Genomic DNA, 43,132 nt, shown 5'->3' with positions numbered 1-43,132 from the left:
CCTTCAAACCAGTCATGATGGGAGCCGTCAATTTGGATAAGTTCACCCAAGCAATCACGACGGTAACGTGGCTGATAGACTCGAGGTTTTCGTTGTGCATGTGGAAGCCACAGTCCGTCGGCGATCATCCATTGACGTAAAGTTTCGTTCGATACGGGTAAGTTGTGCAGCTCAGATAATTTTTCTTGAGCGAGTGTTGGTGAAAAGTCGCTGTAGTTTTCGCGGACAAGGCTTAACACCGCGTTTCGATAATCACTGGAATACCTATGGTTGCTAGGCTTACCGCGAGCGCGATGAGCCAATCCGCTTGCGCCGTATTTACGAAGTCGGTTCATCAAGCGTTGGATATGACGGACACTCAAGCAGAGAATCTCAGCAGCATCAACTCGACGTATCCGTCGCTGACACACATCTTCAATTACTTTAAAACGATTGATCTCTGAATCACTCATAGTCACCAGCATGTTGTTATGTCCATAGCGTTACCAATATCAATTAAGTCTAGTGGTGATGAGCTAAAGGGACATTTTAACTTTGGAAAATAGTGACATTACAACTTTGCGCCTACACTTTCAGTGCGCATTATGTATATTATGTTAAATTGAGTTTGGTGTTTATAAGACAGGTATCTTTATGTGATGCCCTGCCTCTTGTTTGACTACTAAACTGACGTTCTATTTAACAGCAAGTCTATTTACCATAAAATACCTAATAAACATATTTCCTAATCTTCGATTAAGAATACGTTTATTAGACTTCAAGCATTAACCTATCAATTGCTTCAATGATCTCTTTGGTTCTTACAGGTTTGGTAATGAAATCATTCATACCGACATCTAAACAAGAAAATTTATCTTCTACTGATGTGTGTGCCGTTAGCGCGACGATTGGTGTTTTGATGTTTGCGTCTCTCATGTATTTGGTTGTGGTTATTCCGTCCATAACTGGCATCGACACATCCATCAAGATAATGTCTATCGGATCATTACCTCTTTCGACAAAGCCAATGGCTTCTTCACCGTTGCTTGCGATGAAAACTTCGTGGCCTTGCCGCGCAAGGATCAATTGAATCACCATCTGATTCGTTGGGTTGTCTTCAACAACTAACACTGAATAACGGGTTCTTGGAACTTGCGAGTATTTATCTTCTGCAGCATGATCTTGATTGTTCGTCACTCTCGTTAAAACTGGTAACCGCACTTCAAATTTCGAGCCTTTTCCTGGCTCACTCCCGACCGATATACGCCCGCGCATCAGTTCTACTAGTCGTTTTGTTATTGCTAAACCTAAGCCGGTGCCACCAAATCTACGTGTGATTGTGCTATCGGCTTGCACGAACGGACTGAATAATGACGAAAGTTGCTGTGAGCTGATGCCAATTCCGGTGTCTTCTACGCTAATACGGAATGAACTGTGCTGGTATGTAATAGAAACATGTACATGCCCGTGTTCAGTGAACTTTATTGCGTTACCAATGAGATTAAAAAGGATCTGTGCTAAGCGACTTGGGTCGATGTAATGTAGTTCACCTTCTGGAATGTCGCTAGTTAGGGTTAACGACAACCCTTTATCGTCTGCTATCTTCTTTTGTTCAGATAAAACAAAAGTTACAGTGTCTCTTGCGTTGCTCCATTGAGGAGCCAACGAGAAGCATCCAGATTCAATCTTTGAAAAGTCCAATACATCACTGATGATCGCCAATAGGAGTTCAGATGATGTACTCATATTTAACAATATAGACTGTTGTTCATCATTCAGCGGTGTGGACTTTAGCGTGTCGATTAAGCCTATGGTAGCGTTTAGCGGCGTTCTTAACTCATGACTCATCATTGCTAAGAATTCAGATTTGGCTTTGTTGGCTCTTTCTGCGTCTTTTCTTGCTGCTACGAGTTCTGCTGTACGTTCTCGGACTGTCGCTTCAAGTTTTTCTTTGTTTTCAATATCGAAAACAGCACGCTCAATCAGCGGTCGAAATCGGTTTAGAGTGGCTTTGGTTTCAATACTAAAGTGTTTGGTATTGGAATGGATAAAGATGATAACGGATTGTGTTAGCCCGCTATCAATACCAGTAATCAGTACGGAGTTAATTTGGTCTAGGATAATGGGATGCAAAGTGCTGAATTCACCCAGAGATTTGGGTTCAAAAAGAATGGCACATTCTCCATTAATGACTCGCGATAGCTTGCCACAATCTGTCCAATTCATTTGTTCGAATACTTTGTTATTGGTTAACAGGGTTTTGAAACTACCTTCATTCCCTACTCTTGATACCACAATAAAATCATCAAACTTTATGTATTTTTTGAGTGCGAATTCGAGACTAGAAAATATTTCAGATATGTTACTCGCCTTACTGATCGCAGAGATAGTCGATAGGATCACCCTATTCTCTTCAGCTAATTTACGTTCACGGACCTTTAGTTTTTGGAGTTCAATACGAGCTTCTTGCAGCGCTTCCTGGTCTTCAGTATCCATTACTTTTTCAGCCTATAAAACGTTGCAGACGATACCATCAAATTTCCGTGCGCATTCTCACCACCAGAGAGTCTGCCTTGCTCACCAAACGTAAATGGACATATGTATGGAAGCCCACCAAGTGCGTGATTGATTTGGTCACAAACCTCATCCATATCTTGTTTTAGGTGCAGCATTGGTCCTGCACAGAATATGTTGATCGCCCCTAATTTTTCTTCAAGATCCATATCATTATAGTAAGACGAATGAATGATGTTAGCGGCACGGCTGATAAGTTGTTGCTTAGAGCCTTGCATCAAATAGATGGTGTCACCTTCATTGATATCAGTGAACAACTCGATACCGTTACACTCAGTTTCCCTGATCGAATGCGACAACTTGAAATATGGGTAGTCGTAAGAAGAACCGACCTTTCGACCTAATGGATAAACTGTCGACTTTTCAAAAATATACCCATCATCACTGCCACCTAAATGAAAATTAGTCCATTCATTATAAACGGTGGTCGCAGGCCTATGGTCGATCTCTAACAATATTCGATTTCTTACTTTGGTGACGGTGCCTGAATACTGGGTGGGTGTATGACCGGCGCTAAAAGATGAATAGATGGATTGTGACGCAAAAAACACCGTTAAAGAGACGCCATTAATAGCAAGAGCTTCTTCGGTAAAGATACTCCAATTTCCAGACACTTGATTGTCTGCTGCGCTTCCACCAATAATCGGCACCTCTGTGCCAAATTTGTTATCGATAGCCGCCATCACCTTCTCTTCATTACCAGGGGTGGAATGGAGCAAGATAAGATCGGGTATTTCACCTTCTCGGTTGGCGTTCTTTAATGCTTTATCGATGGCGCTGAACGTACTACGTTCTATGGAATCGCCAAAGTGACTGATGCCGGTACCGTAGGCATTGATCCCGGAATCATAGATGATGAGTATCCCAATCACAGGGCCTGAATGGAACCCTGTTTCGGTCATAATACCGTGACAAGTGGTGCAGCCGTGTATTGGTGTATTCGGGAGCGCATCTACGAAATATCTCTGCACAGCAAGTGTGGAGTACTCTTCGGTGCAGTAGCAGATAAGACAGGCAATATCGTCAGGGTTTGCCACCCCACTGAGCAGCTCATCTACTGCGATTTTATCGTCTAGGGAATAAGAGACTTTTGATAGAAATTTCATAGATCTCGGAAGATTTTATTAATGCTCTCTTTATAACACTTTTATACAATCTATTTCACTGACTTAGTACATATTTCTATCAAAAGAATTGAGGTGAGACTAACTCGTTACTGTGTTATTCCTTAGAAAGGTTTACAGAAAGTGTCGATATCTGTTGTGGAAATGTAACCGTTATTGAGGAGTTCTGAGCGTTCGTTCGTAACAGCCAAATTGATGCCCCTTTTTCTTCTAGAGTTCCGCTCTCATTATAGTTAATGATAAATTTACCAGTTTTAGATGTTTCGATCGAATACCCCAGGTTATCACCTGAAATTAAAACATTATGTTTATCAATAGTAATTTGGCAAGGTTTAGAAATTATACAGTTTACTGTTTCGTCATTATCGTATGTCACTGTTCTCCAAGTAAATGCAGCTATTAAAATAACCAACATGACGATAATTTGAACAAGCCTGCCTTTTGTTAGCTTTTGTGCCGCCATTATAATCTTTACTCCTTGTTACAAAGTTCAAAGTTTTTAAATAAAAATCCAATTCCAGACCAAGCGTAAGGTTACTACTCTGTCATTGATTTGTTAATTCAAGTATAGTGTCGCGTTGAAAATGCCACTTTTTTTTAAAATCAGCAAGTGGAAATAAAGCTCTGAATAGGCTGAATTTCCTTTTCTAATTTGGGTGGCATTACGACGCGAGTCGTGTTGGAAGTAAAGTGTAGTAAATAAGAAATTGGAAGCATGCAAATGAGCCAAGAAAAGCAGCTTGAACAAAACTACAACTATACGGTCGTCCGTCAATTTACCCTCGTTACAATTTTGTGGGGTATTGTCGGTATGGGCGTTGGTGTTTTGATTGCCGCTCAATTAGTTTGGCCACAGCTAAACTTTGATACGCCGTGGCTGACGTACAGTCGTTTACGTCCCCTGCATACTAATGCGGTTATTTTTGCGTTCGGTACAAGTGCGCTGTTTGCAACATCATATTATGTTGTGCAACGTACCTGTCAGACGCGTCTCTTTGGTGGCCCTCTCGTAGCCTTTACCTTTTGGGGTTGGCAAGCGATTATCCTGTCCGCTGCAATTACTTTACCGTTAGGTTTAACCTCTGGTAAAGAATACGCAGAACTTGAATGGCCAATCGATATTGCTATTACTCTTGTGTGGGTAGCTTATGCGGTCGTGTTCTTCGGAACTATGATTAAGCGTAAGACATCGCACATTTATGTAGCTAACTGGTTCTTCGGAGCCTTCATCATCACGGTTGCCGTGTTGCACATCGTTAACAGCCTGGCTGTTCCTGTATCTGCGTTTAAATCGTACTCGATTTATTCCGGTGCGATCGATGCAATGGTGCAATGGTGGTACGGACACAATGCGGTAGGCTTCCTATTGACAGCTGGTTTCCTAGGTATGATGTATTACTTCGTTCCTAAACAAGCTGGTCGCCCTGTTTACTCTTACCGTTTGTCGATTGTTCACTTCTGGGCTCTTGTGTCTCTGTATATTTGGGCTGGTCCTCACCACCTACACTACACAGCACTTCCAGACTGGACTCAGTCTCTAGGTATGGTTATGTCTTTGGTTCTGTTTGCTCCTTCTTGGGGTGGCATGATCAACGGTATTATGACTCTATCTGGCGCGTGGCATAAGCTTCGCTACGACCCAATCCTACGTTTCCTAATCGTTTCTCTATCATTCTATGGCATGTCGACTTTCGAAGGCCCTATGATGGCAATCAAAACGGTTAACGCACTATCTCACTACACGGACTGGACTATCGGTCACGTTCACTCTGGTGCGTTAGGTTGGGTTGCAATGGTTTCTATCGGTTCGGTTTACCACTTAGTTCCTAAACTATTTGGTCAAGAGCGTATGTACTCTGTATCTCTAATCAATGTTCACTTCTGGTTAGCAACGATTGGTACGGTTTTCTACATTGTAGCAATGTGGATCTCTGGTGTGATGCAAGGTCTGATGTGGCGTGCAGTTAACTCTGACGGTACATTAACTTACAGCTTCGTTGAATCTGTAGAAGCGTCTTACCCGTTCTACTTTGTGCGTTTCTTAGGTGGTTTCATCTTCCTATCTGGTATGTTCTTAATGGCATACAACACGTACAAAACTGTTTCTGCACCTAAAGATAGCCTTAAAGCTATCCCTCAACCGGCTTAAGGAGATTTAGAATGAGCTCAAATTCAAATAATCGCCATGAGTTGGTAGAGAAGAACGTTGGCCTACTGGCGATCTTGATCGTTATTGCTATCAGTTTTGGTGCTTTAGTAGAAATTACCCCTCTTATTTTCCAAAAGCAGACGACTGAACCTGTAGAAAACCTACGCGTTTACTCTGCTCTGGAAATGGAAGGTCGTGATGTTTATATTCGTGAAGGTTGTAACGTATGTCACAGCCAAATGATTCGTCCTTTCCGCTCTGAAACTGAACGTTACGGTCACTACTCTGTAGCTGGCGAAAGTGTTTGGGAACACCCATTCCTATGGGGTTCTAAGCGTACTGGTCCTGATCTAGCGCGTGTTGGTGATCGTTACTCTGATGAGTGGCACCGTGTTCACCTTATCGACCCTCGCGAACTTGTTCCTGAATCAAACATGCCTGGTTTCCCATGGCTTGCTGAGAATGTACTTGATGGCAAATTGACTCAACAGAAGCTTGAACTCTTCCGTAATCAATTTGGTGTTCCTTACACAGACGAACAAATTGCTAACGCTAAACAAGATGTTGAAGGAAAAACAGAGATGGATGCAATCATCGCTTACCTTCAATCGCTTGGCCACGCAATGAAATAAGGAATAATTATGGACATTATTACATTTCAAAGTGTTTGGACTGTTACTGTTTTTGCTTGCTTCATCGGCATCGTTTGGTGGGCATACGGCAAAAACCGTAAATCACGTTTCGACGAAGATGCGAACCTAGTGTTTGCAGACGACGAGCCAGCAACAAGTTCTAAAAATGAAGGAGTGACAAAGTAATGAGTACATTCTGGAGTATCTGGGTTAGTGCGATTACGATTGGTACCCTAATTGGTTGTGCTGTCTTGCTTCGTTGGTGTTTTAAAGATCGAACTGGCGTAGAAGAAGGTCATGATATGGGCCATGAATACGATGGTATTCGTGAGCTTAATAACCCACTACCAAAATGGTGGACATACCTTTTCATCAGTACGATTGTGTTTGCAGCGGTTTACCTTGCTCTATACCCAGGCCTTGGCAACTTTAAAGGTCTACTCGGTTGGACAAGTTCAAACCAAGAAGTTCGTAGTATTGAAGAGTCTCGCTCTGCAATTGCTGCTGCGCAAGCAAACAAGCAGTTAGATGCGTACGCGAAAGAGCTTGATGATGCAAACACCTACTTTGGTGAAGCATTCAGAAAGCTAGCTCACGACGAAAATGGTTTACGTTCTATCCCTGACATTGCATCAGATTCTGACGCAATCAAAGTCGGCCAGCGTTTGTTCCTGCAAAACTGTTCTCAGTGTCACGGCTCTGATGCTCGTGGTCAAAAAGGTTTTCCTAACCTAACTGATGACGCATGGCTATATGGTGGTGAACCACAAGCTATCGTGACAACAATCATGCATGGTCGTGTTGGCCAAATGCCTGGCTGGAAAGATGCACTTGGTGAGCAAGGCGTTAAAGAAGTGGTTAGCTACACGCTTAGCCTTTCTGGTCGTAGCGTAAACGCTCGTGAAGCAGAAGCGGGTAAAGCTCGCTTTGTAGTGTGTGCAGCGTGTCACGGTACTGATGGTAAGGGTAACCCTGCTGTTGGCGCTCCTGACCTGACTGACCGCGATTGGTTGTTTGGTGATTCTCGCGCAGATGTAACTGAAACAGTTATGTACGGACGTTCTGGCGTAATGCCTGCTTGGAAAGACATTCTAGGCGAAGACAAAGTACAGCTAGTTTCATCTTACGTGTGGAGCCTAAGCAACTCGGATAATAAGTAACATTTCAATAACAGCCTCTTTCTAAGAGGCTGTCTTTCCTTTATTTTATAACCCCCTTCTTTTTATTCTTTTTTGAGATCTTTTTTATGGTAAAGCCTTGGTATAAACAGTTTTGGCCGTGGTTCTTAATCGCGCTGCCAGCGACAGTAGTTATTTGGACCATTTTGACGGTTATCGTGTTTTCACAAAACTCTGTAGACCTAGTGACTGAGGATTACTATAAAAAAGGAAAAGGCATTAATGTCGATATTTCAAAAGTAAATATTGCAAAGGAACTCGGTCTTTCTGCTTCAGTTAACGAGAAAGGTAATTCAGTTGTCATTACTCTTGAGAAAGGAAAGCTCGATCACTTCCCTGCTATTAATGCGATGTTTGTTCACAGAACACTGCCTGACCGCGATTTCACTCAACTACTGACAGCAGATGCGAAAGGTAACTACACCATGACTTTGGACCACGAAATGCAAGGACCATGGTTTATTGAGCTTTCTCCGCATGATTCTGAATGGTTAGTGCAAGGTCGCATGAACTTCCCTATTGATACTCCTACTCAACTAACGAATTAAAGCTTATGTGTGAATCCTGTTATCATTGCGGTGAAGATGTACCAGCGGAAACGGATTTTAAAGTAGAAATCTTAGGATCGGTTCGTCCGATGTGTTGTCCGGGTTGCGAAACCGTAGCCCAGACAATCATAGATAGCGGTTTGGTCTCTTATTACCAATACCGTACTGCTCCGGCTGAAAAAGCAGATCTGGTACCAGAACAACTTCTGGCTCTCTGCCACTATGACAATGAAGATGTTCAACTTGAGTTCGTCCGTAACTCCGAAAACATCTCAGAGGTGACATTGTCACTAGATGGTGTCTCTTGTGCGGCTTGTGCTTGGCTTATTGAAAAGCAAGTTTCTTCAAAGCTTGGCGTTGTGAGTATTCGTGTTAATACCACGACCAACCGCGCTTTGCTTAGTTGGGACAACACTCAGGCCAAACTGAGCGAGTTGTTATCCGCGATTCATAGATTGGGCTACAAAGCTGCACCATTCGAGGCTGACCAACAAGAAGCCGCTTATCATCGTTCGATGAAGAACTACTTGTATCGCCTCGGTGTTGCTGGCCTAGCGACTATGCAAGTCATGATGCTTGCAGTGGCTCTATATCTTGAAGTGTTTGGTAACCTTGAGCCTGAGTTTAAAAACTACTTCCGTTGGGTCAGCTTGATCTTCGCAACGCCAGTACTGCTCTACTCTGCATTACCGTTCTATATTAATGCTTGGCGTAGTATCAAAGGCCGAACCTTAGGCATGGATGTTCCTGTGTCGATTGCTTTGTTATTTGCTTACGTTGCGAGTTTGGTGGCAACGGTAACAGAGCAAGGCGAAGTGTTCTTTGAATCTATCTCGATGTTTACCTTCTTCTTGCTTCTAGGACGTTTCTTAGAGATGAGAGCGCGTCGTAAGGCAGCAGCTGCGAGTGGTAACCTGCTTAAGCTGGTTCCTGCAATGGCAACAACGTTGGACGGTGAGCAAGTTCCGGTAAAAACCTTGAAGGTTGGCGACCAGATTCGCGTTCTTCCTGGCGAGCACATTCCTGCGGATGGCAAAGTGCTGTCTGGCCGAATCCACATCGATGAATCTATGCTGACTGGCGAATCTATCCATGTGGTGAAAAACGAAGGCGATACCGTCTTTGCTGGCACATTGAATGGTGATGAATCGTTTGAATTGGAAGTGATGACGTCTAAAGCGGATTCCGTGATTTCCAATATCGTACGCCTACAAGATGAAGCGCAACTGTCAAAACCTCGCATCGCAGAGATTGCCGATGTGGTGGCTCGATACTTTGTTGCGGTTATCCTGATCATTTCTTTTGGTACTTGGTTCTACTGGCACCAAACACGTCCAGAAGATGCTTTCTGGATCATGCTTTCAGTATTAGTGGCGACCTGCCCTTGTGCTCTATCGCTTGCAACACCGACCGCGATTACGTGTTCAACCTCTCGTATGGGTAACTTCGGCATCTTGCTGCGCAAAGGCCATGTGTTTGAAACCTTGTGTAAAGTGAATCACTTGATCATAGATAAAACAGGTACATTGACCGAGGGTGATATTCGTATCAGCCAAGTCGAAACCTTCGCAGAACTTGATAAAGACACATGTCTAAAAGTAGCGGCGAGCCTAGAGCAACATGCTAACCACCCTATTGCGAAAGCGTTCAAAACTCATACTTCAGATGATATCGAAGTCGAGTCGGTGAACAACGTGATTGGTTCGGGCATTACTGGCGAGTGGAATGGGCAAGAAGTGGCGATTGGTAGTAGTGAGTTCATTCTAGGTGAAGCTCAGCCGTCCGAAAGCAATGGTATTTACTTGTCGATGTCTGGTCGACATATCGCAACATTCACTTATGAAGATCCAATTCGTAAAGAAAGTATCGAGTTTATTAAAAAGTTTAAAGAAGCGGGAATCAAAACGACCCTGCTCACTGGCGATTCTTTGATTAATGCAAAGCCTGTTGCTGAAGAGATCGGCATTACTGATATTGTTGCTAACGCAAAACCAGAAGACAAACTGGCGTATCTGAACTCTAGAGACGCAAGTGATATCACCATGATGGTTGGTGACGGTATTAACGATGCACCTATTCTTGCTGGTGCACACCTTTCGGTTGCGATGGGTGGCGGTACCGACGTGGCAAAAGCCTCAGCGGATATGGTGTTATTGGGTGACAAACTCGATAGATTACTTAAATCTCGTACATTGGCGCTTAAAACGCGTAAGATAATCCGTGAAAACTTAGCGTGGTCGTTGGGGTATAACTTACTTATTCTTCCATTGGCCGTTGCTGGTTTGGTTGCTCCATACATTGCTGTTGTTGGCATGTCTGCTAGCTCTATTATTGTTGTGTCTAACTCGTTAAGGCTTTTAAAAGAGCAAGGTAAATAATGGAAAGTTTATACATACTTATTCCAATTGCGATCGTACTTGTGTGCATCGCTGTCGGTATCTTTCTATGGGCCGTTAAGAGCGAACAGTTTGAAGACCTTGAGCGTCAAGGCCACAACATTCTGTTTGATGAAGACACTAATGCTCATCATCATTCTGAGAGTAAACCGGTTAAGACAGAGAAAGCTAACGTAGAAAACCAAACTAACTTAGACAAAAAGAACGATGACGCCTGATTGGATCGGAGCCTTTGTTGTTGGATTGATTGGCGCTGGTCACTGCATGGGAATGTGTGGTGGCATTGCGTCGCTGCTTTCAATTGGCAACAGTAAACCTTCCCCTGTCATTCCCCTGCTTTATAACCTAGGACGCTTACTAAGCTACGCCGTGATTGGCGGTGTTATTGGTGGTGCAATCTCATCGATAGGTCAGTTGAGCGATCTCAATGCTTTGCTAGGTTGGCTGCGGTTATTTGCTGCTGGCTTTATGATCGTCTTGGGTTTGTATATCGGTAAGTGGTGGTTCGGCTTGTTGTTCTTTGAAAAGGTTGGACAGAAGCTATGGCGCTACATCTCCCCTTTAGGTAAATCATTTTTACCCTTAAAGCACCCTAGCCACGCTCTACCATTTGGTTTCATTTGGGGCTGGTTACCATGTGGTCTTGTTTATTCTATGCTTACATGGGCGGCCGTATCAGGAAGTTGGTATAACGGAGCGGGTATCATGCTTGCTTTCGGTTTAGGAACCCTCCCAGCGATGCTCACGGTTGGAATGGGTGCAAACTTCCTCAAAAAATTGCAACAAGCTGACTTATTTCGTCAGTTTGGTGCAATTTTAATCCTCATTTACGGCTTCTATACCGGTTATATGGCGCTACAGCTTATCATTTATACCGTATAGTAGCGTCTTTAATCCGGTTTTTTTACTACACTTTAGGATTAAGGAATGCTAAAATATTGACGTATATCAAATAGTGAAAGATTGTTATGATTTCTGAAAAGCCTGTGACGAAACGTGTTCAGTCTGGTGGCTGTGCGATCCATTGCCAGGATTGTAGTATTAGCCAGCTCTGTATTCCGTTTACTTTGAATGAATCTGAACTCGATCAACTTGATCAGATCATTGAGAGAAAAAAGCCTATTCAAAAAGGCCAAGAGTTATTTAAAGCCGGTGACGAGCTTAAATCTCTATACGCTATTCGCTCTGGAACGATCAAGAGCTACACGATTACCGAGCAAGGTGATGAGCAGATTACTGCATTCCATCTAGCGGGCGATCTTGTTGGCTTCGATGCGATTACGGGTGACATGCACCCTAGTTTCGCACAAGCGTTAGAAACTTCTATGGTATGTGAAATCCCATACGAAATTCTAGACGACCTATCAGGCAAAATGCCTAAATTGCGTCAGCAAATTATGCGTCTGATGAGTAATGAGATTAAAGGTGACCAAGAAATGATTCTGCTTCTTTCTAAGAAGAACGCGGAAGAGCGTCTTGCTGCATTCCTTTACAACCTTTCTACTCGTTTCTCTCAACGTGGCTTCAGCCCTCGTGAGTTTCGCCTAACGATGACTCGTGGCGATATTGGTAACTACCTTGGTTTAACTGTTGAAACAATTAGCCGTCTTTTAGGTCGTTTCCAAAAAGCAGACATCTTGAGCGTTAAAGGCAAATATATCACTATCGAAGATCACGATGCGTTGATGGAACTTGCTGGCGTTTCAAAAGAATAGTCTAGATATCAATGATGTAGTTCAATAATGAGCTACATCATGTTTCTCTCTTAAAACCTCTTATATTTCTCTTATTCTCCCCATAACTACGCTACATTATTTATATGTTCGGTCTAAAAAGTAGGCTTAGTTATGAGTATCTATAACAAAATTTTAGTTGTCGCAGACATTAATCACGATGAGCAACCTGCTCTAGTTCGTGCTATCCAACTTGCCAAGAAAAGCACATCAACAAGCCACATCACTTTCTTTTTATCGATCTACGATTTCTCGTATGACATGACATCTATGCTCTCTGTCGATGAAAGAGACGCAATGCGTAAAGGTGTAATTCATCAGCGTGAAATTTGGATGAATAAAGTCGCGGCTCCTTACCTTGATGATTCCATTGAATTTAATGTGCAGGTAGTTTGGCATAACCGCCCGTACGAAGCGATTATTGCAGAGGTTTACAGTGGCGAGCATGACATCCTAATCAAAGGTACGCGTAAGCACGATACCTTAGAATCTGTCATCTTTACTCCTACCGACTGGCACTTATTGAGAAAATGCCCTAGCCCAGTGCTATTGGTTAAAAATGATTTCTGGCCAGAACACGCGAAGATTTACGCTTCAGTTCATGTAGGCTCTGAAACCGAAGCTCACTTAGAGCTCAATGATACGATGGTCGACAGGTTACTTGAAATCACAGGTCGTTTAGATGCTGAGCCGCTATTGGTAAACGCCTACCCGGTGACACCTGCTAATATCACAATCGAGCTGCCAGAGTTTGATCCAACCTCTTATACTGACGCGGTTCGTGGTCATCACTTAACAGCGATGAAAGCTTTGCGCCAGAAACACGGTATGAGTGAAGAGCAAACTGTTGTTGAGCAAGGCTTGCCAGAAGATGTTATTCCTCGTGTCGCGTCTGAAAACAACGCTGCTATGGTGATTCTAGGTACAACCGGCCGTACTGGATTGTCTGCTGTGTTTATTGGTAATACTGCGGAACATGTAATCGATAAGATTAACTGTGACGTACTTGCTCTTAAACCGTCGGGTTACGTAAGTCCACTTGATCCCAATTTGTCTATAGGTTAATCCCCTATAGCTGATTTAAAATCATAAAAAACGCCTCAAGCACTGCTTGAGGCGTTTTTATTTATCTAGATCTTCCACCATTCCAAATACAGAATCGCGAATATCTCGTTATACCAATCACAGTAAGTAAGTGATAATAAATAGCGCAGGAAAAGTGCTTGAGAACAAGGCGAAAATTTTCGATAAGTAGTTATTCTACAATCAAAATTTCTAACGATGTTATCGAGTGTTTTAACCAGCTAGGATGAACAGTTATTTACTACGATTGGTATTATACGTTAGTCACGTCGATGAACATTGACTCATCAATGTTTGAAGATGAGATTTCAGCTTCTTCGAATTCGTATGCTTTGCGGTCTTCACTACGGTCTAGAGGAAGATTCACGAAGTCAAACAGCTCGCGGTCAGCCAATTGGCTTGGGCTTACGTTCTGAATCGACTTAAAGATCTTCTCAACACGACCTGGCGTTTTCTTATCCCAATCAATCAACATTGCTTTAATGTTCTGACGCTGTAGGTTTTCTTGAGAGCCACATAGGTTACAAGGAATGATTGGGAACTCTAAATGCTCAGCGTATTGGATTAGGTCCGTTTCACGACAATAAGTCAGTGGGCGAATCACAACGTTACGACCATCATCAGAACGTAGTTTTGGTGGCATTGCTTTCAGGCGAGCACCGTGGAACATGTTCAGGAACATAGTTTCAACAATATCGTCTAGGTGGTGACCAAGAGCGATCTTAGTTGCCCCTATTTTCTCTGCAAACGAGTACAAAGTACCACGACGAAGACGAGAACATAGACCACACGTTGTTTTACCTTCTGGCACTTTCTCTTTTACTACTGAGTACGTATCTTTATCTACGATGTAGTAAGGAATGTTCAGCGTTTCAAAATACTCTGGCAGAATGTGCTCTGGGAACCCTGGCTGTTTTTGGTCTAGGTTTACTGCCACAACATCAAACTTGATGGGTGCCGCTGCACGTAAACGTAGCAAAATATCTAGCATCGCAAATGAATCTTTACCGCCACTAATACATGCCATTACTACGTCATTCTCTTCGATCATGTTGTAGTCGATGATGGCATTTCCAACATTTCTTCTCAGACGTTTCTGAAGTTTGTTGAATTCAAGTATTTCTTTTCTATTATCGTTTTGGTTCATTGCGACTCTCACACCGTCGTATTACCGACTGTAGATTGCTAGTGGGACTGTTTTAGGGCGTGGATTATACGGACTTTTATTTGATGTTGAAATAGTAACGGCAGGATTAACAAGCTGAGTATTAGAAAGATTCCGCTTCTTTTGGGTGATTAGCTCTCTATACGGTTAGAGAAATGCGTCTTAGCCAGTTATAGGCTTGTGATAGTAGACAAAGAAAAGCAGCCATATCTAAAAGAACAGGCTGCTTAAGAACTACTTTCTCAAAGCTTAGAAAATGCTTCTAGCTAACATTATTGCGCGGGAATGTACGGTAATACGCGAATCGTTGGCTCTGGTAACGTGATGCTGTCACTTCCATTCAACTCTTCCAAAGTGAATTTAGCACGCCCGTCTTTAATTGGTATTTGCTTGCCATTCGAAAGCTCTATATTGCCTTCAAGCTTATTATTGAACTCCAGCGTTAACCCTTGAATGTCTGGTGTGAACCAGCTAGAGAACATGCCGCTGACGTCTTCTAGCATCGCCTGCATCTGTGGTAATAGGCTTTTTAATTGAGTCACCTCTATATTGCCTGCTAAAGGCTCTTGAGTCATAACAACCAAAGAATAAGCACACTCTTGCTCTTGGGTTTGTACAAAGATAAGAGGGTTTGCTGAGCGTAGGTTCTGATCTACTGGTAGAAGCAGCTCATTCACAGCAGACACTTTTAGCTCTTCGTAGTGCTCTTCTTTCTCCATCCAAGCTTTGCTGATGTGGCAGGTTTTCTGTGCTTGTTGGTCAACAAAGAACACCGCAACTTTGACATCATCGTGCCCTTCTTTGGTGTTGTTTTTCAGCTGAGTATAGAGTTTAGAATACGTGAACATGTATTCTTGCGCCGAAGCTGGAAGAGAAACCCCAAAACTTAAAGTGGCTAATAAAGCGAGTGCTGTCTTTTTCATTATTATAATCTTGTCGAAGTTGAGCGTTTATAAATAGAAAGAGCAGCCAATGAGCTGCTCTTTGCGATATTACTTGGTGTCAAACTGACTAGCGAAGTCAACCAAGTGGTGATCCAAATGAGTTACTTTTTCCAGTATACCTTGTTGTGACGGATCATAGCTTGTAAATCAGTCACATAGTCTGAACCTCGCTCAGAATATTTTAACAAGCCATTGGTTAATTCGGTTGCTGTTTCTTTGGTTAACAGGTCAGTGCCTTTCGCTGAAAGTTGCGCACGAATGGCTCTCAAATCGGCATAGGCACGGTTACGATTAAGATTCATGAAGTAACGGTGTACGGATTCTTGGCTTGAAGAGAATGTTGCGACTTCATGCGAGCTACCTTCGTTACGTTGTAGCGGAACAAGGCCACAACCTTTGCTGTAACACCAATGGCCGAAATAGTTATTTGCTTTGGTGGCAAAACGTGACGTTCCCCAAGCTGACTCATTGGCTGCTTGCGTTAGTACCAGCGCCTCTGGCAGTACATTGACGCGGTTCAGCATCTCCGTTAGCCATGCCTGTTCTATACCTGTACTAGGTAACGGTAAGCTGTACAACTTCCCTAACCTTTTCGCATAAGAAGCGTCTTCAGAATCAATACTGCTTAAACCAGAATCAGAGAGCTTAGTTAAAAACGCACGTTCTTTGGTGATTCGTGCGTTTTCAATATTGATACTTGGGCGTAGAAACGAAAAGAAGGTGTTTTTTTTCTCGTTTACATCCTTAATAGCCGCAAAATTTGGTGCGCTTGAAGCAACAGCCAAGTCATCAAGTTGGTCTGCGGAATTGGAGCTCTGTTCTGTCGTGCGTCGGCGTTCTTCTTCTTGGTAAAGGTATGGGCCAATCAGTGAGATAGAGCCCATGATTGCCAGTGCCGTAACTTTGAGCGCAAGAGATTTACTTGCGCTGACTTTGTTGTTATTACGCATCAAACACCTGAGGATTCTTGTTTTTGTTACGATCGTTACTGTTACTGTCGCCGCCATTGCTTCCGTCGTTATTATCGTCATCGCTCATCGGGCGGTCTGATGCAATCACCTTCAGTTTGATGCCAAACATTTCGCGGTAAACAATCCCTTTCACGTGGAAGAAGAATGGAAGAACGAAGATCAAGCCAATGCCGTACATCATCGCCGCGACGATGAACATCAGCATAACGATTAGGTAGATAGACGCGACTACGAAGATCTTCTTATTTACTGCTCTCAGAGAAAGCAGCAGCGATTGCATTGGTGGTACTTTCTTATCACAAATCAGCAGAATTGAATTACTGAACGCGAGTGAGAAGTAGATAGACAGAAATGGCAGAATCATCCCAGCAATACCTTGAAGTATTAAGCTGAATAAAGTGACTAGAATTACGGGTATCGTAAACTGCAAACCTTTGCCAATGTGGCGGACTTTAGTTTGTAGGCCGGCAGCGTGGCTCATTGCCATTAAACAAATACCGGCGTAGATAGGCGCACTGACTACTTCATAGCTGAAGTTAGCAATAAAAATGGATTCAACGATCTGTGGGGTAAAGGCCTCAGGGTCGATAACTGCATCTAAAATAATTGCAGGGTCACCAAGCTGAAGCTTTAATGCGATATAAAAGATAGCCAATTGTACAAACATTAGCGCAACAATCGCAGGTGAAAACGAAAGAAAGTGACTTATCGTATGTTTCCAAGCTTCTTGGAATACAGCCGTTGCTTTGAGCTCATAATCGCCGGAAAGTGCACGGTTGATACTACCGCCCAAATTAAAATCTTTTTCGATGTCGTTGTTCATATTGATACCTAGGTGCGCCAACTAAATGAAGCCACCTAACTTATTGATAAAAAATTACCTTCATTATACCCATATGTCGGATGCAAACTAAAATATGAATCTGTAACAAGGCTTGCTTTTACGTCTTAATGGTTAATAATTAGACACTTGTTGGGATGTAAACCCAACAAATAACAGTATGGTAAAGGATGTTTACTTTTACCTGCGAATTTTTTTGTCTTCGAAAGATAAAAAATGCTTTGAATTCACGTTTTTGGTGATTATGATGCGCGCCTTAGAGGTGTATAGCAACAGGTCTCAAATAGAACCAAGGTGGAGAAAAACAGACGTTGAACGCTAAAAAATCAGTAGGGAAGCCAGTTGTACAGCTAACTGGCATCAGTAAAAGTTTCGATGGTAAGGAAGTCATCGGCAATCTGGATTTAAACGTAAATCATGGTGAGTTTCTCACAATTTTAGGCCCATCAGGTTGTGGTAAAACCACGGTACTAAGAATGATTGCGGGTTTTGAAACGGCGGATAGTGGCGAAATACTATTAGCTGGACAGAACGTAACCCAAGTTCCTGCTGAACAAAGGCATGTTAACACTGTATTCCAAAGCTATGCCCTATTCCCGCATATGACCGTTTTCGACAATGTGGCATTTGGCTTACGCATGCAGAAAGTTCCGAGTTCCGAGATTGAATCTCGTGTAATGGATGCTTTAAAAATGGTGCGCCTGGAACAAATGGCACAACGAAAACCACACCAGCTATCTGGCGGGCAACAGCAACGTATCGCAATCGCTCGTGCCGTCGTTAATAAACCTAAAGTTCTTTTGTTAGATGAATCTCTATCTGCTCTTGATTACAAACTGCGTAAACAGATGCAAATCGAGCTTAAACAATTACAACGCCAACTTGGTATTACGTTCATTTTTGTAACGCATGACCAAGAAGAAGCGCTGTCTATGTCTGACCGCATTATTGTTATGCGTGATGGCGTGATTGAACAAGACGGAACACCAAGAGAGATCTACGAAGAGCCTAAGAACCTATTTGTAGCGCGTTTCATTGGTGAAATTAACGTATTCGAAGCAACAGCGAAATCTCGCCAAGATGAAAAACGCATCGTAGCGACAATCGAAGGTGAAGAGTCCATTATCTATCACGATAAAGACGTATCACCGGGTCAAAAACTGCAAGTATTGCTTCGCCCTGAAGATCTTCGTATCGAAGAAATTAAAGAGTCTGAGCAACGCGGTATTGTGGGTCATATTGTCGAGCGAACCTATAAAGGCATGACATTAGATTCAGTCGTAGAACTTGAATCTGGTATGCGTGTAATGGTTAGCGAGTTCTTCAACGAAGATGATCCGGATGTTGATCACTCACTGGGCCAAAAAGTTGCAGTAACTTGGGTTGAGAGCTGGGAAGTGGTATTAGAAGATGAGCAAGAAGTTTAATTTACAAAACGCAATTGTTGCCTTAATCACGGGTTGGTTAGTGCTGTTCGTGATGATTCCAAACATCATGATCATCGGTACCAGTTTTTTAACTCGTGATGAAGCGAACTTAATCGAGATGACCTTCACGCTCGATAACTACTTGCGTTTGGCTGACCCGCTGTATTTTAAAGTGTTAATGCACTCTTTCTATATGGCAATTATCGCAACCCTACTTTGTTTAATTATTGGTTACCCGTTTGCTTACATAGTGGCAAAAATGCCAACGAAGTGGCGTCCAATCATGCTGTTCTTAGTGATTGTGCCATTCTGGACTAACTCTTTGATTCGTACTTATGGATTGAAGATTGTACTAGGTACGCAGGGTGTCTTGAACAAAAGCTTTTTAGCGCTAGATATCATTGATAAACCGCTACGTATCATGTACTCAGAAACCGCAGTAATGATCGGTTTAGTGTACATCCTACTTCCGTTTATGATTCTGCCGCTGTATTCAGCGATTGAAAAACTGGATGATACGTATTTAGAAGCGGCTAAAGATTTAGGTGCGAACAAACTGCAAACGCTATTGAAAGTCGTACTACCGTTGACTATGCCAGGGATTATTGGCGGCTGTCTGTTAGTGTTACTGCCAGCGTTAGGCATGTTCTACATCTCTGACCTACTAGGTGGAGCTAAGAACCTATTGATTGGTAACGTGATTAAGAGCCAAGTGCTCAACGCTCGAGATTGGCCATTTGGTGCTGCAACGAGTATTGCACTGACCATGGCAATGGCTGTGATGCTGTATGCCTACTACCGAGCAGGTAAGCTCTTGAACAAGAAAGTGGAGCTAGACTAATGGGTCGCACAGTTAAGTTCAGCTTTATGGCGCTGGTATACGCCTTTCTATACCTGCCTATTATCGTATTGATTGCTAACTCATTTAATGCCAATAAGTTTGGTATGAAATGGGGTGGCTTCACCACGAAATGGTATGACGCGCTTATTAACAACGACAGCCTAATGCAGGCTGCGTGGCACTCGATCAACGTAGCCGTGTTCTCAGCAACAGCCGCAACGATTGTCGGGAGCCTCACAGCAGTAGCGCTATTCCGTTACCAATTTAAAGGTAAAGGCATCGTAAATGGCATGCTGTTCATCGTAATGATGTCACCAGATATCGTAATGGCGATTTCGCTTCTTGCGCTATTCTTGGTAATGGGTGTTCAACTTGGGTTCTTTACCCTACTTGCTGCTCACATTACCTTCTGTCTACCGTTCGTTGTGGTAACGGTTTACAGTCGCTTGAATGGCTTTGATGTGAAGATGTTAGAAGCAGCAAAAGACTTAGGTGCGAGCGAATGGACGATCCTAAAACAGATCATCTTACCACTTGCTAAGCCAGCGGTTGCTGCGGGTTGGTTATTGAGCTTCACTCTGTCTCTGGACGATGTGATCATCAGTTCTTTCGTAACCGGTCCAACGTATGAAATCTTACCACTGAAGATTTACTCAATGGTTAAAGTGGGTATCTCTCCTGAGGTAAACGCTCTAGCAACAGTGATGTTAGTGGTGTCGTTAATACTGGTGATCATTTCTCAGTTATTAGCGAGAGAAAAAATCAAGTAAGTCTACTACTCTATACAGAGACAGGCTTGGTAAGAAGTTAAGAAACTTCAAGTTCAAAAAAGTGTTAATCATAAACAGAATGGTCAATTGCCATTCTGTTTTTCTATCTACTGCCTTCGGGCAACGTTTAGTTTGGAGCTAACGTCAATGAAAAAATGGGCTACTCTATTAGCTGGTAGTGCATGTGCGCTTTCAATGTTATCTGCACCATCATTTGCAAAAGATAACAAAGAATTGGTATTCATGAACTGGGGACCTTACATCAACAGTGAGATTCTAGAACAGTTCACTGATGAAACAGGTATCAAGGTTATCTACTCGACTTACGAGTCGAACGAAACCTTGTACGCAAAGCTAAAAACACACAACAAAGGCTACGATCTCGTTGTGCCGTCGACTTACTTCGTTTCTAAGATGCGTGACGAAGGTATGCTACAAAAGATCGACAAAACTAAGCTGAACAACTTCAAGAATCTAGATACTAACTACCTAGATAAGCCGTACGACCCGAATAACGACTATTCTATTCCACACGTAGTTGCGATTACAGGTCTTGCTGTTAACACTGATATGTACGATCCGGAAGATTTCCAAAGCTGGGCTGATCTATGGAAGCCGGAGCTTGAAGGTCAACTGATGATGATGGACGACACGCGTGAAGTGTTCCATATCGCACTACGTAAGTTAGGTTACTCTGGTAACACAACAAACGAAAAAGAGATCGACGAAGCTTACGCTGAGTTACAAAAGCTAATGTCGAACGTTCTAGTATTTAACTCTGACAACCCAGGCGCGCCATATATGTCTGGTGAAGTGGGTCTTGGTATGCTGTGGAACGGTTCAGCTGCTGCAGCGCAAAACGAAGGTCTACCAATCAAACTGGTTTTCCCAAAAGAAGGCGGTATCGGTTGGGTTGATAACTTTGCTATAAGTTCTGGCGCGGTAAACGTAGAAGCGGCTCATAAGATGATCGACTTCCTACTTCGCCCAGAAATCGCAGAGCAAATCTCTGGTGACACAGGCTACCTAACGGCAGTTAAAGCGTCTAACGAGAAGTTTAAAGACAGCCCTGCTCTGTTCCCATCTCAAGAAGACCTTGATCGTGTGGAATGGCAAGCTGCGGTTGGCGATAAGACAGTGAAGTACGAAGATTACTTCATGAAGCTGAAAGCCGGTCAGTAAGCGAGTTTGTTATCTAATTACTCCGGTTAACAGAGGTTAATAAGTAACAGGCTTACTTATTAAGCCTAGTTAGGTAATCAGCAAGTTAAAAATAAGAATATCAATCAATAGGCAGCTTCGGCTGCCTATTTTGTTATATCACTGCTATAATTCATCGCGATTTTTAGAAATCCATTTACTTTGGGTTAAATACCCAGATCCAAATCAAACAAATGAACGGAACAGTAATGAAAAAAACACTGTATACCGGCGCATTGTGTGCTGCTACTTTACTTTCTACATCCTCTTTCGCAGCTGACCAAGAACTGTATTTTTACAACTGGTCTGAATATATTCCAAATGAAGTATTAGAAGACTTCACCGAAGAGACTGGCATTAAAGTTTATTACTCAACTTATGAGTCTAACGAAAGCATGTACGCTAAGTTAAAAACTCAAGGTACGGGTTACGACTTGGTCGTTCCTTCTACTTACTTCGTGTCTAAGATGCGTAAAGAAGGCATGCTTCAAGAGCTTGATAAAACTAAGCTAAGCCACTTTGCAGATTTGGATCCAAATTACTTAGATAAGCCATTTGACCCAAACAACAACTACTCGATCCCATACATCTGGGGCGCAACGGGTATTGGTATCAACTCAGATATGCTAGACAAGTCTTCAGTTAAAAACTGGGGCGATCTGTGGGATACACAGTGGGAAGGTCAGTTAATGATGATGGATGACTCTCGTGAGGTTTTCCATATCGCACTGTCTAAACTGGGTTACTCTCCAAACACGACTAACCCTGAAGAAATCAAAGAAGCGTACGAAGAACTTCGCAAGCTGATGCCAAACGTATTGGTATTTAACTCAGATTTCCCTGCTAACCCTTACCTAGCAGGTGAAGTGTCTCTTGGTATGCTTTGGAATGGCTCTGCTTACATGGCACGCCAAGAAGGCGCAACGATTGACATCATCTGGCCAGAGAAAGGCGCTATCTTCTGGATGGACAGCCTAGCGATTCCAGCAGGTGCTAAGAACACTGAAGCGGCACATAAGATGATCGACTTCCTTCTTCGTCCAGAGAACGCTGCGAAAATTGCTCTAGAGATCGGTTACCCAACACCAGTTAAAACAGCTTACCCTCTTCTTCCGAAAGAGTTTTCTGAAGATAAGAATGTTTTCCCACCACAATCAGTGATGGATAATGGTGTTTGGCAAGACGAAGTTGGCGAAGCGAGCGTTATTTATGACGAGTACTTTCAAAAACTTAAAGTAGACAACTAATTTGTTAGCAAAAGTTTAATTGTTGCTAGTAAGTTAAATAAAGCGGCGTAAGCCGCTTTATTTTTATTCAAAATTTATATAGGATTAAACAAACAATACGAAGTGCGATTACATATGCAAGCAAACCCTATCCTGTTAGTTGTGACTTTTATGCTGTTAGCGTCACTGTTGATGCTTGGCTTGAGTTCATTTATTCATATTGATTCAAACTATGATTTGTTTTTCGAAACAAATACCCTCGTGATCACTATGTACATCTATTATGTTGCGCGTCATTCAATTCGCCCCCACAAAGTTCTTCGCTACGGCGCTCTATTACTCATTTTTAACCTGTTTTATGATGTATCAACCGAGCTTAAACATCTTGATGAGTGGGCTGACCAAAATGAATTAATAGATACCTTCTTAGAAGACGGGTTGTTACAAATAGCATTTTTATTGATTGCTTTCGGCATTACAGAATTAACTGGCAAAATCAAAGACCAAGGTAAACGGGACGAGCTTACTGGTTTGTATAATCGCAAGAAGTTTGACGCGATCAAACTTGCAGAATTTGAGCTCATTTACTTCGACTTAGATGGACTAAAAGAGGCAAACGACCTTAAAGGCCACAAAGTTGGAGATTTAATGATTGTTCGCTTCTCTCAGGCTCTTAGGCAAACAGCTTTGGAAGATGAAATGGTGTTTAGAGTGGGTGGTGATGAGTTTGTTGCAACGGCTCAACTCGGTCGTGGTGGCGAGTTTGTAAACCAAGTAACCAACCTACTGCATGGAGAGAACATCAGTTTTTCTTACGGTATTGAAGTGACCAGCCGAGATAATTTTAAACAGGCATTGGTTGAATCCGATAAGGCGATGTACGAAATGAAAAAAGCTCAACGACCTGTTCAAAACTCTTGGTGCACGTCTTGTCCTAATCTAGAGACAAATTGCCTGAATATAGAGACAACAAGGCAAACCGATGACTAGAGCCTCATCTGAATAAATGTCAGTTTGCCATTGATAAATGACAAATATAGATGTTGGCTGACATCGATTTCTAAAATTCCAAGCTTAAGCGGGTCAATCAACTTATTGGCACAAGAGTTAGGCCGTTAGAGACCCCTTCTCTGACAATAATAGCTCACCGACTAGCTTAGGTACTTCGATACTCGCCTTGCCGTAACGCTTCTCTTCAAACTCACTTTCAACTGCGCTAGGTTCGAGGTTTATCTCGATAGTGTGTGCACCGTGCATTTTTGCATCATGAACAAAGCCTGCAGCTGGATAAACAACACCTGAAGTTCCGATAGAGATAAAGAGATCGGCTTCTTCGAGTGCTGAATAGATGTCACCCATTCTCAGTGGCATTTCACCAAACCAGACAATGTGTGGACGCATTTGCGCGGGAATCTGACAACAGTGACAAAGCTCACCTGTCTCGATGTTGTCTTTATGCTCGATAACCTGATTGGATTCGCTGCATCGCGCTTTTAATAGTTCGCCATGCATGTGGATGATATTGCGGCTACCACCGCGCTCATGCAGATTGTCGATGTTTTGAGTAATGATGGTTACTTTGCCATCAAGTTTATCTTCAAGCTCACCTAGCGCCTTGTGGGCTGAATTTGGTTGAATGCTCTCACTTTGTAAACCGTGGCGACGCTTGTTATAGAAGGCTTGAACCAAGTCGGGATCTTTTGCAAACCCTTCAGGGGTCGCGACATCTTCGATTTTATGGTTTTCCCATAATCCGTCTTGTGCTCGGAATGTTTGAATCCCCGACTCCGCGGAAATGCCGGCGCCAGTAAGAATTACGATATTTCGATATGGGAAATGCATATAACGTCCTTTTCAATATGTCACTTTGTAACAGCTTAGCACTGTTCAAATTCCAACAATAGTTTTAGGGATTAGACCATAGTCTTAGGCAACTGAATTCATTGGCTATTTGTGACATAACTCGCTTGATAGTTGTGACCGTTCTTATTCAAACTCTCGGTTTTACTTTTCATAGAAACAAAAAAAGCGACCGAAGCCGCTTAGTTTTGTATAACTGTTATGTACTTGATGAGCTTAAAACTCATCGCAGCAACTAGAGTTAGTCTTCGTTGATAGACGAGATCTTATGGATTGAAAGATCCGCACCGTTGAACTCATCTTCTTCACTTAAACGTAGGCCAGTTAGCTTGCTCAGCACGCCGTAAACAATCAAAGCACCAATCAGAGCAACAGCAATACCCGCCAGTGTACCAACCACTTGAGAAGCAAAGCTCACACCGCCTAAGCCCCAGAATGTTTGCGAACCGAAAATACCCGCTGCAATGCCACCCCAAGCGCCGCATACACCGTGCAGAGGCCACACACCTAGCACATCATCTATCTGTGTTTTGTTTTGCATGTACGTGAATAAGTAAACAAACAATGCGCCCGCCACGCCGCCAGTCACCAAAGCGCCTAATGGGTGCATTAAGTCTGAACCTGCACAAATCGCTACTAAGCCAGCCAAAGGACCGTTATGGATGAAGCCTGGGTCATTTTTGCCTGCGACTAAAGCCGCTAGAATGCCGCCGACCATCGCCATTAATGAGTTCATTGCAACCAAGCCACTGATGCCGTTGATTGCTTGAGCAGACATCACGTTAAAGCCAAACCAACCCACACATAAGATCCAAGAACCCAATGCTAAGAAAGGAATGTTTGATGGTGCGAAGTTGGTGTGTTTGCCTGCGCGGATACGGCCTTTACGCATGCCAAGAAAGTATACTGCAACCAATGCAATCCAGCCGCCAACACCATGAACCACAACAGACCCTGCAAAGTCATGGAAGCCATAACCGAATTGCACCTCAAGCCAATCTTGGAAGCCAAAATTACCGTTCCAGATGATGCCTTCAAAAAACGGGTAGATGAATCCAACGGTAAACAGTGTCGCAATCAATATTGGGTAGAAACGTGCACGTTCTGCAATACCACCGGATACAATCGCAGGGATTGCTGCGGCAAAGGTCATTAGGAAGAAAAACTTAACTAGCTCGTATCCATTCCCCTGCGATAGCGTTTCTGCGTCGGCAAAAAAGTGCGCGCCGTAAGCGACCCAATAACCGATAAAGAAATAAGCGATGGCGGAGACACCAAAGTCGGAAAGGATTTTAACCAGCGCGTTTACTTGGTTTTTCTTTCGCACGGTACCGACTTCGAGAAAAGCAAAGCCTGCATGCATCAAGAAGACCATGATTGCGCCAAGTAGTAGGAATAAAGTATCTGAACTTTGGGTAAGGGTTTGTACTGCACTATGAACTTGAGTCACCGTTTCACTCATTAAAGCATTCTCCTTCGCTTTATCTGATTTGCACTGATATCGTGCGATTCAATGTTGTAATTAATTAAAGACTCAACAGTGAACGCAAGATGTGTTCCAAGTGTGACGGGTGATTTTCGTGCAACAGCTCTTGGTTTTAAGTCGTTGATTAATTACACCTAAATATTTGTGCGCACTTTTATGGTTCTTGAGAATCGAAAGAATCACACCGACAATTGCACCAAATAAGGGAGTTGCACCATATTGAAGCGGTCAATGAGTAGATTCTGATGCAGGGAGCGGCCGACAACTATTTACAGTTCCGGAGGCTTAAAAACAAAAAGCCCAGTGAAATGAATCACTGGGCTTTCTTTAGATATGTCGTTAACGTGTTAGCGTTACAGGTTTGGTCCTGTCGACGGGTTTTGCGGTAGGTTTTGACTTAAACGCTGCATGCCCTGATACATGCGGATAAACCAAACCACAATCGCAACACCACCAAACAACATGCCTACGTATGGGATGTAGTAAGCGATATCATCGATAATATGGTTTTGATACCAGTAATCGTTCACACCGATTAACACGCCATTAGAGGTCGCTACCGTTACGATAAGCACGACAAAGAACGTTAAGTTCAAGAAGAACGAGCGAATCAAGCCATAGTAATGCGTATCCACTACTTCACCGTCTTCACCTTTATCTAAACGATAACCCGCGTAGACAATCGCAATCACGCCAGAGATCAGACAAGTAAATGGTGTGAAGCAGCTTAGGATGTAAGCAACCCAAATACCTTTATGAGGTTTGTTCATTCTTATTCACCCCTTCCGTTTTCTCTGTTGCTGCGTTTGCGCTTTGTTCAACGCCGTTTTTCTCTTGTTCCATCACTTCTTTGTACCAAAGGTCATGGTGCTCTTTAGCCCAAGTCTCATCAACTTCACCGGTTACCATGCCTTCTAGTGCGCCTTCCATACCGAACAAGCCGATGTAGATGTGGAACACGAAACCACAGATAAGGATCAGAGCAGCCAGCATGTGGACTAGGTTTGAAAGCTCCATATCTCGACGCGTTTGACCGAAAATTGGGAAGTCTAAAACCAAGCCACTGATCGCAGCCACACTACCCATAACAATCAATAGCCAGAACAGTGCTTTTTCACCCGCGTTCGAGAACTCTGCAGATGGGTGAGAACCTTTATGTTTCCCTACCATGCCACCCAGTTTCATGAACCACTGGATATCGACCATCTTGAAGATCGACTTGCGCCACCACTTGATAAGAACAGCCATCAACAGCACATAGAAAATCGGGCCGATGTAGTTATGGTACTGCTTAGCCAGTAGAACGATAAAGCCCCATAGATCCGTTGGGACATAAGGTTTCAAGAAGTGTTTACCGTAAACCAACATCAAACCACTGAACGCCAGTGTTAAGAAGGTAAACGCCATGCTCCAGTGCAATGCACGATCAAGTCGAGACCAACGTTTGATCTTACGACCTGTTCTTGGTGCACTTAACATCAATGGGCCAATCACAACATACATAAGGGTCACGAAAGCAATACTGCCAAAGATAGCGACCGCACCGGCTGGTGACATCCACTTCTCTTTCAATATGTACCACGTTTGACCAGGAGTACTGATTAACACACCGTGCTCTGCCGATTGAGATGTGGTGTAACCTTCCTCACCATTTCTTACTTGTCGCCAAAAATCGGCACCAGCAAGTTGTGTGATTTCTCGTTGAGCAGAGCTCGATTGAGTTTGTGATGAGTTCGTCTCAGATGCATGACTCATAGGAGAAAGCATTGTTAGTGCTGCCAACATAGGCAGCACAACAAGGAAGAGACGCTTAAACATTGTAAGCATATGTCTCTCCTACTTAGCTCTTAGTCGCATCGTAAGAAAGGTCGTTGCCGTCTGTCCAACCTGCACCTTTCGCACCACGTTCAACTACACGCTGACGGAAAACATCAGAAACTTTCTCTGCGTCACCCGCTAGCAGTGCTTTGGTTGAACAAAGCGAAGCACACATTGGCAGTTTGCCTTCTGCAATACGGTTCGCACCGTACTTTTGACGCTCTTCAACAGAACCTGGCTCTGTTTCTGGACCGCCAGCACAGAAGGTACATTTGTCCATCTTACCGCGCTCACCAAACGCTTCCTGTTTAGGGAATTGAGGTGCGCCAAATGGACAGGCAAACAAGCAGTAACCACAGCCGATACACAGATCTTTATTGTGAAGTACGATGCCGTCTTCTGTGTGTTCAAAGCAGTCTGCAGGACAAACAGCCATACATGGCGCATCTGTACAATGCATACATGCAACTGAGATAGAGTTTTCACCCGGTTCGCCATCGTTCAATGTCACAACGCGACGACGTTGAATACCCCATTCCAGAGCATCATCATTTTCATTCTTACATGCAGTGACACAACCGTTACATTCGATACAACGCTTGGTGTCACAAAGAAATTTCATTCTAGCCATTTTAAGACTCCTTACGCTTTACGAATATTACAAAGGGTTACTTTCGTTTCCTGCATCAAAGTGACAGGGTCGTAACCATAAGTGGTTGCTGTATTGGCAGCTTCGCCAATAACGTAGGGATCAGAGCCTTCTGGGTATTTAGAACGTAAATCTTCGCCTTGGAACTTGCCACCGAAGTGGAATGGAATGAACGCCAGCCCCGGTTTCACACGACGCGTGACCATCGCTTTCACCTTAATACGTCCCTTCTCTGCACCCTCAACCCAAACATCATCGCCATCTTTAAAGCCAATGTCGTTTGCATCTTTCGGGTTTACTTCAACAAACATCTCTTGTTGAAGCTCGGCTAGCCATGGGTTTGAACGTGTCTCTTCACCACCACCTTCGTACTCAACCAGACGACCAGAAGTAAGAACGATCGGATATTCACCAGACTTATCTTGCTCTTGAATCGACTTGTACAACGTAGGAACACGGAAGATTGCTTCTTTGTCATCCCATGTTGGGTAATCAGCAACTAGGTCACGACGTGGCGTGTAAAGTGGCTCACGGTGCAGTGGTACGCGGTCTGGGAAAGTCCAAACAATCGCACGCGCTTTTGCATTACCAAACGGGATACAACCGTGCTTGATAGCCACGCGTTGAATACCACCTGAAACATCAGTCTTCCAGTTCTTACCTTCCGCTGAAGCTTTCTCTTCTGCTGTTAGGTCATCCCACCAACCCAGTTGCTTCAGTAGTTTGTCACTGAACTCAGGGTAGCCATCTTTGATTTCGCTGCCTTTTGAGTAGCTGTCTTCAGCCAGTAGGCTTTGGCCTTCAAACTCAACACCGAAACGAGTACGGAAGTTACCGCCGCCCTCTGCAACAGGCTTAGACGTATCGTAAAGGATATGTGTGCCTGGGTGTTTCATCTCTGGGTTACCCCAACATGGCCAAGGAAGACCGTAAGTCTCACCGTTAGCTGGGCCGCCTTCTGCAGCAAGCGTTGTTTTGTGGAACGTGTGCCAGTTTTGTTGGTGCTCTTTCAAACGTTCTGGGCTTTGACCTGTATAGCCGATCGTCCACATACCTTTGTTGAATTCACGAGTGATGTCTTCAATCAATGGTTGGTTGTTCTCAACACGGATGTTTTTGAACAGTTGATCAGAGAAACCAAGCTTCTTAGAAAGAAGGTACATGATTTCGTGATCAGGCTTAGATTCGAACAGAGGATCAACAACCTTGTCGCGCCACTGTAGAGAACGGTTTGATGCCGTTACACTGCCGTAGGTTTCAAATTGAGTGGTTGCTGGAAGCAGGTAAACGCCGTCAGTACGATCGTTCATTACCGCTGCAACCGTTGGGTATGGGTCAACGATAACCATCATATCCAGCTTCTGCATCGCCTTCTTCATCTCTGGCCCACGAGTCTGAGAGTTCACCGCGTGACCCCAGTAGAACATAGCACGGATGTTTTCGCGTTGACGGATTTTGTCTTTGTCTTCAAGTACGCCATCAACCCAACGAGACACAGGAATACCTGCACTGTTCATTGGTTTTTGACCGCCGTAAGCGTTGTCGTCGAAACGGCCTTTGATCCAATCAAAGTCGATATCCCAAACTTTCGACCAGTGGCGCCATGAGCCTTCAGACAAGCCGTAGTAGCCTGGAAGTGTGTCAGACAATACGCCAAGGTCAGTTGCGCCTTGTACGTTATCGTGACCACGGAAGATGTTTGCACCGCCGCCTGATTTACCGATGTTACCTAGCGCAAGCTCAAGTACACAGTAAGCACGTGTGTTGTTGTTACCTGTCGTGTGCTGAGTACCACCCATACACCAAACGATACAACCTGGACGGTTTTCAGAAAGCAGTTTCGCTGTGTGGTATACGTCTTCTTCACTTACGCCTGTTACACGCTCAACTTCAGCTGGGCTCCACTTCGCGACTTCTTCACGGATCTCGTCCATGCCGAATACACGTTGGCGTATAAACTCTTGGTCTTCCCATTTGTTAGCAAAGACATGCCATAGCACACCCCAGATAAACGCAACGTCTGACCCCGGGCGTAGAGAAACATAGTGATCAGATTTCGCAGCAGTACGTGTACGACGAGGATCTGCCACAACGATCTTACAGTTGTTCTTCTCTTTCGCGATTAGGATGTGCTGCATTGCTACAGGGTGAGCTTCTGCAGGGTTTGAACCAATGAACAGCATTGATTTACAGTTGTGCATGTCATTGAACGAGTTTGTCATTGCACCGTAACCCCAAGTGTTCGCAACACCGGCTACTGTGGTTGAGTGACAAATACGCGCTTGGTGGTCGACGTTGTTCGTGCCCCAAAGCGACGCCATCTTACGGAATGCATAAGCTTGCTCGTTACTGTGTTTTGCACTACCTAGGAAGTAAACCGAATCAGGGCCAGACTCTTTACGAAGTTCTAGCGCCTTGTTACCGATCTCTTCAATCGCTTGTTCCCAAGAAAGCTTTTTCCACTTACCGCCTTCCAATTTCATTGGGTACTTAAGACGACGTTCACCGTGGCCGTGCTCACGCAGTGCTGCACCTTTCGCACAGTGTCCACCAGCGTTAAATGGGTGATCGAAAGCAGGCTCTTGACCTGTCCAAACACCGTTTTGAACTTCAGCGTAGATACCACAACCCACAGAACAGTGAGAACAGATAGTACGTTTCACTTCTGTTTTCGCTTCTGGATCGACTGATTTAGCTTGTGCTTTCTTCATCATGCCCGGAGCGAATAGACTTGCGCCTACAACCGCGCCACCAGCAGCAAGTGAAGTGTTTTTCATGAAGGCGCGACGAGACACACCTAGTTGATTGGTTTCTTTGCTCACACTATCGGAGCGTTTGACAAGTTTCATCCGTTATCTCCTAAAGTGTGTCGTAGTAGTCGCGAATATGCTGCGTTTCACGATAGCCCGTCTTCTTCACGTCTTCTTTCGGCATTTCAACCGTTTCTGAAGCTGTTGCCACTTTCGTTGTACCAGCGACAACCGCACCAGCAACGGCTGCAGTCGTTAAGCCTTTGAGTAAGTCCCTACGGCTTGAGTTTATTTCTTTATTATCTTTCATCATTGCTTCCTTACCTTACGGTAGATCTTTTTGGAGGCTTAATGCCCCTCTATCGATATAATCGCGTACTGCTCGATTACTCGTAATCAGTGACGTTTTTCACATCAATCTTTAATTTATGCTTACTGCTTTTTGTATTCACGCTGAAACGCACTTGCTCCAACGTTAAGAATGCTTCACACAGCTGAGCTGCTGATTTGTAGAAGTTCGCACTTTCTGCACTTTCAAGCTGACGCGTAAAAGAGTTGAACCAAGGACCAAGGTGCTTATTGAAAACGGCTTGTTGAAGTGCTTCTTCTTCACCGGTTAGCATTGCCATTACTTCACACAATGCCGCAATATGATCTTCTGGCTCTTTCACTTGATCATCACGCTCAATGCCTAAAAGCTCTAAATCATGACGAATTTCTGCCAGTGGTTTTTCCATCATGGCGCCAGTTCTATGCCAAGAACCAAATGGAACAATCTCTCCACGGCCAATGCCAATGAACAGGTCTTGATATTCGTCTTCTAATGCTTCGCGATTTGATTCCGTTGCCGCTTGTTGAGTAGCAATCCAAGCTTTTTGCATTGCGCTCTCAGACGCTTCAATGTCTAGCGTCTTTAGGAAATCAATGACCTCTTCAGAAGGTGCGTTACGAAACAATGCAGAAAAAACCAAATAGATTTCAGTTCTTAGTGTCTGTTCTTGCTTTAATTCTTTTGCGAGCTCAGGCTCTTGTGCCTGATCCAAATTAGTATCCAAGGCCAACTCCTAGTATTTCAATTGTTTCAATGGGTCTTGAGCCATTGAATCGAACATGTCTACCACACGGCAGTCTTCACACATCGCGATACGATTAATCGCAGTCTCATCTGAGAAATGAGAGTGACCGTGTAACTTGTTCTGTAACATGTCAATCATAGACTGTGGTGCGAATGGCTTATGACAACGTAAACATTCCGCTGCTTTCTCTTCATGAATCACAACCGCTTGTTGACGTTCTTCTTTCACCCAATTCATTCGAGGAGTCAGAGTGAGAACATTCTCAGGGCATGCCTTTTCACACAGACCACATTGAATACAGTCTTGTTCGACAAACTTAAGGGATGGAGATGCGCCATCAGTATGCAGAGCACGTGTCGGACACACAGCCACACAACTCATACACAAAGTACAATCTTTGCTTTCACACGAAACTGTGCCGTATGGTGCATTCGAAGGAAGCTCAACAATGTTTTCAACTGGAATACGAGATGAAGACATCGCGTCAAGTGCTGTGAATAGGCGTTGACGTTTATTGCCTTGAAGATCGCCAAGTGCAAGATCGAACGAATCAACACACAGTGTTGGAGGACCTTCACGTAGCGATTCTAAATACAGGATATCGATGGTTTCTTTTGGAATACCGATTTGGTCTAGCAGTTCTTGTGCAGTCCCTACTTCGTTATTCAGAACTCGAATGATCGTTTCTGGCATAAAGCGAGATGCGGCAAATAGAACCTGAGTCGCGCCATTTACTAGAGCTGCAAACCAAGTGTCGATACCAATAGAAGGCAGTTCTTCCACAACAATCGGAATCACGTTATCTGGTAGCGCTTTAAGCGCCATCACGTTGTAGGTTTCATGACGTGAGCTACAGATAAGTACGATTGGATCCAAACCGCCCGCTTGCTCGTAGTTAGCTAGCGTACGTTCAATGAACTTTTGGGTATCGTCAGGGTTTGGAAGCGCATAGGTAATCGCTTCGGTAGGACAGCTTGTTGCACAAGTTCCAACGCCTTGACATAGATAAGGGTTAATCTCGATCTTGTGACCAGTCTTATCTGAACCTTCACTCGACAGTGCGCCAGCAGGACAAGCATCAACACAACGCTCACAGCCTTTTACGCCACGAGAACTGTGCGCACAAAGGTCTGTGTCTAAACGGAAGAACTTAGGCTTATCAAACGTGCCCATTAGCGTAGGAATCTCTTCCAACGCTTCAGCCAATTTAGGATAGCCGCGCCCTACTGGGTAATAACCAGGAACAGGCACTTCTTCTGTCATGCAACTATTTAGGCAAAGGTCTAAAACCACATCGAAACAATCGTGATTAATGGCCACTTTCGCTAGGTTGCTCGATGTGCCTTTACTCTCAATCAGAACTTCAAACGTGCCAAGGAAACCGGATACTTGAACCGAGTTCGCGAAGTACAGTTCTGGGTTTGTGCCCTTTTCGCCATCTGTCGACAATAAAGTTAGGCTTGTTAGCTGAGGTAATTGCGCAGCCGCACTCTCAATGATCTTTGTTGGACCAATGATGAGTGTGTTTCCCCCGCTTTCATAACTGACTGTCGGTGGAATAAGGTTTGTTAACTCAACTGTATTTTCAAATGCATACAGCCTTGCTTTCGCGTTATTTGAAGTTGCTTGTTCTAATAATTGTTTAAGCATTGCTCAGTTCCATCTTTGGATATGGATAATCTGTTCAACCTTCATTGTAGTTAGCGTTAGAGAACTTGCTGAGTAATCAGTTAACAACTAACGGTTTCGTTAGCTATTCATTATCCAATCAACCTTACCCAAGCTATCTACAAAAAAGTCGATAATGAACGATATTTAGCAAATGCCATGCCAATATAATAATTCATTATTTTCAATGAATTAGCATGTTCTGTAGTTTGTTTGGGTTATGAAAAAGCCGCTTGAGACATTTTGTCGCAAGCGGCTCATTGAGTGTTTAGTCAAAATGTACCTATTCTTTGTGTGGTATATTTTGTCCCATCTCTTTCAGGTCAGCTGCGTCTGACATTGTAGCGTCATTACCTGGCACTGTGTTTTTATACAGTTCATTTTCTTGTTCGGTTATTTCGGCGCTTTCTGACGTTTCAAATTCATTATCAGGTACATCAAGATCGCTTTCAGAATTTTCTAAAAGTACACCTTCGTCTTTATTATCAATGAGTTGCTCTTCTTCTGCCGTAGTTTCTTCTTCCGTTTTGTCTTTTACCCAATCACGCAATGTTTCTGCGACGCCTTCAGAAAGAGACTTCAAATTACTGTAATCGTCGTCATAATCGTCTAAACCATCACGGACGTTAAACTCTTCCGAGAGGAATAATTTACGCAATGCGGCCTTTTTTACGCTTTCAGAGGCTTCTGACACCAATAATTGAGCAACAGACAAGTCTTCAGTCGATTCTGAGGCCGTATCTTGGGAGTCAACAGCATGAGCTTCTTCATCGTTTTCTAAAGCGTCACCTTCTAAAGGCTGAGGCGCTTCTGCCACAGCTGCAGATGAAAGATCAGTAGACGAAATCTCAGAAGAAGAGTCAGAGAAAGTGAGTTCGGTTGCTTCCAGTGTTTGCTCTGCTTCAAAAGGTTCGTCAGTGGATTCGTCAAGCTTTCGTTGAGACCAACGGCTAAAGAAGTTAGTTGCCATTTGATCTTCCCGCGCCTTTACGTTTCTTACGTCTTGTTTCTAATAACTCGCCATGACGACCGATGAATGCTTCCATCCAAGCTTGTACAGGCAATGGAATGTCGTAGGAAAGGACTTGGTTGTCACCGTCCATGTATTGCCCTGCAACGGTTTGTGATGCCGTAAGTAACTGAATCACCGGCTTAACACCAGAATCGACGTTATCCATCACTAAGAATAGCTTAGGTTGCTGAGAGCTTAGGTTGAAACGGTAGTCAGTACGTTCGTCTTTGTGTAACTGAAGCAAACACACGTCTTGCGTATCGTCTTCGGGTGACAGTTCAAATCCGGTCAATTCCCATTGAGTGGTTACCCAGATACCCGTTTTGATCTCTTTCTCTATTCTTTGGACACCGATTGGCCAAGCTGCTTCTGTTTTTTCATATGCTTCTGTTGTGTCATATTGCTCTTTGAATTCTTTTATCTCAGACATACTTCACCCAATTGATTTTCTTTGGTCTGATGCACTTAGGACATTTTGTACTGAGCGCAATCATATAAGCCCTATAAAGCAATAAACACGCCAATAACCGCTAACCTTCATCAACAAACATCGCTGCTTTTGTAAGTCAGCCACCCTTATAACGGTAGTCGATACGCGTAAATTCAGACAGCTCTGCCCGTGAACTCTCATATTTTGCTCTATTTTAATCGAATGCTTCATGTTTTCTTGAATACCCGTTATTTTGGAATGAGATTTGCTTTAAGCATGGGCTAAAGAATCGATTAACAAGAGTGGCGTTAGACCCTCTTGTTAACTTCTTATCTCTTAAAATCGCTATCTCATTAAGTAGGACGTGACTGTGGTAAAACCAAACATAATAAAAACCAGCGAAAACCCTCTTCAGACAATCGAAGTTGAAGTGTTTGATGAATATGGTGAGAAGCTAACCAAACAGATCGCTTGCGAACGCCCTCTTACCGTGATGTTGAACTGGAAAGAGATCGTAACCCTGATGACACTCGGCTCGCGTCCTGAATCTTTAGTCTTGGGTTATTTGAAGAACCAAAGCTTCCTTTCTGACCCTGAAGCGGTTGAATCTATTATCATTGATTGGGAAACCAGCTCTGCAGCGGTCATTACCAATGAAGATACGAGCCAGCTTGAGCAAGCGCTTAAGAAGAAGACGGTGACCTCTGGCTGTGGTCAGGGCACCATGTTTGGTAACGTGATGAAGCAGTTGGAAGATTACCAAGTGCCTCAAACCAAGATTAAGCAATCTGAAATTTATACCGCTCTAGAAGCACTGACTCATTACAACGACACCTACAAGAAAGCTGGCGCGGTACATGGTTGCGCAGTTTGCAAAGACGACAAGGTTCTATCGTTTGTTGAAGATGTTGGCCGTCACAATGCGGTAGATACGTTGGCTGGTGAGATGTGGCTTAATAAAGAGTCTGGTGAAGATAAGATTTTTTACACTACTGGCCGCCTGACCTCTGAAATGGTCATCAAAGTGGCTCAAATGGGTATTCCTGTTCTGCTATCACGTTCTGGCGTAACGCAAATGGGCTTAGACTTGGCTCAGCAATTTGGGATCACGACCATTGCTCGAGCTAAAGGTTTACGTTTCCAAGTGTTCACGGGTGCAGAGAAGATTGATTTTGATGTGAAAGGTGAATAATCAGCAGTCGGAAAAAAGCGTAAGTTCGATTGGTGATTCACTAATCGCTTCTAATTGTAAAGTTCTGATGTAAAGAGTTAGTGACCCTTCAAGGATAGATACATAGAAACTTAGCTAGATACAAGATACAAGATACAAAAACGCCGTCATGCATTTCAGTATGACGGCGTTTTTAATTTTCAGTTTATAGCTTATGGCTTAATTTCCAACGTATTGAGTTGAAAAGTAGGCTAACTTAAAGCTTAGCCGCGTGCTTTCAAGAACTCAGCGTAAGTACCGCGGAAATCGTTGATCTTGCCATCTTTGATTTCAAGGATACGAGTTGCAAGCGAGTCTACGAACACACGGTCGTGAGATACGAAGAACAATGTGCCTTTGTAGTTCTCAAGAGCCAAGTTAAGCGCTTCGATAGATTCCATATCCATGTGGTTCGTTGGTTCATCCATAAGAAGAATGTTTGGCTTGTGCATCATGATCTTACCAAGAAGCATACGACCTTGCTCACCACCAGAGATAACCTTTACAGATTTCTTGATGTCGTCTTGGCCAAACAGCATACGACCTAGGAAGCCACGAACAACTTGCTCGTCTTCGCCTTCTTGGCGCCATTGGCTCATCCAATCAAACAGGTTCATGTCTGTCTCGAAATCGTGTGCGTGATCTTGAGCGTAGTAACCGATGTTTGAGTTTTCAGACCACTTGTACTCACCAGTGCGTGGCTCAAGAGCGCCAGCTAGTGTGTTAAGTAGCGTTGTTTTACCCACACCGTTTTCACCGATGATAGCAACACGTTCACCCACTTCGAAGATACCGTCGAACTTGTTGTATAGGTCTTCTTCAAAACCTTGAGATAGGTTTTCAACTACAAGTGCGTTACGGAATAGCTCTTTAGACTGTTCAAAACGGATGAATGGGTTTTGACGGCTAGACGCTTTAACTTCGTCTAGTTGGATTTTATCGATCTGCTTAGCACGAGACGTTGCTTGCTTCGCTTTAGATGCGTTCGCAGAGAAACGAGAAACGAACGTTTGAAGTTCAGCAATTTGTGCTTTCTTCTTAGCGTTGTCAGACAGTAGACGTTCACGCGCTTGTGTCGCAGCCGTCATGTACTCATCGTAGTTACCTGGGAATAGACGAAGTTCGCCGTAATCAAGGTCAGCCATGTGTGTACAAACAGAGTTTAGGAAGTGACGGTCGTGCGAAATGATGATCATTGTGCAGTTACGTTGGTTTAGCGTATCTTCCAACCACTTGATAGTGTCCATGTCCAGGTTGTTCGTTGGTTCGTCAAGAAGCATGATGTGCGGGTCTGCAAACAGTACTTGAGACAATAGAACACGAAGTTTCCAACCTGGTGCTACTTCGCTCATTAGACCGAAGTGCATTGATTCTTCGATACCTACAGCAAGAAGAAGCTCACCGGCTTTAGCTTCTGCCATGTAGCCGTCCATTTCAGCAAACTGAACCTCAAGGTCAGCCACTTTCATGCCGTCTTCTTCGCTCATTTCTGGCAAAGAGTAAATGCGGTCACGTTCTTGTTTGATAGCCCAAAGCTCTTTGTGACCCATGATAACCGTGTCGATTACCGTGAATTCTTCGTAAGCAAATTGGTCTTGGTTTAGTTTAGCTACGCGCTCGTTTGGATCGTAGCTTACGTTACCAGCACTTGGCTCAAGTTCACCAGATAGGATCTTCATGAACGTCGATTTACCACAGCCATTCGCGCCGATTAAACCGTAGCGGTTGCCTTCGCCGAACTTAACTGAAATATTTTCGAAAAGTGGCTTAGCGCCGAATTGTTGGGTGATATTTGCTGTGGAGATCAATGCCGTTACCTTTTTAATGTGAAAAACGCCGCAACGTTACTTGTTCGGGGCTTTAACTGCAAGTCTTGATTGCAATTACCCGCTATTAAGTGAGTGATAACCCAACCAAATCATAGTTTGAGCTGACTCACACTTTTGATTTTCTATTTATCCACTGAAAGCCGCTGATTTTCAGGGAAAACAAAATATCAAACAGCGCCCTAAAATGGGAGAGATATAACGTCTCAAATCATGCCGACCATTGAATATATCGTATGCTAATCAGTTACAGCAAAACCAACCCGTTCAAAGCAGCAACAGACATAGCCAAGACTAGCCTAATCCCTGACAATTTCATGACAAAATCGGTTGAAACAGGAATAAAGTACTCGCCCCCGATACAGGGTTGGATTTCACAAAGTCAGATTATCTAACTATAGTAATCCTAACCTCATAATTCTAAGAGACTTTTATGCGTTCACTATCGCGCTTGTTAATCCTCACTTTGGCCATTCTCTCTTGGCCTAGTCATGCCAACTTGGAATATGATTTACAATCTCAACCGCAGGTATCCAATATAGCGATTGATCTGGATAAGCGTATTGATTTTCTACCCGATCCCCTTTTCATGGAGCAATCGGACAAACGCCAAGTTAATATTTTGCTTGCCGAAGTTCTGCGTGTTCAGAAACTGGAAATCAAAACCTTCGAGCAACAGATCAAAGCTTATAGAGATAACAACGACGCTGATCAATGGTTTGCCGTTCAAACTAGCTACGTCACATTGAATAGCTTAAACGTCAGTAAACAGCATCTTCTAGAACTGACGAACTCTGCGAACAAAGAACGCTTAACCGGATTTGGCCCTTCTGTCTAACTACACGCTGTTTAGCCAAGCTTTGGCGTATCTGTTTAGAATTGAAGTGGCTAAGCAGTCAGATCTTGATAAGAATCAGCAAAACTTGGTTCGAATCAAAGGCGATCAAACCTATGAATACATTCTTCCGGGTAATATCGACAGTACGTTGATAGATTACGCAGGAGATGAAATTAAGCAGTTATCACGCTACTTAATGTCAGACAGCCCGGCTATCTGTATTGTGTCTGGCGAACGTGGTGTCGGCGCGACAACGCTGCTATATACCTTACTGCACAAAGTCTCTAACGCTGAGCCTGTATACGTGAGTTGCCCTTATGCGGGTTACCAAGAGCTTTTAGCGCATTTAGCCGTGAGCATTGGCTTGGACGAAGAAGCGACTGAAATTCAAATATTAGCGCATCTTCGTAAGAGCAATACCACTTACCTTATCGCGATTGATAACGCACAGCGGCTGGTAAAGCCAATGGTCGGTGGCCTGTCTGATTTGATTCGTTTGACCAACCTTTTGCGTCGTTCTAAAAAGAACCACCGTGTCGTGATATCGATCGCCAAATCAAGCTGGCGATTTGTGGATAGAGCGCGTGGTGAGCGTCTGTTGTTTGATTTGGTGTGCTTCCTTCCTCGTTGGACAGAGAAACAAGTGGGTGAACTTCTAAATAGCCGTATCAATACGGAGCTTGAGAAGCCGTTGTCTTTTGATGGTTTAGTAGTCCCTAAGCAATGGGACCAAGATGATATGAGTGAAGAAGAACGCGCGCGCCAAGGCTTCTATCGTATCTTGTGGCACTACTCAGACGGTAACCCTACTGTTGCCCTGCGTTTCTTCCGTTTGTCTCTGAATCGAAACAAAGAGACGGATCAAGCAGTCGTGAGATTGTTCCACGTGCCTGAAGCACAAGAGCTGGAAAACATGCCGAAACCTATGTTGGCTGTATTGCGCTCTATCGTACAACTGGAGATTGCGTCTCCTGAGGTACTGTCTGAATGTACTCAGTTAAGCATTGCGGAAATAACCGGGATTCTGCGCTACTTCGAGAGCCGTGGTTACATTGGTTGGAATGAAGACAAGGCCAAGATCTCCGATCACTGGTTCCGTCACATTACTAACGTTCTCGACCGTCAACATTTATTGGTGAAGTAAAATGAAGAAGTTATTTATCCTACTATTTGTTGGCTTGGCAAGTGCTGTCAGTTTCCCGACCTTTGCGACGGAAGAGTTAGCTAACGTAGAAAACATCTCTAAGATAGCGAGTTTGGTGCGTTGGAGCGGCGTGTTCTTCTCCATGATCGTTATTGCCGCAATGTGGTTGTTGCTCAAGTTTATCAATTCGTTGGTGACCAGTTTTGGTAGTCAGTTCGTGCAATATCGAATGCTGTTACAAAAACTGCAATCGTTCACTCAGTTCTTTATCTACGTGAGCACCGGTCTTATCGTGTTCATGATGAGCTTTAGAATCAACGATCAAATCTTAGCTTTGATTGGTGGTACCCTCGCCGTGTCTGTCGGTTTTGCACTTAAAGATTTGGCAGCATCATTCATCGCCGGTATCACGGTAATGATTGATAGACCATTTCAAGTTGGTGACCGTGTCACTTTTGAAGGTAACTATGGCGACATTATCACTATTGGTTTGCGTTCTGTGCGCATGAGAACTTTGAATGATGACATCATCACAATTCCAAACAACAAGTTCTTAAACGAAGTGACCACCAGTGGTAACTATGGTGCCTTGGATATGCAGGTGGTGATTCCGTTTTATGTCGGAATGAATGAAGACATCACCCTAGCCCGCGACTTGATCCAAGAAGCGGCGTCTTCAAGTCGCTACATCCATTTACCAAAGCCAGTGACTGTTCTGGTTAAACAGACGATCACCGACAACTACCTTGCGATACAGTTGACGTGTAAGGCTTATGTAGTGGATACCGCGTATGAGAAGTTGTTTGAGACCGACATTACCCTGCGAGTGATGAAAGAGTTTAAGAAGCACAACATCAACCCACCGAAGATCTCAGTGGCAGCGCATTAGTCGCAGTTAGTTTAACGCTCTGAGAGTGAATTGCTCTCCTAGTCAGCAACAAACGAAAACACCTCCGAACTTATCTCAAGCGCGGAGGTGTTTTTTTATGAGGTTTTGTCTTTTGTCTGTGGTAACGCTAAGTGGTTTTGGGTTTACACCTTAAAGTACTTTAACTGTTCAGTTAGGTGCTCTGTAGTATTCGCCATTTTCTGGCTATCCTCTGCCAACGATTGTGAGGCTTGCAGAACTTCATTGGCGGCTAAGTGAATACCAGTGACACTCTCACTCATTTCCGTTGCCACTGTGCTCTGTTGTTCCGACGCTGCGGCAATCTGAGCCACCATGTCATTAGCGTTGTGCAGCTCATTCACTATCACATCCAATTGCTGACGAGTTTCGTTAGAAGCCACGACACTGTGATCGACTTTCTCATTACTGCTTTGCATCGCTTTAAAGGTACGCTCAGCCTGCTGAGTCAGCTTTTCAATGGTTGATTGTACTTCGTTGGTCGAGTTCTGAGTTCTGCTCGCTAGATTACGTACTTCATCAGCCACAACTGCAAAGCCTCTGCCTTGCTCACCTGCTCGTGCTGCTTCTATTGCTGCGTTCAGTGCTAACAAGTTTGTCTGTTCTGACACATCACGAATCACACCAACAACTTGGCTAATCTCAGTCACACCAGATTGCAGATCTTTGACTAGGTTATTGGCTGTCGAGATGTTCTCTGAAACCTGAGAGATGGTTGTCGACGTTACCTGCATGTTTTCGTCGTTCTGATTTGCATGATCGACCACCTTGTTGGTGCTCGCAGCTGTGTTCTCTGCATTGATTGCTACATCTGAGATAGTCGCGCTCATTTCAGTCATCGCAGTAGACAGTAATTCCAGCTGCGCATGTTGAGCGTTAACACTGGTTGCGGCCTCTTCACTGGCTTGCGCGATGTGACTTGCCATGTTGCTAGACAAATCTGCAGATTCATTGGCGGTGCGAAGCGTGCTTTGCAGTTTATCGAGCATGGTATCTATCTGATGGCTCATATCACCTAACTCATCTTTGCGTGTCATGTTCATGCGTACACGAAGATCCCCATCAGCAATCTTATGGGTGTTATCGATAAGCTTATTCAGTGGCACAAGGATGTTGTTGGAAATCGCGTAACCCATAGCGAAAAGTAAGCCAGATAAAACAACCGCTACCATCCCTTCCTTAATAGCTAAGGCATAGAACGCCTCTTGGATATCCGCGACTAAGATTCCAGAACCGATCACCCAGTTCCATTCTGGAAACAACTGAACGTATGAGATCTTGTCTTTGAGTTCACCTTGCGGGCTCATCCATTGGTAATCAAGAAAGCCTTTCTCTTCAGGAGTGCGAGAAATGGTGACCATCTCGCGCCAGTGATGCTTACCTGCTCCATCTCTAAGGTTTCCGGCATTGGTGCCATCAAGCTCTGGTTTTAACGGATGACTAATGATGTTGATCTGCTGGTTTAGAATCCAGAAGTAATTAGTGTTGTCATAACGAAGCGTTTTGATGGCTTGTAGCGCACGATCCTTTGCGACCTCTTCACCCAGCACACTGCGTTGGCTGTAATAGTAGTTTGCCAAACTTACCGCGGTTTCAACTTGAGCGCTGAGTTTATCTTGCCGCTCTTCCATCGAACTAGCACGCTGTTGCATTAAATTAGGTTCATCGCGGCTTTCC

At 43.8% G+C, this 43,132-nt stretch carries 40 protein-coding genes and 1 pseudogene; 20 read left to right on the top strand and 21 right to left on the bottom strand.

Going from position 1 to position 43,132, the window contains the following annotated elements:
• The 4 genes from AB4407_RS16835 to AB4407_RS16820 all read right to left on the bottom strand — a co-directional run.
• A partial coding sequence (locus AB4407_RS16835) for a helix-turn-helix domain-containing protein (protein WP_372121376.1) occupies positions 1 to 452 on the bottom strand: 452 nt, incomplete at its 3' end.
• 298 nt (positions 453 to 750) lie between these two features.
• Positions 751 to 2,475 (bottom strand): ATP-binding protein, encoded by a 1,725-nt coding sequence (locus AB4407_RS16830; protein WP_372121375.1) that lies wholly within the window; start codon positions 2,473 to 2,475, stop codon positions 751 to 753.
• Positions 2,475 to 3,659 (bottom strand): FIST signal transduction protein, encoded by a 1,185-nt coding sequence (locus AB4407_RS16825; RefSeq protein WP_372121374.1) that lies wholly within the window; start codon positions 3,657 to 3,659, stop codon positions 2,475 to 2,477. The genes AB4407_RS16830 and AB4407_RS16825 overlap by 1 nt, the downstream gene beginning before the upstream one ends.
• Positions 3,660 to 3,774: 115 nt before the next feature.
• Complete coding sequence (locus AB4407_RS16820; protein WP_372121373.1) at positions 3,775 to 4,140, bottom strand: hypothetical protein; 366 nt, start codon at positions 4,138 to 4,140, stop codon at positions 3,775 to 3,777.
• A gap of 252 nt (positions 4,141 to 4,392) precedes the next feature.
• Here AB4407_RS16820 and ccoN point away from each other — a divergent pair, with 252 nt between their 5' ends.
• The 10 genes from ccoN (at position 4,393) to uspE (ending at position 13,378) form a co-directional block, all read left to right on the top strand.
• Positions 4,393 to 5,826, top strand: coding sequence for a cytochrome-c oxidase, cbb3-type subunit I (gene ccoN, locus AB4407_RS16815; RefSeq protein ID WP_009846707.1), 1,434 nt, complete (start codon positions 4,393 to 4,395; stop codon positions 5,824 to 5,826).
• A gap of 11 nt (positions 5,827 to 5,837) precedes the next feature.
• Entirely contained in the window at positions 5,838 to 6,458 is a 621-nt protein-coding gene (ccoO, locus tag AB4407_RS16810; protein ID WP_372121372.1) for a cytochrome-c oxidase, cbb3-type subunit II, read from the top strand.
• A gap of 9 nt (positions 6,459 to 6,467) precedes the next feature.
• Entirely contained in the window at positions 6,468 to 6,644 is a 177-nt protein-coding gene (locus AB4407_RS16805) for a CcoQ/FixQ family Cbb3-type cytochrome c oxidase assembly chaperone (protein WP_004742291.1), read from the top strand.
• The gene (ccoP, locus tag AB4407_RS16800; RefSeq protein ID WP_372121371.1) at positions 6,644 to 7,618 is read left to right on the top strand and encodes a cytochrome-c oxidase, cbb3-type subunit III; all 975 of its coding nucleotides are present in this window, start codon (positions 6,644 to 6,646) and stop codon (positions 7,616 to 7,618) included. Before AB4407_RS16805 ends, ccoP begins: the two co-directional genes overlap by 1 nt.
• A gap of 86 nt (positions 7,619 to 7,704) precedes the next feature.
• Positions 7,705 to 8,184 carry a FixH family protein gene (locus tag AB4407_RS16795; RefSeq protein ID WP_372121370.1) on the top strand — a complete coding sequence of 160 codons (480 nt, stop codon included), beginning with the start codon at positions 7,705 to 7,707 and terminating at the stop codon, positions 8,182 to 8,184.
• Between the two features lie 5 nt (positions 8,185 to 8,189).
• The gene (locus AB4407_RS16790) at positions 8,190 to 10,562 is read left to right on the top strand and encodes a heavy metal translocating P-type ATPase (RefSeq protein ID WP_372121369.1); all 2,373 of its coding nucleotides are present in this window, start codon (positions 8,190 to 8,192) and stop codon (positions 10,560 to 10,562) included.
• Positions 10,562 to 10,798, top strand: a complete 237-nt coding sequence (gene ccoS, locus AB4407_RS16785) for a cbb3-type cytochrome oxidase assembly protein CcoS (protein ID WP_372121367.1) — start codon at positions 10,562 to 10,564, stop codon at positions 10,796 to 10,798. Before AB4407_RS16790 ends, ccoS begins: the two co-directional genes overlap by 1 nt.
• Complete coding sequence (locus AB4407_RS16780) at positions 10,788 to 11,462, top strand: sulfite exporter TauE/SafE family protein (protein ID WP_372121366.1); 675 nt, start codon at positions 10,788 to 10,790, stop codon at positions 11,460 to 11,462. The genes ccoS and AB4407_RS16780 overlap by 11 nt, the downstream gene beginning before the upstream one ends.
• 86 nt (positions 11,463 to 11,548) lie before the next feature.
• Entirely contained in the window at positions 11,549 to 12,295 is a 747-nt protein-coding gene (locus AB4407_RS16775) for an FNR family transcription factor (protein WP_009846714.1), read from the top strand.
• 132 nt (positions 12,296 to 12,427) lie between these two features.
• On the top strand, positions 12,428 to 13,378 hold the full coding sequence (gene uspE / locus AB4407_RS16770; RefSeq protein ID WP_017097864.1) for a universal stress protein UspE: 951 nt from the start codon (positions 12,428 to 12,430) through the stop codon (positions 13,376 to 13,378).
• 271 nt (positions 13,379 to 13,649) lie between these two features.
• On the opposite strand, the gene ttcA is transcribed toward uspE, so the two are convergent.
• From ttcA to AB4407_RS16750, 4 genes are all read right to left on the bottom strand, one after another.
• Positions 13,650 to 14,543: a tRNA 2-thiocytidine(32) synthetase TtcA gene (ttcA, locus tag AB4407_RS16765; RefSeq protein ID WP_372121365.1), complete on the bottom strand. Its 894-nt coding sequence runs from the start codon at positions 14,541 to 14,543 to the stop codon at positions 13,650 to 13,652.
• A 290-nt stretch (positions 14,544 to 14,833) separates the two neighbouring features.
• Positions 14,834 to 15,484, bottom strand: a complete 651-nt coding sequence (locus tag AB4407_RS16760) for a DUF2987 domain-containing protein (protein ID WP_372121364.1) — start codon at positions 15,482 to 15,484, stop codon at positions 14,834 to 14,836.
• A 122-nt stretch (positions 15,485 to 15,606) separates the two neighbouring features.
• Complete coding sequence (locus AB4407_RS16755) at positions 15,607 to 16,455, bottom strand: glucosaminidase domain-containing protein (RefSeq protein ID WP_372121363.1); 849 nt, start codon at positions 16,453 to 16,455, stop codon at positions 15,607 to 15,609.
• Complete coding sequence (locus AB4407_RS16750) at positions 16,448 to 17,299, bottom strand: hypothetical protein (protein WP_372121362.1); 852 nt, start codon at positions 17,297 to 17,299, stop codon at positions 16,448 to 16,450. Before AB4407_RS16750 ends, AB4407_RS16755 begins: the two co-directional genes overlap by 8 nt.
• 329 nt (positions 17,300 to 17,628) lie before the next feature.
• On the opposite strand from AB4407_RS16750, the gene potA reads away from it, so the two are divergent.
• From potA to AB4407_RS16720, 6 genes are all read left to right on the top strand, one after another.
• The gene (gene potA / locus AB4407_RS16745) at positions 17,629 to 18,744 is read left to right on the top strand and encodes a spermidine/putrescine ABC transporter ATP-binding protein PotA (protein ID WP_372121361.1); all 1,116 of its coding nucleotides are present in this window, start codon (positions 17,629 to 17,631) and stop codon (positions 18,742 to 18,744) included.
• Positions 18,728 to 19,585: a spermidine/putrescine ABC transporter permease PotB gene (potB, locus tag AB4407_RS16740; RefSeq protein WP_372121360.1), complete on the top strand. Its 858-nt coding sequence runs from the start codon at positions 18,728 to 18,730 to the stop codon at positions 19,583 to 19,585. The genes potA and potB overlap by 17 nt, the downstream gene beginning before the upstream one ends.
• Entirely contained in the window at positions 19,585 to 20,355 is a 771-nt protein-coding gene (gene potC, locus AB4407_RS16735; protein WP_004733706.1) for a spermidine/putrescine ABC transporter permease PotC, read from the top strand. Before potB ends, potC begins: the two co-directional genes overlap by 1 nt.
• Positions 20,356 to 20,502: 147 nt before the next feature.
• Positions 20,503 to 21,537, top strand: a complete 1,035-nt coding sequence (locus tag AB4407_RS16730) for an extracellular solute-binding protein (RefSeq protein WP_372121359.1) — start codon at positions 20,503 to 20,505, stop codon at positions 21,535 to 21,537.
• A gap of 227 nt (positions 21,538 to 21,764) precedes the next feature.
• A complete protein-coding gene (locus tag AB4407_RS16725; RefSeq protein ID WP_304569336.1) occupies positions 21,765 to 22,802 on the top strand; it encodes an extracellular solute-binding protein in 1,038 nt (345 codons plus the stop codon).
• Between the two features lie 102 nt (positions 22,803 to 22,904).
• Positions 22,905 to 23,771 carry a GGDEF domain-containing protein gene (locus tag AB4407_RS16720; protein ID WP_372121358.1) on the top strand — a complete coding sequence of 289 codons (867 nt, stop codon included), beginning with the start codon at positions 22,905 to 22,907 and terminating at the stop codon, positions 23,769 to 23,771.
• 117 nt (positions 23,772 to 23,888) lie between these two features.
• On the opposite strand, the gene cobB is transcribed toward AB4407_RS16720, so the two are convergent.
• The 11 genes from cobB to AB4407_RS16665 all read right to left on the bottom strand — a co-directional run bounded on the left by cobB (position 23,889) and on the right by AB4407_RS16665 (position 35,530).
• The gene (gene cobB / locus AB4407_RS16715; protein WP_372121357.1) at positions 23,889 to 24,623 is read right to left on the bottom strand and encodes a Sir2 family NAD+-dependent deacetylase; all 735 of its coding nucleotides are present in this window, start codon (positions 24,621 to 24,623) and stop codon (positions 23,889 to 23,891) included.
• Between the two features lie 259 nt (positions 24,624 to 24,882).
• On the bottom strand, positions 24,883 to 26,103 hold the full coding sequence (locus tag AB4407_RS16710; RefSeq protein WP_372121356.1) for an ammonium transporter: 1,221 nt from the start codon (positions 26,101 to 26,103) through the stop codon (positions 24,883 to 24,885).
• Positions 26,104 to 26,480: 377 nt separating this feature from the next.
• On the bottom strand, positions 26,481 to 26,897 hold the full coding sequence (locus AB4407_RS16705) for a hypothetical protein (RefSeq protein WP_102437111.1): 417 nt from the start codon (positions 26,895 to 26,897) through the stop codon (positions 26,481 to 26,483).
• On the bottom strand, positions 26,881 to 27,954 hold the full coding sequence (locus AB4407_RS16700; RefSeq protein WP_372121355.1) for a formate dehydrogenase subunit gamma: 1,074 nt from the start codon (positions 27,952 to 27,954) through the stop codon (positions 26,881 to 26,883). The genes AB4407_RS16705 and AB4407_RS16700 overlap by 17 nt, the downstream gene beginning before the upstream one ends.
• A gap of 13 nt (positions 27,955 to 27,967) precedes the next feature.
• Positions 27,968 to 28,576, bottom strand: coding sequence for a formate dehydrogenase FDH3 subunit beta (gene fdh3B / locus AB4407_RS16695; protein ID WP_004742271.1), 609 nt, complete (start codon positions 28,574 to 28,576; stop codon positions 27,968 to 27,970).
• 11 nt (positions 28,577 to 28,587) lie between these two features.
• Positions 28,588 to 31,443, bottom strand: a complete 2,856-nt coding sequence (locus AB4407_RS16690; RefSeq protein WP_372121354.1) for a formate dehydrogenase subunit alpha — start codon at positions 31,441 to 31,443, stop codon at positions 28,588 to 28,590.
• Positions 31,444 to 31,453: 10 nt separating this feature from the next.
• Complete coding sequence (locus AB4407_RS16685) at positions 31,454 to 31,654, bottom strand: twin-arginine translocation signal domain-containing protein (RefSeq protein WP_372121353.1); 201 nt, start codon at positions 31,652 to 31,654, stop codon at positions 31,454 to 31,456.
• A gap of 76 nt (positions 31,655 to 31,730) precedes the next feature.
• Positions 31,731 to 32,399: a molecular chaperone gene (locus tag AB4407_RS16680; RefSeq protein ID WP_372121352.1), complete on the bottom strand. Its 669-nt coding sequence runs from the start codon at positions 32,397 to 32,399 to the stop codon at positions 31,731 to 31,733.
• Positions 32,400 to 32,408: 9 nt separating this feature from the next.
• Positions 32,409 to 34,070 carry a 4Fe-4S dicluster domain-containing protein gene (locus tag AB4407_RS16675; protein ID WP_372121351.1) on the bottom strand — a complete coding sequence of 554 codons (1,662 nt, stop codon included), beginning with the start codon at positions 34,068 to 34,070 and terminating at the stop codon, positions 32,409 to 32,411.
• Between the two features lie 301 nt (positions 34,071 to 34,371).
• Positions 34,372 to 35,058 carry a DUF3306 domain-containing protein gene (locus tag AB4407_RS16670; protein WP_372121350.1) on the bottom strand — a complete coding sequence of 229 codons (687 nt, stop codon included), beginning with the start codon at positions 35,056 to 35,058 and terminating at the stop codon, positions 34,372 to 34,374.
• A complete protein-coding gene (locus tag AB4407_RS16665) occupies positions 35,048 to 35,530 on the bottom strand; it encodes a DUF3305 domain-containing protein (protein WP_372121349.1) in 483 nt (160 codons plus the stop codon). Before AB4407_RS16665 ends, AB4407_RS16670 begins: the two co-directional genes overlap by 11 nt.
• Before the next feature lie 370 nt (positions 35,531 to 35,900).
• On the opposite strand from AB4407_RS16665, the gene fdhD reads away from it, so the two are divergent.
• On the top strand, positions 35,901 to 36,722 hold the full coding sequence (gene fdhD / locus AB4407_RS16660) for a formate dehydrogenase accessory sulfurtransferase FdhD (protein WP_135382565.1): 822 nt from the start codon (positions 35,901 to 35,903) through the stop codon (positions 36,720 to 36,722).
• 242 nt (positions 36,723 to 36,964) lie between these two features.
• On the opposite strand, the gene AB4407_RS16655 is transcribed toward fdhD, so the two are convergent.
• Positions 36,965 to 38,548: an ABC-F family ATPase gene (locus tag AB4407_RS16655; protein WP_009846736.1), complete on the bottom strand. Its 1,584-nt coding sequence runs from the start codon at positions 38,546 to 38,548 to the stop codon at positions 36,965 to 36,967.
• Between the two features lie 451 nt (positions 38,549 to 38,999).
• On the opposite strand from AB4407_RS16655, the gene AB4407_RS20920 reads away from it, so the two are divergent.
• From AB4407_RS20920 to AB4407_RS16645, 3 genes and pseudogenes are all read left to right on the top strand, one after another.
• Positions 39,000 to 39,404 carry a hypothetical protein gene (locus AB4407_RS20920; protein ID WP_408063690.1) on the top strand — a complete coding sequence of 135 codons (405 nt, stop codon included), beginning with the start codon at positions 39,000 to 39,002 and terminating at the stop codon, positions 39,402 to 39,404.
• Positions 39,388 to 40,548, top strand: a pseudogene (locus tag AB4407_RS16650) (ATP-binding protein); the annotation flags it as partial. The gene AB4407_RS20920 and the pseudogene AB4407_RS16650, both read left to right, overlap by 17 nt.
• A gap of 1 nt (position 40,549) precedes the next feature.
• Positions 40,550 to 41,437, top strand: a complete 888-nt coding sequence (locus AB4407_RS16645) for a mechanosensitive ion channel family protein (RefSeq protein ID WP_009846738.1) — start codon at positions 40,550 to 40,552, stop codon at positions 41,435 to 41,437.
• Between the two features lie 143 nt (positions 41,438 to 41,580).
• Here AB4407_RS16645 and AB4407_RS16640 read toward each other — a convergent pair.
• Positions 41,581 to 43,132: methyl-accepting chemotaxis protein (locus AB4407_RS16640; protein WP_372121348.1), on the bottom strand; the 1,552-nt coding region annotated here is incomplete at its 5' end.

Source organism: Vibrio sp. 10N.261.46.E11, from assembly GCF_041472735.1.
GTDB lineage: Bacteria > Pseudomonadota > Gammaproteobacteria > Enterobacterales > Vibrionaceae > Vibrio.
The sequence above is the reverse complement of the archived record's forward strand: the minus strand, read 5'-3'. Positions and strand labels throughout refer to the sequence as shown.

Bases quoted from the DNA above. Each gene is read 5' to 3' on its own strand.
- AB4407_RS16830 (WP_372121375.1), bottom strand. From the start codon at position 2,475: ATGGATACTGAAGACCAGGAAGCGCTGCAAGAAGCTCGTATTGAACTC.
- AB4407_RS16825 (WP_372121374.1), bottom strand. From the start codon at position 3,659: ATGAAATTTCTATCAAAAGTCTCTTATTCCCTAGACGATAAAATCGCA.
- AB4407_RS16820 (WP_372121373.1), bottom strand. From the start codon at position 4,140: ATGGCGGCACAAAAGCTAACAAAAGGCAGGCTTGTTCAAATTATCGTC.
- ccoN (WP_009846707.1), top strand. From the start codon at position 4,393: ATGCAAATGAGCCAAGAAAAGCAGCTTGAACAAAACTACAACTATACG.
- ccoO (WP_372121372.1), top strand. From the start codon at position 5,838: ATGAGCTCAAATTCAAATAATCGCCATGAGTTGGTAGAGAAGAACGTT.
- AB4407_RS16805 (WP_004742291.1), top strand. From the start codon at position 6,468: ATGGACATTATTACATTTCAAAGTGTTTGGACTGTTACTGTTTTTGCT.
- ccoP (WP_372121371.1), top strand. From the start codon at position 6,644: ATGAGTACATTCTGGAGTATCTGGGTTAGTGCGATTACGATTGGTACC.
- AB4407_RS16795 (WP_372121370.1), top strand. From the start codon at position 7,705: ATGGTAAAGCCTTGGTATAAACAGTTTTGGCCGTGGTTCTTAATCGCG.
- AB4407_RS16790 (WP_372121369.1), top strand. From the start codon at position 8,190: ATGTGTGAATCCTGTTATCATTGCGGTGAAGATGTACCAGCGGAAACG.
- ccoS (WP_372121367.1), top strand. From the start codon at position 10,562: ATGGAAAGTTTATACATACTTATTCCAATTGCGATCGTACTTGTGTGC.
- AB4407_RS16780 (WP_372121366.1), top strand. From the start codon at position 10,788: ATGACGCCTGATTGGATCGGAGCCTTTGTTGTTGGATTGATTGGCGCT.
- AB4407_RS16775 (WP_009846714.1), top strand. From the start codon at position 11,549: ATGATTTCTGAAAAGCCTGTGACGAAACGTGTTCAGTCTGGTGGCTGT.
- uspE (WP_017097864.1), top strand. From the start codon at position 12,428: ATGAGTATCTATAACAAAATTTTAGTTGTCGCAGACATTAATCACGAT.
- ttcA (WP_372121365.1), bottom strand. From the start codon at position 14,543: ATGAACCAAAACGATAATAGAAAAGAAATACTTGAATTCAACAAACTT.
- AB4407_RS16760 (WP_372121364.1), bottom strand. From the start codon at position 15,484: ATGAAAAAGACAGCACTCGCTTTATTAGCCACTTTAAGTTTTGGGGTT.
- AB4407_RS16755 (WP_372121363.1), bottom strand. From the start codon at position 16,455: ATGCGTAATAACAACAAAGTCAGCGCAAGTAAATCTCTTGCGCTCAAA.
- AB4407_RS16750 (WP_372121362.1), bottom strand. From the start codon at position 17,299: ATGAACAACGACATCGAAAAAGATTTTAATTTGGGCGGTAGTATCAAC.
- potB (WP_372121360.1), top strand. From the start codon at position 18,728: ATGAGCAAGAAGTTTAATTTACAAAACGCAATTGTTGCCTTAATCACG.
- potC (WP_004733706.1), top strand. From the start codon at position 19,585: ATGGGTCGCACAGTTAAGTTCAGCTTTATGGCGCTGGTATACGCCTTT.
- AB4407_RS16730 (WP_372121359.1), top strand. From the start codon at position 20,503: ATGAAAAAATGGGCTACTCTATTAGCTGGTAGTGCATGTGCGCTTTCA.
- AB4407_RS16725 (WP_304569336.1), top strand. From the start codon at position 21,765: ATGAAAAAAACACTGTATACCGGCGCATTGTGTGCTGCTACTTTACTT.
- cobB (WP_372121357.1), bottom strand. From the start codon at position 24,623: ATGCATTTCCCATATCGAAATATCGTAATTCTTACTGGCGCCGGCATT.
- AB4407_RS16710 (WP_372121356.1), bottom strand. From the start codon at position 26,103: ATGAGTGAAACGGTGACTCAAGTTCATAGTGCAGTACAAACCCTTACC.
- AB4407_RS16705 (WP_102437111.1), bottom strand. From the start codon at position 26,897: ATGAACAAACCTCATAAAGGTATTTGGGTTGCTTACATCCTAAGCTGC.
- AB4407_RS16700 (WP_372121355.1), bottom strand. From the start codon at position 27,954: ATGCTTACAATGTTTAAGCGTCTCTTCCTTGTTGTGCTGCCTATGTTG.
- fdh3B (WP_004742271.1), bottom strand. From the start codon at position 28,576: ATGGCTAGAATGAAATTTCTTTGTGACACCAAGCGTTGTATCGAATGT.
- AB4407_RS16690 (WP_372121354.1), bottom strand. From the start codon at position 31,443: ATGAAACTTGTCAAACGCTCCGATAGTGTGAGCAAAGAAACCAATCAA.
- AB4407_RS16685 (WP_372121353.1), bottom strand. From the start codon at position 31,654: ATGAAAGATAATAAAGAAATAAACTCAAGCCGTAGGGACTTACTCAAA.
- AB4407_RS16675 (WP_372121351.1), bottom strand. From the start codon at position 34,070: ATGCTTAAACAATTATTAGAACAAGCAACTTCAAATAACGCGAAAGCA.
- AB4407_RS16670 (WP_372121350.1), bottom strand. From the start codon at position 35,058: ATGGCAACTAACTTCTTTAGCCGTTGGTCTCAACGAAAGCTTGACGAA.
- AB4407_RS16665 (WP_372121349.1), bottom strand. From the start codon at position 35,530: ATGTCTGAGATAAAAGAATTCAAAGAGCAATATGACACAACAGAAGCA.
- AB4407_RS20920 (WP_408063690.1), top strand. From the start codon at position 39,000: ATGCGTTCACTATCGCGCTTGTTAATCCTCACTTTGGCCATTCTCTCT.
- AB4407_RS16645 (WP_009846738.1), top strand. From the start codon at position 40,550: ATGAAGAAGTTATTTATCCTACTATTTGTTGGCTTGGCAAGTGCTGTC.